Raw genomic sequence first — 53304 nt, 5'->3', positions numbered from 1 at the left:
GTTATACCCCGAACTCAACTTGATGGAGGAGAAACTCTCTGTCGGCATCTTAGTGCCAGGGGGGATCCCTCCTTAGCATCAAAATTGATAAATCTTTCAAAAAAACAAACATATAAGGGGGCGGGGGGTGAGTCCACTCACGACGCGGACATAAAAGCCCGTCCACAGTCATTAACAAATCATATTAACCACCTGAGCCACAAGCTGTGCATGCAAATTGCGTAGTTTGTGGCTTGCTAATTTACCCGCCATGAAACACTATAAAAACCTTACCGAACTTCACCGCGAGAACGGTTTCCCCGCGCCGGAGAGTCCCCTCTTCAGCGCCTACCGTTGTAACCACAGCTGCAGCATGGGCGACCGTGAGTTCACCAGCGATTTTTATATGATCGGTTTCAAGAAGATCAAATCGGGCGTGGTGCTGTATGGCCGCACCCGGTACGATCATGAGGCCGGTTCGATGATGTTCTTCAAACCCCGACAGGTGATAGAAATGAAAAACCTGGAGTTTGATGAAGACGGCTTTATGATGTTCATACACGAGGATTACTTCAATGGCCACCCACTGCATGCCGAGATCAAAAAGTACCACTACTTTGATTACGAGATAAACGAGGCCCTGCACCTTTCGCCCCGCGAGGAAAAAACCGTTTGGGAGCTTTACAGCATCATAGAGGGCGAGTACAACAATAATCAGGACGAATACAGCCGCGAGATTATCCTTGCCAATATAGATACGATGCTTAAGTACGCCCAGCGGTTCTACAAACGGCAATTCATCAACCGCGCCGAGATTTCGGGCAAAACGGTTACCCGTTTTAACCAGGAGATAAGCAAATACGCAGCCAGCGGACTGCTGGCCAGCAAGGGCCTGCCATCGGTGCATGATATGGCCGACAGGCTTAACATATCGCCCGGCTACCTTACCGATGTACTGAAACAGGAGAGCGGTAAAACCGCGCTGGAGCATATCCATATCTACCTCATCTCCGAAGCCAAGAACCGACTACTGGGCGAGGACCTGTCGGTATCAGAAATAGCCTACGAACTGGGCTTCGAAAACCTGTCGTACTTTTCACGCCTGTTCAAAAAAGAAACCGGCATCAGCCCCAACACCTACAAAAAACAAATGCTGAATTAGCGGGGCTAATGAGCCCCCTTGTTTATATACCGTCAAGGAGTAACTTGCGAATCAAAAAAACGAGCATTGATATTCCGTTAGAATTTATTTGAAATTCGCGCATACAAACTGTCGAAAAGCCGGAAATTTTCGACAGTTTTTTGCCTGGAAGAAGGTCTTTTTTTTAACGATAATCTCTTGCTCTGAAAAAGTAAGAAATTCTCCGAAAAACGAAGAAAAACACCGAAAAAGCCCGGCAATTAAAATATCCATTTATCAAATAAAATATTGCGCGAACGATATTTGTAAGTTATAATTTACAACAACTCCTTCTGATAAACCCCTTCGTCAAACCCAAAAAACAAAAACCCGTCTTTTTCTATCACCGGGCGTTTGATCATGCTGGTTTTTCCTTTTAGCAGGGCCAGTGCATCTTCTTTGGTTTTGATGCTGTCTTTTACCGCCGGGTCAAGCTGTTTGTAGGTGGTGCCCTGTTTGTTCATGAACTTTTCATAGCCTACTTTACTATCCCATTCCTGTAGTTTTTCGGTGCTTACGCCCAGCTTTTTAAAATCGTGGAACTCATAGGGCACGTGGTTGGTCTTTAGCCAGTCGAGTGCTTTTTTTACCGTGTTGCAATTGGTGATGCCGTAAACTTTCATGGCGTAAAGGTAATTGTTTGGATGAGCATTTTTCGCCGTTTGTTTATTCTAAAGGGAACTCGAGGAGCCCTCACCTTTTACAGAGCTTTGTAATTTATAGAATGAAACGGCAAATTCCATGAATGGATTGCCGAATCAATACCTCAGTGATCATAAACCCTTTTTTACGAAATTATTGATGGCGATAAGCAGTTTCCTGCGCCCGTTGCCGCTGTAGTCTAAAAACAGAAAATGGCCACCGGCAATAGTCAGCTTCTTTTTATTTGGTGCGCTGGTAAGTTCGTCATAAAAAGTATCCACGTCTACCGGCCGCGACCAAAAATCCTTGTCACCACGGATAATCAGCGTGGGTACCGTGATATCCTTCGCATCCCAATATTTGCGGCCACCCGCCATATAAAAGCTTTCTCTTTGGAAACCTCCCGGCGTTTTAAGCAAATGCTCATCGTTAAAACTTATCGCGCTTTTGGCAAAGGCTCGTATGGTGGCAGAATCTGCCTTGCTTATCGTGTCAGTTGAAGCCCTCCCCTTCCAGAAATCGGCGACTCCCTGCTCGTCGGATTGGCAATAAGTGGGAATACTGTTACTGAATTTAGAAGAATCGGCAGCATCAGCGAAAGCTTCGTTAAAAGCCCATGGTGCCTTAACGCCATATAGGCTGTTGAGCACGATAAGATTGGCCACTTTGTCGTTATGCAGGGTAGTATAGTAAGCCGCCCAATGCCCGCCTGCGGCCCAGCCAAACAGGTTAATTTTACCGTTGGGATTGCCTTGCAGTATATAATTCACCACGGCATCTATGTCAGATGCTGCTTCCTGGCAACTGCCCGCCACCAGGGAGGTATCGGCAAGGTCATAAACCGGCGCTGTAGAACGTTCCCAGCCGCGTATGTTCATCATGTATACAGTAAAACCACCAAGTGCCAGCGATTTGGCGAATGAGGCGTCCTCTAAATTCAAATCGAAAGAGGTAGTTGCGCCGGTGCCCCCATGTATCAGCAGCAGCGGCAGTTTACGGCGCGATGAGTAAGTGGTTTCTACAATTTTGCGTACCTGCAATTGTAGCGGGCCGTTCGGTACAAAAAAATCGGTTATAGTGTAGTTACTTTGGGCCGTTGCTGTGCGTACGGTAAACAGTAAAGCAGCAATAAAGGCCAAAACGGAAAGTCTTCGAAACATGGTACAGCTATAAACTTTATTTATGCCGTAAAATTATAAAAGGAGTTGAAAACTAGGAGATGAGGTTATTTACCTTTTCTACCAGTTCGGTCAGGTCGAACGGTTTGTTGATGATGGCATCGCAGCCGTAGCGCAAAAGTTCAGCATCTCGGTTGATATAGGCAGAAAAAATGATCACCGGCACATTGCCGAATTTGGGATGCGCCTTTATCTGCTGGCAAAGCTCGCCACCATTGGTGCCAGCCACACGGTAATCCAATATTACCAGGTCGGGAGTGAATTCTTCAACCAAAGGCATTACCTCGTCGCTTTCGCCCGTACTCCTTACTTCAAAGTTTTCGTAAGTAAGTGTTTCGTGCACTATATCCAAAATGTCCTGGTTATCGTCTAATACTAAAATACGCTTTACCATAAAAGATGTTAAATAAACTACAAAAAGCCAAAAATGGTATTTAAGTATATGATTTTTTTACCGCTGCATTCAAAACTACAGATAGCGCCAATATTCGGGGGAAAGTGTGCTCAAAAGTAGTACAATTATTTTACATAGTTTAAAAGAATATGAACGGGATATTTCTTACTAATTGTATTATTATTGGTATATATAAATCGTGGAAACAAACCCAAGCCAGGCTGGCAATTTAATCCAGCAAAACTTTGCTGATTTAATGGCACAGGCCCATGCAGCTATAGGGATTTTGCGTGGTTTCGTCAGCCGTTCATAGGTATCCTACAAGGCGTTTATACTAACAGTGTTACCTACTACGGTTATGAAGCCAGAGTGCTTTTAATACGCAACAACGTAAAAGGCCAATACTATTTCAAGGTTGTTTATCAGCCAAAAAGTACCCGGCGGCGCTCTAAAGGGCATTATGGTGATAGCTACCGATGTTACGGAGCAGGTAAACTCGCGCCGGAAGCTTGAGGATGCCGAAGAACGCTTACGCATGGCTGCCGAAGCTACCGGCTAGGGCAAGTTCTATCTGGATTTGCAAAGTGGCTGCATCATCGCAAAATGAGCCTGGTAAGCCAGGAAGGGCAGGATACCGAGTCCTATTTTCTATTGCCGGTGTAATCGCCATTCCGAGCGTAGTGTGGCAATCAGAGCACACCATCCAAGGATGATGGGTAATTGACGGCCGGGCACAAAAAAAGCCCACGGCCAATAGCTGCAGGCTTCCTTGCGTAAAACCACGTCAATTAATATGGGTATGCTTTGCCAGGATGAGCTGCCTTCCATGCCCTGCGGCGTTGCAGCCATGCGGCATGTTTCTTCTTCTGTTCGCGCCTGCGCGCTTCATTACCAATAATATAGCCACCGCCTGCACCAATGGCGCCACCTATTACAGCACCGCCTACGCTATGGCCAATTAGTGCACCAGCAACCGCACCACCGGCACCACCTATAATAGCGCCTTTACCTTGTTTGCTTAATCCTTTTTTTTGTTGAGCCTGGGCATTCATGTTTAAACCTGAGGTTAATGCCATAACAAGGCCGCCGTATATGAATATCTTTTTCATGGTGATAGTATCTAAATATGGCTTGCTATTACAAATAGCAGGCCACGCTGTTTACATACTACAGCGTGTTTAAAACGGCTATGGTTTAGTGCTTTATTGCAGGAAGCGGATAACTTCGTCAGAAAACTGTATAGTTTTCCCTGCATTATTATGGTCGCCGGGTACTGCTACCATCTGCGCATGCGGTATCAGTTTCTGCAAATCGGCAACATCGCCATTAGTGCTGTCCTCGGTGCCATCTATCAATAATACGGGTATCTTCACTTTTGCCAGTTCGGCAGGGCTGGTACTGGGCTGGTGCTTTTGCTGCAGGGCCAGCGCCACTTTATCAAAAGGGTTTTTATTTATCCATACCATCATATCATCCACATCGCGCATGGTGGTATCTCCCTCCAGGGCTTTCCAGGCGTGTATGCGGCGTTGCCAGTTGGGGTTGGTGTAATCGGCCCCCATGCCGCCCATTACGGCCTTCTGCACACGCTTATCCAGCACCATTACCCGCGAGGTGATGATAGAGCCGCGCGAGTACCCAATAACATCATACTTTTTTATGCCAAGGCTGGTAACGAGGCCCATCACATCTTTTGCTTCGGCATCTTTGTTATAGCCTGCATCGCTATGCGGCTTATCAGAGCGTCCGTTGCCGCGCATATCCAGTATAATCACCTTGCAGCCGAGCTTCAGCAGGTTGCCGTACAGCAGGCCATTTTTCCAACCTTGCGCTGTGCCGGTAAAACCATGTAGCATCACCACAGGGAAACCCTCCCCTTTTACTTCGTAATAAATTTTAGTACCATCAAACGAGGTGTAATAGCTACCCTCGGCAGTATTTGTTTGTGAATAGATTTTTGTGCCGAATGCCAGGCAAAGGGCTAAACAAAACATTATCTTCTTCATTGCGATTATTTATACGAATACGTTTAAAATCAGCACACCAACCAGCCCCACAACCGACACCACCGTTTCCATTACACTCCAGGACAGGAACGTATCTTTTATCGTGAGGTTAAAATACTCTTTGTACAGCCAAAAACCCGAATCGTTCACGTGCGAAAAGGCCAGGCTGCCTGCACCTATAGATAATACCATGAGATTAGGGTTGATGCTGGGGTCTTTCACCAGCATGGCCGATACAATGCCCGCCGCCGTTAGGCCCGCCACCGTGGCCGAACCCAGGCTTACGCGTATGATGGCCGCTATTAGCCAGCCCAGGAACAAAGGCTGCAGGTTGAAAGATTTAAGTCCGTCGGCAATTTGGCTACTCACGCCGGCATCTGTAAGTACTTGCTTAAAAGCGCCGGAGCCGCCGATGATAAGCAGGATAAGCGAAATATCTTTAATAGCATCTGTGTAAATGCCGGCCAACTGCCCCATATTCTTTTTCTGTTTTATGCCGAGGGTGTAGGTAGCCACAATAAGCGCGATAAGCATTACGATGGGTGGGTCGCCTATAAAGGCTACCACTTTGTGCAGGTAATCTTTGTTATCGCCGATAAAAGGGAACGCGGCGGTAATACCAAGCAGTATAACAGGCAGCAGGGCAGCAAAAAAGCTGTTAGCTGCATTTGGTAGCTTCTCCTGCGGTATTTCTTCCGCGCGGAAAGTAGCCAATGGTTCTGATGGGATATTTTTAAGGAACTGTGACAATACCGGGCCGGCCACTATAATAGCAGGGATGCCTACAATAACGCCGTATAACAACGTAACCCCCATATTGGCATGGAACAGTACCACCAATGCCGAGGGCGAGGGGTGCGGCGGCAGAAAGCCATGCGTAACCGATAGTGCCGAAAGCATGGGCAATCCGATATAAACCGCCGGCAATTTATACTTATAGGTAATCGAAAATATCAAAGGTACCATCAACACAAAGCCGATACCGTAAAACAAGGGGATGCCCACCACAAAAGCAGCAGCTACCAAAGCCAATTGTATATACTTTGTTCCGAATGCGCTAACCAGCACCTCCGCTATTTTCTGCGCCGCGCCGCTGGTGGCTACCAGCTTACCCAGCATAGCGCCCAGGCAAATAATAATGGCCAGTGAACCGAGAGTATCGCCCAGGCCTTTTTGTACCGATGCGTTAATCTTGTCTAACGGGATACCCAGGCACAAACCGGCTGAAATAGATACGATAAGGAAAGCCAAAAACGGGTTTACCTTGGCCCAGCTTACCAGCAATATGAGCAGTACGATGCAAAAAAATATGACCAACATGGATAAATGGTTATTAACAGGTTCATCTAAAGTAACAACATTTATGTAAAAGATGAATACGCCCATTTATTTTAGGCGGATATTATTAGGTATATTTAACTCAGCATGAAAAAACGGCTATAGCCGTTACCCTTTTAAACATAGCAACACTTATGCAGAGAACAATCTCATGGTTAATTTTCATGGTGATGGGCACAGCAGCAGCATTGGCCCAAACGCCCGATAGCCTGCTCAAACCATCACCGGTCAAAACCATCAGCAGCAGCGAATACGATGCGCTGATGAAAGGTGACGACTTTTACCAGATGAGCCTGGTTGCCGACCTGAATGGTTACCCGTCTGCGAAAAAAGCGCTGAAATTCAAGAAAGAGCTCGGCCTTAGCCCTGCGCAAATTGCTGCATTAACCAAAATAAACACCGAGTTGCAGCGTAAGAAAATAGAAATGGGCAACTTCATCGTAACAAACGAAGCCAAGCTGGATGGCCTCTTCCAATCGAAAAAGGTGAACAACGGGGATATCCTGTTCTACGCAAACCGCTACTGATTGTACCTTGGAGAACTGCGTGTGGCCATTTTAACCGCCGCCTATAACACGAAACTACAGTTGGTGCCTGCGCAAGTGCAGAAGCTACTCGTATTCAAAAACGAATAATTGACAATATGCCGTTTGATTTTTTTAATTTAGCGGCTCAATAAATCGTATGAAGATTACATTTGATTTTGAAAAACCGCTGGCAGAGCTTCAGGGGCAAATAGAAAAGGTGCAGCAGGTGGAAGAGAAGAACAAGCTGGATATGAGCGCCACCATTGCCGAACTGGAAGCCAAACTGGAAGCCGCCAAAAAAGAAATATACAGCAACCTTACCGGTTGGCAAAAGGTGCAGATATCGCGGCACCCCGAACGCCCTTACACCCTGCAATACATTGAGCTGATGTGCGATGATTTCATCGAGATGCATGGCGACCGAACGGTAGGCGACGATAAGGCCATCATAGGCGGGTTCGGCACCCTTAACGGGCAAACCGTGATGTTCATTGGCCACCAAAAAGGGCGTAACACCAAAGAGCGCCAGTACCGCAACTTTGGCATGGCTAATCCCGAGGGTTACCGCAAAGCCTTAAGGCTGATGAAAATGGCCGAGAAATTCGGAAAACCTGTAGTTACGCTAATTGATACCCCAGGCGCATTCCCTGGCCTCGAAGCCGAAGAACGCGGACAGGGTGAAGCCATAGCCCGCAATTTGCTGGAGATGGCCGTACTTAAAGTACCGGTTATCTGTGTAGTTATAGGCGAAGGCGCGTCGGGCGGTGCATTGGGCATCGGCATAGGCGATAAAGTAATGATGCTGGATAACAGCTGGTACTCGGTTATTTCGCCCGAGAACTGCTCTACCATCCTTTTCAAAACCTGGGAGCACAAGGAGCGCGCAGCAGAAATGCTTAAACTTACCTCAACAGAGATGCTCAAGAACAAGCTAATTGACGGCGTGATAAAAGAGCCACTGGGCGGTGCGCATCAGGATCCGGTTACTATGGCAGCTACCCTTAAGAAGCAACTATTGAAAGACCTGAAGGCACTTGGCGAACGCAACGTAGATGAACTGGTTGCCGAACGCATAGACAAGTTCTGCAACATGGGCGTGGTGATAGAGGCCTAATACCAGTGGTGAGAACCAATAGCCAAGAAAAAAGCGGAAAAATAAAGGATAAAGAGACAAGAAAGCGGCGTTAAGCCGCTTTTTTTGTTGCTGTTAGTTGGGAATATATTATTTTCAACAGCATTATAAAAGGCTAAAAAAAACGGCTCCCGAAATATCGGAAGCCGTTTTCAATATCAGTAAAAGCGGAATTATTCGCCTTTTTCTGCATTTTCTTCGTTAGCAGCAGGTGCTTCTGGTGCAGCTTCTGCAACAGGAGTTTCAGCAACCGGGGCAACTTCGATAGGTGCTTTTGCTTTTGAAGCGCCACCACGACGACGGGTTGTCTTTTTCTCTGGCTTAGCAGCAGTATCATTACCGTAAACGGTGTTGTAATCTACCAGCTCGATGATGGCCATTTCGGCGTTATCGCCCAAACGGTTCTCTAACTTAACTATACGAGTGTAACCACCGGGGCGGTTAGCAATCTTCTCAGCAACTTCGCGGAACAGCATGCCCACAACCTCTTTATCCTGCAGGTAGCTAAATACTGTACGACGTGAGTGCGTAGTATCGCTTTTTGATTTTGTCAATAATGGCTCAACATAACCGCGTAAAGCTTTTGCTTTTGCTAAGGTTGTTGTGATACGCTTGTGTAGGATAAGCGAAGAAGCCATGTTAGCCAACATCGCTTTGCGGTGGCTGTCGGTGCGGCCTAAATGGTTTACTTTTTTACCGTGTCTCATTTGTTTTTTTTGTTATGGCACGTGCATACCGTTGGGCGGCGTATTATCGTCAAGCCCTCGGAATTATGCCGATGTTAGTGATCAGTTAGTTAAAGGCAAAGATTGGTCACCAGCAATCAACACCCGTTGTTATGAAATGAAAAGAGGTTAAAGATTATCTAAAAATCTTTAACCTCTCATCAATAATATTATTCTTCGTCTAACTTAAATTTAGCCAGGTTCATACCAAAAGATAAGCCTTTTGATTTAACCAGGTCCTGAATTTCGGTTAATGATTTCTTACCGAAGTTCCTGAATTTAAGCATATCTGCAACATCGTAAGAAACTAAATCGGCCAGGCTACGGATATCTGCAGCTTTTAAGCAATTCAAAGCACGTACGCTCAGGTCCAGGTCAACCAATTCGGTCTTAAGGATTTTACGCATGTGAAGGATTTCTTCGTCAACTTCTTTAGTTTCTTCTTTAGCCTGTGCTTCAAGCATCATATTCTCATCAGAGAACAGCATAAAGTGCTGGATAAGGATCTTGGCAGCTTGCTTTAAAGCATCTTCCGGGTGGATAGAACCATCGGTAGATATATCAAGAATCAGTTTTTCATAATCCGTTTTCTGCTCTACACGGTAATTTTCAAGCGTGTATTTAACGTTCTTTATTGGGGTGAAGATAGAATCGATAGCTATCACACCTACGTTTGCATCAGGATTTTTGTTTTCCTCGTTAGAGATGTAACCGCGGCCCTTAGCAACAGTAAGCTCAACTTCCAACGTTACCGACGAATCCATGTTACAGATAACAAGATCAGGGTTCAGTATGGTAAAGTTGTTAGAAAACTTAGTAACATCGCCTGCTTTAAAAGCATCCTGGCCGTTAATGATCACAAATATCTTCTCATTATCGCCCGATTCGCCTGTTTTCTTGAAACGTACCTGTTTCAGGTTCAGGATTATCTCGGTAACATCTTCAACCACGCCTTTGATGGTTGAGAACTCATGCATTACGCCAGAGATACGTACTGATGTAATAGCATAACCTTCTAATGAAGAAAGTAAGATACGACGCAGAGCATTACCAATGGTTACACCGAAGCCTGGTTCTAACGGACGAAACTCAAACGTGCCATCAAAATCATTTGATTTCTGCATGATAACCTTGTCTGGTTTTTGAAATGCTAAAATTGCCATTTATATCTTGGGTTTATTGTTTGTTTGATAATAGATTTGAGATGTGAGATATGAGATGTGAGGATAAAACCGCACCCTCAACATATCCTGTAATCCAAACCGCCTATAATAGTAAATGTTATAAACTAAAAATTGAGATATGGGATTTGCGAACCTAATCTCAAATCTCATATCTCCAATCTCATATCTAATTCTTATTTTGAGTACAACTCCACAATAAGGTTTTCCTTAATGTTTTCAGGTATCTCATCGCGGTTAGGGTAGTTTAAGAACTTACCTGTTAATTCGGCAGCGTTCCACTCCAACCAGCTGTATTTATTGATCTTGCGGCCGGCAACCGAAGTGGTTATGGCTTCAAGAGATTTTGATTTCTCACGTACGGCTACTACATCACCTGCTTTTAACTGGTAGGATGCGATATTTACAACGCTACCGTTTACAGTAATGTGTTTGTGGCCAACCAACTGGCGTGCGCCAGAACGTGTAGGGGCTATACCTAAGCGGTAAACTGCGTTATCTAAACGTGCTTCTAAGAATTTCAACAAGTTTTCACCTGTGATGCCTTCTTTAGCTGATGCAGTGTGGAACAAGTTCTCGAACTGACGCTCTAATACACCGTAAGTGTATTTAACTTTCTGTTTTTCCATCAACTGTACTGCGTACTCAGATTGCTTTCCTCTTCTTTTAGAAGCACCGTGCATACCTGGACCGTAGTTTTTTCTTTCCAACGCTTTGTCCGGACCGAAGATTGGCTCGCGGAACCTACGTGCGATTTTTGATTTTGGGCCTGTATATCTTGCCATTATTTGTGTGTTTTAAAGTATCGTGCAACCTGTAGCTGCCGAATCTTAGCTTTAAAAATTAGTGAATTAAACTCGTCTGCGTTTTGATGGGCGGCAACCGTTGTGCGGAAGCGGTGTAATATCTCTGATGGTAGTAACCTCGATACCTGTAGTTTGCAAGGTACGGATAGCGCTTTCGCGGCCAGAACCCGGGCCTTTTACAAATACCTCTACTTTACGCAAGCCTAAATCATAAGCTACTTTACCGCAATCGGCAGCAGCCTGACCGGCAGCGTAAGGGGTGTTCTTTTTAGAACCCTTGAAACCCATTTTACCTGCCGAAGACCATGAAATAGCCTGGCCGGTTTTGTTGGTAAGGGTAATGATAATGTTGTTGAAAGTTGCATTGATGTGTGCTTCGCCAACAGACTCAACAATAACAATGCGTTTTTTGGTTACTTTTTTAGCTTTAGCCATTTTCTTAATTATTGAGTTAGTGAATTACTGAATTAGTGATTTCTAATTCGGACCCATTAACCGTTTGTTATAATTCTATATTCCTAATGACTTTTAAATAAAGCAGCTTTTAACTAACCTCTACTCTACGGTCACTAATCACTTACTATTTAGTAGCTTTCTTTTTGTTAGCAACTGTTTTACGTTTACCTTTACGGGTACGTGAGTTGTTTTTAGTGCGTTGGCCACGTAATGGTAAACCTTTACGATGACGGGTACCACGGTAGCAACCGATATCCATTAAACGTTTGATGTTCAACTGAACTTCTGAACGAAGGGAGCCCTCTACCTTTATCTGATCGTTGATGATGGTACGGATGGCAGTTAACTGCTCATCATTCCATTCCTGAACTTTAACGCTCTCATCAATACCTGCTTGTTTCAAAATTTCCGCTGCAGTAGAGCGTCCTATTCCGTAGATGTAAGTTAAACCTATTACACCTCTTTTGTTTTTTGGTAAATCAATACCTGAAATCCTTGCCATGTTTGTTGTTTTGTTTTACGTAATACCGAACGGCGGGCCACCGTTGTACGGACTATTACACTTTGTCTTTAATTATCCCTGACGCTGTTTGTATTTAGGATTCTTTTTGTTTATCACATAAAGTTTCCCGTTACGGCGGATGATTTTGCAATCAGCGCTGCGTTTTTTAATGGATGCTCTAACTTTCATCTCGTTTGTTATTTATATCTGTAGGTTATTCTTCCTTTTGTTAAATCATACGGGCTCATTTCCAGTTTTACCCTGTCGCCAGGAAGGATTTTGATGTAGTGCATACGCATTTTGCCCGATATATGCGCAATAATCTCGTGGCCGTTTTCCAGTTCAACTCTAAACATCGCATTAGATAATGCTTCGCGAATTGTACCATCTTGCTCAATCGAGGATTGTTTTGCCATATTTTACTGATTATTACTTAATTATCTGCCCCCAAAACGGGATGCAAAATTAATAAAAATATTTTAATTATTATTTTTATTTTTCAAAACTTCGTCAATGTACGAAAACGTCGATAAAACGTCTGGTTGTCCTTTTTTTACAGCCACCGTATGCTCGTAATGTGCAGAAGGTTTCTTGTCGCTGGTTGAGACGGTCCACCCATCGTCCCAAAACTTAACGCCTGCACGGCCTGCGTTAATCATTGGCTCAATAGCAATCACCATCCCCTCTTCCAGTTTTATGCCCGAACCGCGTTTGCCGTAATTAGGAACCTCAGGCTTCTCGTGCAGGCGCGTGCCTACACCGTGACCAACCAGTTCACGTACTACACCAAATCCGTTCTTCTCGGCGTGCTCTTGCACTGCGTGGCCTATATCGCCTATACGCATGCCTGCCACAGCCTTAGCTACGCCCAAATCTAAACACTCGCGGGTTACGCGCATCAGTTTTTGCGTTTTCTCGTCAACGTCACCAATGGCGAATGTAAACGCCGAATCGCCGTAGTATTTATTCAATATCACACCGCAATCAACTGATACCAGATCTCCCTCAACCAAAGGTTTTTTTCCGGGGAAGCCATGTACCACCTGATCGTTAAGCGAAATACATAAAGAATAGGGGAAACCGTTATAGTTTAAAAATGCCGGAACCCCTCCGTTGTCACGGATAAAGGTTTCGGCAAGTTTATTTAATTCGAGGGTTGTAACACCGGGACCTATAACCTTAGCTATTTCGCCGTGTGTTTTAGAAACAAGTAACGAACTTTCTCTTATCAGCTCTATTTGTTCAACAGACTTATAAATGATTTTCGACATCCTTTATATTAGATAGCAGTGGGCGTTGTACCGGCAGCTGTAGGCACACCAGAGCGGCCTTTGATCCTGCCTGTCTTCATTAACCCATCGTAATGACGCATCAACAAATGGCTTTCAATCTGCTGTAAAGTATCTAACACAACACCTACAAGGATAATGAGCGATGTACCGCCAAAGAACCTGGCAAACAAGCTGCTTACGCCTACCATACTAGCCAGCGACGGTATAACCGCTACGATAGCCAAAAATATAGAGCCGGGCAACGTTATCTTGGATATAACCTCATCTATGAAAGTTGTGGTAGCATTGCCTGGTGCAACACCTGGTATAAAGCCACCATTCTTTTTCATATCATCGCTCATTTGCTTAGGGTTAACCGTAATAGCTGTATAGAAATACGTGAACAAGATAATCAGTATTGCAAATACAACGTTATGCTCCCAAGAGTTGATATTAGATAATGCTATCAATATACCGTTTGATGCCGCGTTAGGGAAAAACTGCGCTACTGTAGCCGGGATAAACATCAATGCCTGAGCAAAAATGATTGGCATTACGCCAGCAGCATTTACCTTTAAAGGTATATACTGGCGTACGCCGCCGTACTGTTTGTTGCCTACTATACGTTTTGCGTATTGCACTGCAATTTTACGTGTACCCTGTACGATAAGGATAGTAAACATCACCACACCCAACAGCGCCACAATTTCTACGATGAATGTTATCAAACCACCCGGTCCGCCTGTACGCGACTGGAATTCGGTAGCGAAAGCTGCGGGCAGCTGCGCTATGATACCCGTCATAATGATGAGCGAAATACCGTTACCTATACCTTTATCAGTGATTTTTTCGCCCAACCACATTACGAATAACGTTCCTGCGGTAAGCACGAATGTATTCAATACGATAAAGTATGGGTTGCCTATCAGCATAGCTTCAGGGCTCACCTGCGATTTCAGATACCCTATAGCCTGCAAAGCAGTAATGGCTATAGTTAGGTAACGTGTCATCTGGTTTAGTTTGTTGCGACCGCTTTCACCCTCTTTTTGCATTTTGGTAACGGCAGGCACAGCTATACCTAAAAGTTGCACCACGATAGAGGCCGAAATGTAAGGCATTACGCCCAACGCAAAGATAGACGAACGTGAGAACGAACCTCCTGCAAACATATTTAGCAAGCCTACAAGGCCTTCTTTTGCTTTAGCAGTATCAAGCGTTGCAGCATTTACGCCAGGCAACACTATAAACGAACCAATACGATATATTAAAAGAAATAAGAGTGTGTTGGTTATACGCACTCTTAAGTCCTCAATTTTCCAGATATTGGATAATGTGGTGAAAAATTTCTTCATCGAAAATTATAACTTTACAATGGTTCCGCCGGCTGCTTCGATAGCTTTCTGCGCAGTAGCAGTAAATGCATGTGCTGTAACTTCTAACTTGGCTTTCAGTTCGCCACGGCCTAAGATCTTGATCAGGTCGTTACGTGATGCCAAACCGTGTTCTTTTAATACATCGAAGTTAACTGTTGATAACGAATATTTTTCAGTTAACGCTTGCAATACATCAAGGTTTACACCAACATACTCTACACGGTTAGGGTTTTTAAAACCAACCTTAGGTACACGGCGCTGCAATGGCATCTGGCCACCTTCGAAACCTACCTTGGTAGATGTTCCCGAACGTGAACCCGCACCTTTGTGACCACGGGTTGATGTACCACCACGGCCACTACCTGTACCACGGCCAATTCTTTTTCTATTTTTAGTAGAACCTTCTGCAGGTTTAAGATTACTTAAATTCATGATATTAAATATTTTCTACCGCTACCAGGTGGTTTACTTTACGTACCATACCTATAATAGCTGCAGTGGCTTCAACTTCCACACTGTGGTTAATTTTTTTGAGGCCCAGGGCCTCAACAGTTTTTTTCTGGCGCTCGGTTCTGTCGATAACGCTCTTTATCTGTGTGATCTTAATTTTCGACATGGCTGATTATCCGTTAAATACTTTACCTAAACTGATACCGCGCTGTTGAGCCACTGTGTGCGCATCGCGTAATTGCGATAATGCAGATACAGTTGCTTTAACCACGTTGTGGGGGTTTGACGATCCTTTTGATTTTGCCAATACGTTGTGTACACCGGCACTCTCTAACACAGCACGCATCGCGCCACCTGCTATAACGCCGGTACCGTTTGCTGCTGGTTTGATGTAAACGAAACCACCGCTGAATTTACCTATCTGATCGTGAGGGATAGTGTTGTTAATAATTGGAACCTTAACCAGGTTCTTCTTAGCATCATCTATACCTTTGGCAATTGCTTCAGTAACCTCTTTTGCTTTACCCAAACCGTAACCTACAACACCATTTTCATCGCCTACCACTACGATAGCAGAAAAGCTGAATGTACGGCCACCTTTGGTTACTTTGGCTACACGTTGTATGCTTACCAGGCGATCTTTTAATTCGATCTCGCTGGTTTTTACTCTTTTTATGTTAATTGTTGACATTTCCTGTTTCGATTAAAAGTTTAAACCACCTTCACGTGCACCTTCAGCCAGTGATTTAACACGGCCGTGGTACAAATAACCATTCCTGTCAAACACTACATCTACTATACCTGCAGCGATAGCTTTCTCAGCTACCAGTTTACCTACAGCTACAGATTGATCTGACTTAGTAGAGCCGCTTGCAACAAAATCTTTTGACAATGATGATGCTGATACTAAGGTTTTGCCACTAACGTCGTCAATAATTTGAGCGTAGATGCCTTTATTGCTTCTGAAAACAGATAAGCGAGGGCGTGCTGTTGATCCTGAAAGGCGTTTACGTATGCCTTTTTTAATCCTGTCTCTTCTTGATAATTTCATGGCGCTTATTTTTTAGATGCTGATTTACCTGCTTTTCTTCTCAATACTTCGCCAACAAACTTGATACCTTTACCTTTGTAAGGCTCTGGCGTACGTAACGAGCGAATCTTCGCTGCTACCTGGCCAATCAATTGTTTATCGTTAGATTCCAGGATGATGGTTGGGTTTTTACCCTTATCAGCAGTGGTTGTAACTTTAATTTCTTTCGGCAATTCAAATACGTAGTGGTGAGAATAACCCAGCACCAAATCTAAAGTGTTGCCTGTGTTTGTTGCACGGTAACCCACACCTACTAATTCTTGTTGAATTTTGTAGCCTTCGGTTACACCAACAACCATGTTGTTTAACAACGAGCGGTACAAACCGTGTAACGCTTTGTGGCGTTTCTGGTCCGAAGGGCGTTTAACCAATAACTGGTCGCCTTCTTGCTCAATGATGATATCTCTATCAACTGCCTGTTGCAATTCGCCTTTAGGGCCTTTTACGGTAACTACATTTTCTGCAGATACAGTAACAGTTACGCCGGCGGTTATTGCTATAGGTGCTTTTCCTATTCTTGACATTGCTTAATTTCCTCCTATTAATATACGTAGCATAAAACTTCGCCACCCACGTTTTGGGTACGAGCTTCTTTATCGGTCATTACACCTTTAGAAGTCGATAAGATGGCGATACCTAAACCATTTAATACACGCGGCAGGTTATCCATGCCGGCATATTTCCTCAAACCTGGTTTACTAATACGAGAAATGCTGCGTATAGCAGAAATCTTAGTTATCGGGTGGTACTTCAAAGCAACTTTGATGCTGCCTTGAGGGCCGTTATCCTCAAACTTAAAATTAGCAATGTAACCTTTTTCGAAAAGCACTTTAGTGATTTCCTTTTTCAGATTTGATGCAGGAATTTCAACAACCCTATGGTTGGCTTTAATAGCATTCCTTACTCTTGTAAGATAATCTGCGATTGGATCTGTATTCATTTTTATTGATTATGATGGTGGTTTCCTTCCCGTAACATCCGGGTCGACCTTCCATCGGTTAATTCGTTCTAAAATTCGAGCCGCAAAGGTACAAAAAAATTCAAAACATATTGTTGTATGTTTTGAATTTACCTTTGACTCGTAATTACCTGGTATTTACCAGCTTGCTTTCTTTACTCCCGGGATTTTTCCATCTAATGCCATCTCGCGGAATGTAACACGCGAAATACCAAACTGACGCATATAACCACGTGGGCGACCGGTTAGCTTGCAACGATTGTGCAATTTTACCGGTGATGATGCTTTAGGTAATTTATCTAAACCCTGAAAATCGCCGGCTGCTTTAAGTGCTGCTCTTTTTTCAGCATATTTTGCTACTAATTTAGCACGTTTTACTTCGCGTGCTTTAACGCCTTCTTTAGCCATTGTTGATTGGTGTTTGATTTTTAAATGGTAAACCAAATTGCTTTAGTAACTCTAATGCTTCAACATCGTTGGCAGCAGAGGTTACGAAGGTAATATCCATACCTTGTATCTTGTTGATCTTATCAATGTTTATCTCCGGGAAGATAATCTGCTCAGTGATACCTAAAGTATAGTTACCACGGCCATCGAAACCTTTATCGTTGATACCTTTGAAATCGCGGATACGTGGCAAGGCCACAGAGATCAAACGATCTAAAAACTCGTACATGGTGTTGTCGCGCAGGGTTACACGCACGCCAACAGGCATATTTTTACGTAATTTAAAGTTCGAGATATCTTTCTTTGATTTTGAAGATACTGCTTGCTGGCCAGTGATGGTAGTAAGTTCGGTGATGGTGTTCTCGATCAGTTTCTTATCGGTAGTAGCACCGCCAACGCCTTGGTTAATTGCTATTTTAAGCAACTTAGGCACTTGCATTACGCTTTTGTACTGAAATTTCTCTTTCAGCGCAACGCGAACATCGTCCTTATATTTGGTTTTTAACCTTGGTACGTAAGTCATTATTTAATTTCCTCCCCTGATTTTTTAGAAACCCTAACCAGTTTGCCGGCATCGTTCAATTTACGGCCAACACGGGTAGTTTTTCCGGTTTTTGGTTCAACCAGCGCCAGGTTCGAAATATGGATAGCAGCTTCCTGCTTCAATATACCGCCATTAGGGTTGGCTGCATTAGGCTTGGTGTGTTTAGATACCATATTGGCACCTTCTACAATAGCCCTGTTTTTGTCAATTATTACTTCAACTATCTTACCTTGCGTGCCTTTAGAGTCGCCGGCAATAACCTTTACTAAATCACCCTTGCGGATTTTCAATTTAGCCGGTTTTGTTACTTTCTTTTCCATATTATAATACCTCCGGTGCTAATGATACAATTTTCATAAATTGTTTTTCACGCAGTTCCCTGGCAACTGGGCCAAAGATACGTGTGCCCCTTGGCTCATCCTGGTTGTTTAATAACACGGCTGCGTTATCGTCGAAACGGATGTATGAACCATCTTTCCTGCGGATCTCTTTCTTGGTTCTTACCACTACGGCTTTAGATACGGTACCTTTTTTAACGTTACCCGATGGGATAGCGCTTTTTACGGTCACTACGATCTTATCACCGATAGAAGCGTATCTTTTACCTGTACCGCCCAATACGCGTATCACTAAAACTTCTTTAGCTCCGCTGTTATCGGCTACATTTAATCTTGATTCCTGCTGTACCATGTTATTTAGCCCTTTCTAAAATTTGAACTAATCTCCAGTTTTTGTTCTTACTCAGCGGACGAGTTTCCATAATCAATACGGTATCACCAACACCGCATGTGTTAGTTTCGTCATGAGCCATAAATTTGGTAGTTTTCTTTACGAACTTACCATAGATGGGGTGCTTCACCTTCCGCTCTACAGCAACTACAATAGATTTTTCCATCTTATTGCTTACTACCAGGCCGGTACGTGTTTTTCTTAAATTTCTTTCCATTGTTTTCCGACGCTTAAAATTAATTAGAAGCCGACGCAGCTTTACGCTTTGTTATTTCAGTGTTTAAACGAGCAATCTCCTTGCGCACTTTAGTAATGCGGGTTGGATTTTCGATAGCCGAAACCGCGTGAGCAAATTTCAGTTTAGTCAGTTGACTTTTTTCCTCGCCGAGCTTCGCCGCTAATTCTTCGGTAGTAAGCCCTATAATTTCTGAGTTCTTCATTTTCTTATTGTTTGTTGTAATGTTGGAATGTATTAATGTTGTAATGTTTCTTTTTGGGTTGAAAAGTCATCTCAACTTTGCAACATTCAACCTTACAACCTTTCAACTCCGCGTTTATGCCTCTACGTAATCCCTACGTGTTACAAATCTGGTTTGCACCGGTAATTTCTGTGCAGCTAGGCGCAAGGCCTCTTTGGCAACCTCCAAGGGTACACCTTCTGCTTCAAATATCATCCTGCCCGGGCGTACAACTGCTACCCAATACTCGGGAGCACCTTTACCTTTACCCATACGTACCTCTGCTGGTTTCTTGGTTACAGGCTTATCAGGAAATATCCTGATCCACACCTGGCCTTCACGTTTCATGAAACGTGTTACAGCGATACGTGCAGACTCGATCTGACGGCTGGTAATCCAGGCTGCTTCGAGTGATTTTATACCGAAAGATCCGAATGAAAGCTCGGTGCCACGACTGGCTAACCCTTTCATCCTGCCTTTTTGCATCTTTCTGAACTTCGTTCTTTTTGGCTGTAGCATTTTATTAAGCTTTTATATCCGTCACGGATATGTCTTTTCTAACCTTATTGTTAATATTATCTCCTTGGGCCACCGGGACGGTTACCACCACCCTGGCCACCACCTGGGCGGTTGTTACCACCCTGGCCGCCACCGCCTCTGCGGTCGCCACCCGGGCCTGGTTTACGATCGCCACGGCGTTCGCCACCACGTTCGCCACCTCTTGCACCGTCACGGCCACCGAAACCGGCTGCGCCTTCTGGCCTGCCACCTTTACCGCTTGCGCTGCTTGTGCCACCAATGTTTGGAGACAGATCGCGTTTGCCGTAAACTTCGCCTTTGCAAATCCAAACCTTAACACCTATTTTACCATAAGTAGTTAATGCTTCTGCTAAAGCGTAATCGATATCGGCACGGAAAGTGTGCAATGGTATGCGTCCTTCTTTGTACTGCTCGGTACGAGCCATTTCGGCACCGCCTAAACGGCCGCTGGTCATTACTTTGATGCCTTCGGCACCCATCCTCATGGTAGATGCGATGGTAGTTTTCATGGCACGGCGGAAAGAGATACGTGCTTCAAGTTGTTTAGCAATACCTTCGGCAACTAACTGGGCATCAAGCTCAGGGCGTTTTATTTCGAAGATGTTGATCTGAACATCTTTTTTGGTTAATTTCTTTAGCTCTTCTTTGATTTTATCAACCTCAGCGCCGCCTTTACCAATCACAATACCCGGACGGGCGGTGTGGATAGTTACAGTGATGCGTTTTAAAGTACGTTCTATAACAACTTTAGATACACCACCTTTATTGATACGAGCTGATAAGTATTTGCGGATCTTTTCGTCTTCAACTAATTTGTCGGCATAGTGATTTCCACCGAACCAATTAGAATCCCAACCGCGGATGATCCCTAACCTGTTACCTATTGGATGTGCTTTTTGTCCCATTTCAAATTAGTTGTTATCGTTTTTACTATCCACAATCAGTGTTACATGGTTAGAGCGTTTGCGTATGCGGTAACCCCTTCCTTGCGGAGCCGGGCGTAACCTTTTAAGCTGACGGCCACCACCTACTGATACCTCTTTCACAAACAGGTTGCTATCTTCAATACGTTTGTCTTCGTTTTTTGCTTCCCAGTTTTTGATGGCTGATAACAAAAGCTTCTCTACACGTATAGCTGCTTCTTTATTAGTGAATTTTAAGATGTTTAAAGCCTTGCTAACTTCAACACCACGTATCAGGTCAACCACCAAACGCATTTTGCGCGGTGAAGTTGGGCAGTTCTGTAACTTGGCAATAGACGAGCCACCCACAACGAGTTTCGCAGCTTCCTTTTGTTGCCTGATCTGTACAGACCTTTTAATTTTTGTTGTTGCTTCCATTGCCTGTTATTTTTTCTTTTCTGCGTGACCGCGGAATGTGCGGGTTGGAGCAAATTCGCCCAACTTGTGACCAACCATGTTTTCTGTTACGTACACAGGGATAAATTTATTACCGTTGTGTACTGCGAATGTATGACCAACGAAATCAGGAGAGATCATGCTACGGCGCGACCATGTTTTAACAACTGATTTTTTACTAGAATCATTCAAGGTAAGAACTTTTCTTTCCAGGTTATGATCTATGTAAGGTCCTTTTTTAATTGAACGTGCCATTATTATTTCTTCCTTCTTTCAATGATATAACGATCAGACCCTTTTTTCTTGTCACGAGTTTTGTAGCCCTTAGCTAACAAACCTTTACGTGAACGTGGATGGCCACCCGAAGCACGGCCTTCACCACCACCCATAGGGTGATCTACCGGGTTCATGGCAACACCACGAACGCGAGGACGACGACCTAACCAACGTTTGCGACCGGCTTTACCTAATACGGCGTTAGCCCTTTCGGCATTCGAAACCGAGCCTATAGTTGCTAGACAGGTAGCCAGTATCATGCGGGTTTCGCCAGAAGGCAATTTGATAATGGCGTATTTACCATCACGTGCAGATAACTGTGCGTAGGTACCTGCACTGCGTGCTATGATACCACCCTGACCAGGGTTAAGCTCGATGTTATGGATAATAGAACCTAAAGGGATGTTCTTAAGGGGCATAGTGTTGCCAACCTCAGGAGCAGCGCCTTCGCCAGATACAACAGTTTGTCCAACTGTTAAACCTGTAGGGGCTATCATGTATCGTTTCTCGCCATCAACAAAGTGTAGCAAAGCTATACGTGCTGAACGGTTTGGATCGTATTCAATTGTTGCAACTTTTGCAGGGATGTTAAACTTGTTACGTTTAAAATCAATTAACCTGTATGCTTGCTTGTGACCACCGCCTAAATAGCGCATGGTCATTTTACCATCGTGGTTACGGCCGCCTGACCTTGTATTTACTGATACAACCAATGACTTTTCAGGAACATTTGTTGTAATATCTGAGTTAGATACATCAACTCTGAAGCGGGTACCCGGCGTAACCGGTTTAAATCTCTTTACTGCCATCTTCTTATTATATATTGCTGTAAAAATCTATTGTTTCACCATCTTTCAGCGTAATGATGGCTTTTTTGTAAGTAGCGGCGCGGCCAGATACTGCACCTGCTTTTGTGTTGCGGGTTTTGAGTTTGCCTGCGTATTTCATTGTGTTAACTGCTGTAACGTTAACACCATACATAGCCTCAATAGCGCCTTTGATCTGAATTTTGTTGGCCCTGGGATCAACCTTGAAAGCGTAGCGGTTAAGCTTCTCAGTTAATTGAGCAACCTTTTCAGTAAGTAAGGGTTTCTTTAAAATTTCCATAATTACTTAGCTAATGCTTCCTCCAAAGTTTTAACAGCACCTGTAGTAAGGATAAGTTTTCCGGCGTTCAACACATCGTAAGTGTTAATATCGGTAACGTTTATTACCTTAGTCTTCTTCAGATTCCTGCTTGATAAATACACATTGTTATTTTCCACACCTGCAAGTACCAATAACGTCTTATCGTTAGTTACATTCAGGTCGGCTTCCATTTGGATATAAGTTTTGGTTTTGATAGCATCGAAGTTGAAATCTTCCAATACCAAAATATTGTTATCCTTTGCTTTGTATGATAAGGCAGAGTTACGTGCTAATGATTTAAGCTTTTTGTTCAGCTTAAAGCTATAGTCGCGTGGCTGCGGACCGAAAACACGGCCACCACCATTAAACAATGGCGATTTGATGCTACCGGCACGGGCGCCGCCTGTACCTTTTTGTTTATGTAATTTGCGGGTACTACCTGCAATTTCATTACGTTGTTTTGATTTGTGTGTACCCTGGCGCTGGTTAGCTAAGAACTGCTTTACATCTAAGTAAATAGCATGATCGTTGGGCTCTACACCGAATACGGATTCAGGCAGTTGCACCTTGGCACCTGTTTCTTTACCTGATAGATTTAATACGTTGATTTCCATCTTATTTATCCAATATTACGAATGAACCCTTAGCTCCTGGGATGGAACCCTTAACTACGATTAGGTTTTGCTCGCTAAATACTTTAACAACCTGAAGGTTTTGTACTTTAACACGAACGTTACCCATTTGACCAGCCATACGCATACCTTTAAATACACGTGAAGGCCAAGAAGAAGCTCCTAATGAACCTGGTGCACGTAAACGATTGTGCTGACCGTGAGTTTGCATACCCACACCACCAAAACCGTGACGTTTTACCACACCCTGGAAACCTTTACCTTTTGAAGTACCAACCACATCAACAAAATCACCGATTTCAAAAATATCTACGGTAACAGTGTCACCAAGAGCTTTTTCATCCGTGAAAGTTTTGAATTCTACAAGCTTACGCTTAGGAGTGGTGCCGGCTTTTTCAAAATGGCCTTTTAGAGGTGCGGAGGTGTTTTTCTCCTTCTTTTCGCCATACGCTAACTGAACAGCAGCGTATCCGTCTGTATCTACAGACCTGACCTGAGTTACTACGCAAGGGCCAGCTTCGATTACAGTGCAGGGGATATTTTTCCCTGTTTCATCGAAAATGCTGGTCATTCCTACTTTTTTACCAATTATTCCTGACATTTTCTTTATTTTATTAGTGCCCATCGAAGCAGTAGGGCTTCGTTCAAGGCATATGATTTCCCCTTAAGGGACGGCAAAGATAGGAATTTTGTATTAATTGTCAAATACTTAGCAAGTTATTTTTAAATAATTATTTGCTTGGTAAAAACGAGGTTGGCCTGGTGGCAAAACGGGCTGTTTTATAAGCGTTTATTTTGTGTATATTTGATATTATAGGCTATAAAACCGTTTTATTATGTTAAAAATAGATAGGATAACGAGCAACCCTAACGTGATGAATGGTAAAGCATGCATCAGGGGGCTGCGTATTACAGTGTCGTTAGTGCTAAATCTTATTGCAAATGGGATGCAAAAAGCGGAAATTATCGATGAATATCCTCACTTAGAGCCAGAAGATATTGACCAGTGCTTGCAGTATGAAGATTACCACTTATAACAAGATTCCATTTATTGCATGAATTGGAATTATTTGATATTTTTTATCCTTTCCAGTATCTGCTCATCGGCTATGGTGCTCAAATCAGATTTATCGTATATCGCCAATAGATATATTTCTTCGTCAACAAATCTCACGTAAGTTATTACTCTTGCGCCGCCGGATTTGCCTTTGTTTTTAGATGAAATGCTCATTCGAATTTTATAGCAGCTATTTCCTATCGATTCACCTGCTTGCGGATTATCGTTTAAACCGATAATTATTTTTTCTAAATCAGCTTTTAACTATGGGTGTCTTTTGAGAAGCTTTTTAAACTCTCGTTTAAAGAATGTGGTGAAAATTATACTATAGTTCATCCAACAGCTCTTCTACCGTTTTACGTTTGACTACACCCTTTGGATGGTTGTTCACAAAATCAACAGCTTCATCAAGACCTTAAAAATTCCTTTTCTTTGCGGGATAATTTCGTCTTACCATTTTTTGATTCGGCATCTGTAGCTACAACCTTTCCTCCTAGCTGCTCTACAAGGTCGGTAATCGTTTTGCCTGCCCGTTCCGAAATTTCTATTGTAAGCGTTGTCATGATAACAAAATAAACATTTCCGCTAAATTAAATGAGTTGAGATTTTTACCTTTATCATTATGAAACGCCTTTACACCTTATCCGCTTTCTTATTCCTTACAGGTTTATCATTTGCTCAAACTGTTCCGGATTCGACCAAAAAAAAACAATCCGCAACCGACCATCCGGCTGGCGAAAGGAAAGATTTTGACGCTCTAGAGCATCCACCCGAATATCCGGGAGGCGTCCCCGCGTTCAGCAGTTATATCAGCAGCACGCTTAAATACCCTGAGGTAGCCCGATTGATAGGTATAGATGGGAGATTGGTGGTCACTTTCATTATTGAAAGGGATGGCAAGGTAACGAACGTTACCCCTGTGAATTGCATCGGTGCAGGCTGTGAGGCCGAAGCGGTGCGTGTTCTCCAGGGATCTAAACCTTGGACACCCGGTGTCCAAAACGGCAGGCCGGTAAGGGTTCAATATTCGGTACCTATCAGTTTTTCTGTAGACAAAGGTAAAGTGAGCATGAAAGAGCTCAGGGCCTCCAAATATGGCTTCGTGTTCAATATTAAAGAAAGGCTCTACACGATTGACGAGGCGCAAGAGATTCTTGGTGGGTCCTTCCAGTCCGGAGACGTGAAAATAGCCGAGCCTTTTTATAACGAAGGCAACAATCCCAGGTTTTTGATGCCTGATAAAAACGAAGTTTATCTAGTGAAGATGAAAGACTAACCTAAACTTATTTAACAATATCAACATGAACAACGACCAACCTAATAACAATGACCTCAATAACGAGGAAGAAAGCCTCCGCATGGAAAATGAATTCCTTCACCTGAAACTGAAGGCAGAATATGGTGCCGATTCTTTCAGCAGCGGCAACCTCGACCCTGAATTAGAAAACATGTTCCTGAAAAACATTATGGCCTTCGAGAACAGTTATGCGGCAAACAAGCGCGCAACCGTCTTCGAGATATTGGGTCGCCCCAATTTTAAGCGGGCCGATGAACTGAACGACACGGACCTGGACGATGCGTTAGAAGTAGTAAATGCGCTATTGCTTTCAAAAAACATGGTGGTTGATTTTAGCGGAGCGTATGAAAACCGTATCAAATACACGTTTATAGTAGAGGAGCTATTTGGTAAGGAAACCGATGACATGCAGGTGCCGGGCATGATAAGCCATTTTCACTACGAAGAGTATCATCCTAATCACCAACTGGATATTGCAGCTCGCGCCGAAGAATTCATAAACGGTTGGTTTAAACGCGATTTAAAAGGCGCCTGGTGCCTCGCAGATGAATTCGTTTTGGCTGGCGACATTGCTATAAATAAAGAAGCGCTATCGGAAAGGCTTAAAAGCATATTCGACTCGTATACAGCATTTACCAATGCTGATTATACCATTGCCAAAATCGATTTTGAATTTAAGACCGAAACGGGCATGGGCTACGCCGAGGGTTTCGTAAAATATGATGCGGTTTTAGAAAATGGCGAACAAGTACTCATTAAAGGTCCGTTTAAGCTATATCTTTCTTGCGAGTATGGATGGTGGGCAATCTTCCACATCGTGTTCCCTGGCTTTAAGTAAGAGAGTTTTAATAATGATTGCGACATTGGATGATATAAAGTTTTTCATCCCGTATTTTATAAACAAGTCTATGTTCGTCTGTGATCCTGCGGCTCCAGCAGCCGGAAAGGTTGCCTTTTAACGGCTCTGGTTTACCGATACCTTTAAACGGAGATCTCAATGCATCGTTTATTAAAGCATTAATTCGTTCCAAAACCTTTATGTCTGTTTGCTGCCAATACAAATAATCGCCCCAGGCATGGGATTGCCATAGCAATTCGAGCTTCATTCGGTAATCAGATCGTGCGTGAAGGAGCGTCCGCTATCCATTTCATCTAAAGCTTCCTGCAAACGTTTCCTATTAACTTCACTTTTTGTTAAGTGTAGCGTTTCCATAATAGAATTATATTCATCAAGATCCATTACTACAACGTTCTTGCCTTTGCTTCTAGAAACAATAACGATTTCAGCATCCTCGTTTACCCTATCCAGATTTTTTTTTAAGTCCTTACGGAACTCAGTATAATTCAACACATCCATAAAAGAGTACTTATTTAAGTACAAAAATAAGAATTAATTTATAAAGTACGCGAACTAGGCTTCAAATTTATTCCATTAACCTCCTTATCAACTCCGCGCTTTGCTTATTGCCTTCCTCCAGCCTTCCCTTAAAAAAGGCCTGCACCTCGTTGAAGTGTTTCTTATAACCTTCCATATCGCCATAACCTATGATGGCGCTCCATTCCCTCACGGCGGAGTGAAACTCCAGATCGTCGCCGCGGATGGTTTTATCGTATAGCGCGGTCTGGATCGATTCTTCCAATAGCTCCTCGTTCTTAAAAAGATATTCGGCAATGCCCAGGCGCAACCTGAATGGCGGAGTTTGGCAGATAAGGTTATCGTATGGATTTACGCCCAGGTGGTACCAGGCATCAACCATACTTAATATACTTAAGTGCGAATTAGGTTTTTGGTGCCCTGCATCCTGCGCTAGCGAAAACTCCTGCATTACCTTGTCGTTGAACATGATAGGCTTACGACTTTCGTGGAATACAAAATCGCGCGCGCGGTAAAGCCGTTCCCGAAACCCGGCCTCCTCTTCTTTGATCATCAGTTTAAACAATTCCGATTCGGAATTGGCGTATTGCTTTACCTGCTGCCGCGCATACGGGTTTAAAATGGCCAACCCTGCGTACACATGCGCCTTGTAACTAAAAATGCGCAGCGTGGTCAATATTTTTACGTTATCTATTCCTCCAGCGTATGAGGCATTCTCCCAGGGGAAAAAGCCAGCCGATTTCCAGGCGGTGCCCATACTTTCGAAACCTACATGCGTTACGGCTTGCGTATCGGCCACTATTTTGTCGTGTTCGTGGTAATCAGCAATTTCTACCACATCGGTTTCCACCGCGGTAAACAAATCGAACATCTGTTGATAAGAATCTCCTGAGTGGCGGTGCGGTATCAGAATAAGTTTTTGCCCTTTCGGCTGGAAGCCCGGCCCATGCATGGCATGAAAGGTGATGATCTGCGCATCTGCGGGCAGGTACTTCTCAAATACGGCAATCTCCGGGTGTTTTACCGAAGTTTGCCCGGCCACTATTGCGCCATATTTGGTTGATGGACCGTAAAGCGCTACTACCTGCTCCAGTTTGTCGGCCTCTACCGAGTAGATAATGAGGTCGCTTACGCGCGATACATCCTTTCCATCGTCCATCAGTTTTATGCCCAATGGCTGTAGCTCCTCTTCCAAACGTGCGCGGTTGGCGGGAAGGTCGCAACCGCAAACGGCGTAACCTGCCCTGGCAAACGCCTTGGCGTATAACCGCCCCATATCGCCCAATCCAATAAACCCTATATGCATCTTACAAATAAAAGGCCTAATATATGCTTTTGCTATTTACAGGCAATTAGTAAAAGTTTCCATCTTTTTTATATTTTTAAGATGTGAATTTAGCTATTAGGCAAATCGGGCAAATTACAGCCAAATAATATCTTAAAATTAATTTTACAAACTATAGGTTACATTTTGCCGTTTAAAGGTTGTATGCCTTTTTGAATAAAACTTGTTACCCCCGCTATACACGTTATATGATAAAGCTTCCGAAATTAACCGTAATTATTTTCACACTTATTTTTACAGGTATTACCGCTGTCGGCTACGCGCAGGATACGGTAAAAAAAACAAGACCTGTGGTTGTTAAGCCAGCCACCGGGCAGGCCTCAACATTGAAGCCCATAGTAAAGCAACCAGCCACAGGCGCGCCGCCAAAATATACAGCAGTGAAAACAGCCGTTACTACAGCAGGCCAAAAGCCGGCAACTACCGGCATCACTATCGTTAAACCTATACCGCAATACATCCCCGATAATCCTGCCTTGCTGAACGATAAAAGCCTGAACGGGCAATACCAATACTTGCTGACCAAAGTTTACCATTACCAGCAACCGTTGATCATGGCCCTTTGGAAAAACTACTCAGATACGCTGAGTGCAACGCGCCGCAAGCTTACCGAAGCCAGCACTAAATTAAAGTTGCAAACGCAAAAGGCGGATTCGTTGCTGGCGGATATTACGGCTAAGGACCAGACCCTATCCACCTCAAACGCGAAGGCCGATAGTGTAAGCCTGCTGGGTATGCCACTTACCAAAGCCACTTACAACTGGATAATGTGGGGTTTGGTGGTGGGGTTTGGTGCAATTGCCATTGTTGTTATCGCCAGTTCGGGGGCCCACCGTCGCGAGGCCAATTACCGCACCAAGCTTTATAACGAGCTGGAAGAGGATTACAAAACCTACAAGGCTAAAGCCAATGAAAAGGAAAAGAAGCTTGCCCGCGAACTCCAAACCGAACGTAATAAGCTGGATGAGTTGTTGGGGAAAGGCTAAGCCTAACTCTCCAATCCTCTATTGGGCGAACATTACAATTACATAATGAAGGCTTTTTTATTTGGCTGGAACCCTATAAAATTTGCCTGGGCGGATATGGATGATGATATCCAAAAGCTTAAAACAACAGGCAAATTAGTTGACAATTGGAGCGTGGCCAGCCATAAAACAATCCAGCCCGGCGATAGAGCTTATATCGTAAGGCTCGGGGTTGAACCTAAGGGAATCTTTGCCTCGGGTATTATCTCATCAGAAGCATACGTCGCTTTCCGTAAAGGCAGGCATTACCACCGCATAGAAATCAGCATCGATACTTTATTAAACCCAGATAAAGAGCCTATTCTCACCATGGATATCCTGAAGACCGGCAACCTTGCAAAGCAAAACTGGTCGCCGCAGGCCTCGGGCATATCCATACACCCCGAATTGACCGACGAACTGGAAGGCGTTTGGCAGGATTTCCTGCACCCTTAGCCATGTCGCAAAACCGCCATTAACAGGTCGTTTTTGCACGCTACCGTGGTGGTGGTTTTTATATACCTTTGGTTTAACAAAACAAACACCAACACTATGGCAACTCAAATTTTCGTGAATTTACCCGTGAAAAACCTGGATAAATCTGTGGATTTCTTCAAAAAATTGGGATATTCCTTTAATCCGCAATTTACCAACGAACAAGCCACCTGCATGATCGTAAGCGATACCATTTACGTGATGCTGCTGGTACACCCCTTCTTCAAAACTTTCAGCAGCAAAGAAATTGCAGACTCTACCAAGGTAGTGGAATCTATCACCTGTCTTTCTGCAGAAAGCCGCGAAGCGGTAGATGATATATTCAGCAAAGCAGTAGAAGCCGGCGCAACCGCTCCTAAAGACAAAATTGATTACGGCTGGATGTACAGCTGCAGCTTTGAGGACCTCGACGGTCACCAATGGGAATACGCGTGGATGGACCCTGCCGGCATGCCACAGCATCAATAAGATATTTCTACAACGGCGCACAGCACCCGAATTCAGTTTTTGGGTGCCGCTTTTTTATCTGCGCCGCTGCGTGTGTAATGGAATTTGTCTTTCAGCTTGAGGAACCAGGCTTCGAATACAAATGAAAAACTCACGATAACGGCGAGGAATATACACTTAAAGCCTATAGTAGCCCATAAAGGCAACTGGGTGAAATACTGCATCCATGGCTGCAGGTTCCTTGTCCCGGAAAACAGTTCCTGCCATATGTAAATGCTGTACGATAGCATGCCTAACGTGGTTAAAATGGCGCTGCTGAGTATTTTCGACAGGATATCTTTTTGACTGATGGCAATAACCAGGGCCAGCCCAATGAGTATCGCCGACAAATATTCTGACAGGTATTTAGTGTAAAACAGAAAAGTTTTGGCAGGAACGATAATCCCCACCAACAGGATTGCCAGGCTTAAGAGCTGGTTCACTTTCAGCTTCTCCGGATTGATGATTCCTTTAAACATCAGTAGCGAAAACACCGAGCCGATTAGGATGACTACCGGCCCCTTCCAAAACATGTAATTGCAAATGCGTGCAAGCAAATGTAAAACAGCATTACTTGCAAATACAGCAGGCGCAAAGTGATTTATTACACAAACTACCGGCACCACAATTACTATAGCCAATGATATAATAGTGTACCATCTTATATTAAGCACCAATAAAATAGGGAAGGTAAGATAAAACTGCACCCCTACCGCCAGCGGCCATAAATGCGCGGTATAAGGCTCCTGCTGCACGGGCATGTTCTTAAAAAACAGCATGGCCGCAATAAAATCGAATAGCCGGATATGCAATTCAAAAACATGGTTAAGCCCGGCAAGCACCAGCAAAAACAACCAGGCAACCGGCAATATGCGCAGGGCCCGGCGGATGTAAAAATACTTTAGGGATATACTGCCATTCCGCAGTTTTTCCTTAATGAGCAGCGTGGTAATCAAAAAACCGCTCAGCACAAATAAGATATTCACCCCGGTGGCGCTGTTAAAAAAGATGCCGTAGTGCCGGGTATAATCGTTTACCCCAAAGTGCCCGAATACCAGCAGCAATATGGCCAGCCCCCGCAAGCCATCGAGCGCAGGGTAGTGGCTTTGCTGCAATGCAGCAGGAACGGCGGTTATATCTGCAGATAATTTATGGAGTAGTTGTTTAAGGTAAGCCAAGGCGTTTTTAGTGCTGATGAATAGGTTGGCTAAGATAACTAATTGCGGTACTATAATTTGGCAGATTGTATCGTTTACCTAAAAACACCGTAATGTATAATAAACGCTATTCCTTAAAACAACGATATGAAACTTATCGCCAAAAACACCTTCATGCTGGCACTGTCTGTAGTCGCACTGCTTAGCGCCTGCACTAAAACCGAAGGCACCGGGCCTACCGTTGCAAAATACACCAGCCCAAAAGGCACTACCATTAATTTAACCACGAGCAATTGGTATGTCACCCGTTTTACCACCGGTGGCGGCGGTGCGGTTAACCTAAAATTGGAGGGCACCACCAATGCCGATAAAATTATATTGAAAACTCATGGCGATGGCCTGATAAGCGATAATGAATTGCCTTTAACCACCGGCAAAAAGTTCAGCACCGATGCAGGTATCTCCTTCACGGCAACCAGCGTGCCCGCAGGCAACTTCACCGCAAGTACACAGTTAATAGCCTATAAAGGAAGCGACGTATTCGTGGTAGATTTGGTAAGCGGAGAGTTGCATTATTGAAACTTAAGATAGTTCAATTTGCTTTGGCTATAATTCCGTAGCATGTCTTCTCTATTTTGCAATCAAATTGGCTAACGGTAACGATTGCCCCATAGGGTTTTGCAGGCTTAATAATTACAAAATCGCCCTTAACGAAAAGCTTTGTATCATTACACAACTCCAAAACCCTTATCATATCGTTGGTGGCCGTACGAACTATAGTCGACGCATTAAATGCAAATATCCCGCAGGGGCCGGCAGATTGATGCTCGATAACGCTGCCTTGAAGCGAATCGGTCAAGGTAAAGTACTTCCAATTATTAAGGCAAGCGCTTCGCTGATATGCCTTCTTGGGTATAGATGCACAGGTGAAGCAAAAGCAGCAAATACAAATAAATAGAAGTAGCTTCCGCATAGCTAAATATAACTAAAGATGCCTCTTTTTTGCAGGGATGGTTTTGTTAGTAACTTGCCTGCCAATTGCCGATTGCTTAGACTGGCCTAAGGGAGAAATTAAACGATTAATTAAAAAACTACAGCCTAACTATTTGGGCAATCTAATTAGCCGCGAGTATGGTGCCGTAATAGGTTTTGTAATTCTTCCGGTCGTAAGCCGCTATTACCGGCATCGACACGAATGAGATGGGTTTATTGCCGGGTTTGATATTAACCCTTGCCCCCTCTGCAAAATCCGCATGCATGCTGGAGAGTTCCAGCACCCGAATAGTGTCCTTTTTATTTACTTCAATTATGCTAACAGATGCGCAGGTAGCACGACCGCAATACATGCCATTATTAACCTGGGCTATTACTTTGGCGTTCCTGATAGTTTCGGTTAATTGGCCGTAGCTCCATACATGCTTAGAATCAACTACCTTCGGCGTTCGGGTTTTGATTGGCTTATTATTGTTGCAGGCGGCAATAGAGATAACCACGAGCAGTGAAAAGAGTATATTAAAAAAGAGTTTGTGTCGAGCCATGATAAACTATAAAATCGGGTCTTGCCGATTATCCCAAAAGAAAAGTATTTCAATTGATGTTTCGCCAACATCGTAAAACATTGAGCAATTTCGATGTATAAACGCTTTTCTTAAATTCACGTTGCCATCAACAGCTTTAAATATATACGGAAACTCACTTATTTTGCCTACAACCTCATATACCCTACGCCTAAATTCCCGTTCTTCACGTACGCTGAATCGTTCGGCGATTTGCTGCCCGATAGAATAGAAGGTATCTTCTGCCTCATCAGAAAAAATTACATCAAGCACTATCTAACGGGGTATTTCACTTTGATCTCCTCAAATGTTTTATACCTGCCTGTTTTAATATCTTCTCTTCCCTTGGCGATTCCGGCTAATACATGTGGAGGTAACTCATCTTCCACAACGTCCTTAAAAAAAGATATCTCTAACGCTTTCAAAAAAGCATCGAACGCCTTTTCCTGTTCTTCGGTGGGATTTACTATATAAGTTGCCATATCCAAATTTAACTAAAATTATCCAAACGCAAAAAAGCCACCCTTTTGCAAGAATGGCTTCGCTATAAGATAGGATTCTGGCATTTAAATCATTTTACGGCGCGAAAATTCTTTTTGAATTCTTCCATAGAGATTGTCCGACCGGCTTCGAAATCTTCCTCGCCTGCTTTTATTCCGGCTATCACATGGGGTGGCAATTCTTCATGATTGTCATCATGCATTATATAGAAAACGTCCAGCCCTTCCAGAAATGCTTCCAACGCTTTTTCCTGTTCCTCTGTTGGGTTTACAATATATGTTGCCATATCCAAATTTAACTAAAATTATCCAAACGCAAAAAAGCCACCCTTTTTCAAGAATGGCTTTTTCAATTTCGGATCTTCCGGTACTATCACACTTTGATCTCAACTTCAACGCCGCTTGGCAATTCAAGCTTCATTAAAGCATCTACAGTTTTTGAGTTAGAGCTGTAGATATCCAATAACCTCTTGTAAGAGCATAATTGGAATTGCTCGCGTGCTTTTTTGTTTACGTGTGGTGAACGTAATACAGTGAAAATTTTCTTTTCGGTTGGCAAAGGCAGCGGTCCGCTTACTACAGCGCCGGTTGGCTTTACTGTTTTTACGATCTTCTCGGCAGATTTATCTACCAGGTTGTAATCGTAAGATTTCAATTTGATCCTAATTCTTTGGCTCATGTTATTTGTTTTTTGGCTGGCTATAAGAGCTATTAATTATAACCCGCCGGTTTATTGTTTTGAAAAGCTGATTGGCAACTATTCTCTAATCACCAATCAACTATTCTCTAATTCTTAGTTATTACCAGCTGCTCTCTTACCTCTTGCTTTGGCAACTACTTCTTCCTGCACGTTACGTGGGGCTTCTGCGTAGTGGTCAAACTCCATGGTAGATGTAGCACGGCCAGAGGTGATTGTACGTAACTGGGTTACATAACCAAACATTTCTGAAAGTGGTACAGTAGCTTTAATTACCTGTGCACCAGCACGTGAATCCATACCTAACAGTTGGCCACGACGACGGTTCATGTCACCGATAACATCACCCATGTTTTCTTCAGGGGTAAGGATCTCGATTTTCATGATCGGCTCAAGTAATACCGGTTTACATTTTGGCAATGCCTCGCGGTAAGCCATCTTAGCAGCTAACTCGAAAGATAGCGCATCTGAATCGACTGCGTGGAACGAACCATCAATTAACCTTACTTTTAAGCTGGTTAACGGGTAACCTGCCAGTACACCATTCGCCATAGAAGCTGCGAAGCCTTTTTCTACAGATGGGATAAACTCGCGAGGGATAGAACCACCGCTAATTTCGTTCACAAACTGTAAGCCTTCTTTACCTTCGTCGTTTGGTGATAGTATAACCTGTATATCGGCAAATTTACCACGACCACCGGTTTGTTTCTTGTAGGTTTCGCGGTGTTGAACAGTGCCAGTGATCGACTCTTTGTAAGCCACTTGTGGCGCACCCTGGTTAACCTCTACTTTAAACTCACGTTTCAAGCGGTCCATGATGATATCTAAGTGAAGCTCGCCCATACCGCTAATTACGGTTTGGCCGGTTTCTTCGTCAGATTTTACGTGGAATGTTGGATCCTCTTCTGATAATTTACCTAAAGCGATACCTAATTTATCTACATCGGCCTGTGTTTTAGGCTCAATAGCTAAACCGATAACCGGGTCAGGGAAGTTCATCGATTCAAGGATGATCGGGTGTTTCTCATCGCAAAGGGTATCGCCTGTTTTGATATCCTTAAAGCCCACTACCGCAGCAATATCACCTGCACCTACGTTAGGTATAGGGTTTTGCTTGTTAGCGTGCATTTGGAATATACGGCTGATACGCTCTTTGTTATCAGAACGCATGTTATGTACATACGAACCTGCTTCTAAATTACCCGAGTAAACACGGATAAAGCAAAGACGGCCTACGAATGGGTCAGTCGCAATTTTAAATGCTAAAGCTGCAAACGGCTCTTTTTCTGATGGCTTACGTAAAATTTCTTCGCCGGTGTCAGGGTTGGTACCAATGATACCTTCCACGTCCATTGGCGAAGGAAGCAATTCCATCACGTAATCAAGCATGGTTTGTACACCTTTGTTTTTGAACGATGAACCGCAAACCATAGGAACTATCTTGGCATCTAAAACAGCCTTACGTAAAGCGTCAAGCACTTCGCGTTCGGTGATGGTTTCAGGTGCATCAAAGAATTTCTCCATCAGGCTCTCATCATAGTCAGCAACAGATTCGAGCAATTTCTCTCTCCACTCTGTAGCTTCTTCTATCATATCCTCCGGGATAGGCACTTCGGTAAAGGTCATACCTTTATCATGCTCATTCCAAACAATACCTTTCCAGTTGATCAAATCCACAACGCCTTTAAAATGCTCTTCAGCACCAATTGGCAATTGCAAAGGAACAGCGTTACTGCCTAACATGCTTTTTACCTGTTTTACAACATTTAAAAAGTCGGCACCAGAGCGGTCCATTTTGTTAACGAAACCAATACGGGCAACGTTGTAGTTATTAGCCAGGCGCCAGTTAGTTTCTGATTGCGGCTCAACACCATCAACAGCACTAAATAAGAACACCAAACCATCCAGTACACGTAATGAACGGTTCACCTCAACGGTGAAATCCACGTGTCCCGGGGTATCAATAATGTTGATATGGTAGTTTTGGCCCCTGTATTTCCAACCAACGGTTGTAGCAGCAGAGGTAATGGTAATACCACGTTCCTGCTCCTGCGCCATCCAGTCCATTGTAGCTGCACCTTCGTGTACTTCGCCAATTTTGTGGCTAACACCCGCATAGTACAATATACGCTCTGTGGTGGTGGTTTTACCGGCATCAATGTGGGCGGCAATACCTATATTTCTTGTATATCTTAGATCTCTTGACATTTTTGTTTTTTTTTGATTTCACTGATTTTTGTGATTTCACCGATTTGGTACGATCACGCTTAAGGGCGCAATCATACTAAATCAATGTAACCGTAATATATAATCGGTGTAATCCTTTTTATATCGGTGTAATCTTATTAGAAACGGAAGTGAGAGAACGCTTTGTTGGCTTCAGCCATTTTGTGCGTATCTTCTTTCTTCTTCACAGCAGCACCTTCGCCTTTTGCAGCAGAGATGATTTCGCCGGCCAATTTCTCCATCATGGTTTTTTCGCCACGACGACGTGCATAGCTAATTAACCATTTCATACCCAAAGCAACCTTACGCTCTGGACGAACTTCGGTTGGTACCTGGAAGTTTGCACCACCAACACGGCGGCTTTTTACTTCTACGGCAGGCATTACATTGTTCAAAGCTTTTTTCCAGCTATCTAAACCGTTTTCGCTGGTTTTCTTTTCAACAATATCAATTGCGTTATAGAATATAGTATAGGCGGTAGATTTTTTACCGTCGAACATCATGTTATTTACAAACCTGGTTACCAAAACATCATTGAATTTTGGATCAGGAAGAAGGATTCTTTTTTTTGGTTTTGACTTTCTCATTGTTACTATCCTCCTTTAATTATTTCTTTTTCTTAGCTGGTGCGCCTTTTGTAGGTGCAGCTACCTGACCTGGTTTAGGGCGTTTGGTTCCGTATTTAGAGCGGCGTTGGTTACGGCCCGCAACACCTGATGTATCCAATGCACCACGGATGATGTGGTAACGTACACCAGGTAAATCTTTAACACGACCACCACGGATCAAAACAATTGAGTGTTCTTGTAAGTTGTGGCCTTCACCAGGGATGTAGGCGTTAACTTCTTTACCATTTGTAAGGCGCACACGTGCAACTTTACGCATTGCTGAGTTTGGTTTTTTAGGGGTAGTGGTGTACACACGGGTGCACACGCCTCTTCGCTGTGGACAGCTGTCCAACGCTGGTGACTTACTCTTGTCAACCAGAGCTACTCTACCTTTTCTAACTAATTGCTGAATAGTAGGCATTTTTTCCTTTTTGTATTTACTGTTTTATCCTTATTTTAAGGACTGCAAAGGTAGGCACTATTTTTTGATTTTCAAGCGGTTGGCAGAAAAAGTTTTTGTAATAGGCTGATTAGGTGGGCAGATGGCGGAAATGGGGTGATTTTGAGGGGATTTGGGGCGTTTCAACCCGCAGGTTACCTCTTACAATCTCCTGTATTAATGCCAAAGCAGGGCATGAAATATATTTGGCAAATTATACGCAAACATTTCTTCTCCGTATTCTTTTACGTGCTGTTCTTTGTCCTTTTTGTAATGCATGTTTTGAAGCAGCTGAAATACGAACAGATTAAAGCGGAAAATAACGGTGAATGGCCTTACGCCCATAGAGAGTGGGTAGGCGTACTCTTTTACATTGCAGGCATATTATTCCTGATAATATGCATGTTTAACGGAGCACTCAAACGTAACAAGGGCGATAAGTTTTATTTTGTATTAGGCTTAGCCATACTCGTGCCGATGATTATCTACGGAATTATGGTAAATTGAAAAGCAAGGCTTATGCTGCTATCTCCCGTTAGCCCTCCCAATGGCTATCAGGACTGCAAGTGCTCGTTCCTGCGGGCTTTCCGCTGCTATCGGGTTTAGTTGGGTTGAGATATTGCGAGCGCCCTATCCAATAGCGTTTTGATAACATGGGCTTTCTGGTCTCGCGGTGCCTTATCAGAAGCCGCTACGGCGACAAAGAGGTAAGGCAATTTTGTTTTTTAAATTTATTATTTTCGTTCGCATGAAGAAGACGGTCATTGTTATATTGACATTTACATTACTGGGTGCTGTAACGATGATTATTACCTGTAACCGGATGGCAAATACAGTAGCCGAAAATTCCAAAGAATTTCCGATTATTTATACTAAAACAGTGGACTCTGCTTACCTTTCTCTTTTTGGAGCAAAGGATAGTATCCATGATGCAGAAACGATGACCGTTAAAGGGCGTAAACCCATATCGGCTTTCGCTTATGGTAATGAATATTTTATTGAAATTTCGAAGCTAAATTGCCCGGCTAACCGCCCTTTGGATTCAATCATCACGATAAGTTATAAAGAAACCCGAATGTCCCAAAATGTGGTTTACACATCTCCATTTTCCAGGCTTTCGGTTATATCCAGTTATGCAGCGCAAAATCAGGAAACCAGCCAGCACCTTTATGTAACCATTTTTGGCGATGGCATATCACAGATAAGCAAAAATGATTCAACCATAATTTATCAGGGTAAACTAAAGAATTTTGGGCTAAAGTATTCTTTGAATAGCCTACAGAACATTTATTTACGACAGGAGGAAAAGCAAATAGAGCCCGTCCGCATAATTTTTGCCCGGAGGAACAATTCCACTTACCTTGTGCTGATAGGGAAGAAATCTACTGGAGGAGCGGATGAAAGAACGTTTGATGGTCGTGTTTTCAGATAAACCACCCGCCATCCGTAGGGGCTCCAGATAAGGCACGACCATTATTAATTTGAAAAGCATTGCCTGTGCTGCTTTCTGCCGCCAGCCCCGCTATTCGCTGCAAGTCCTCGTTCCTGCGGGCTTTCTGCTGCTATCGGGTTTAGTTGGGTTGGGCTTGTTTCAATGTATTAATTACGGCGAATTCGCCATAATTAAAAGCCAAATACATCAGCGAAAACGCTGAAAAATTTATACAGCCACGCGCAGATGCCCGACTGGGCGGAATTCATCTTGTTTCTATCCTCACCTTAAAATAGGCGAATTTGACTTTATCCGAATACGCCTCTTTATACAATTGAAAAGCAATCGACTTATCACCAAGCCATTTCAGTTCCTTTATAGACCATGTTTTAAGGCCGAAAGCTTTTTTTTTCTTGATTGCTGTTAACCCAACACCCTTATTTATATCGTACAAGACAATTAACGCCCGATGAGCGTAATATTTATCATAATCGGGCATATCATAAGAGGAATATGTTACAAACCGATCGCATAGTGGTGATACCAGTATCCCAAGAAGCCCCGCATCAAAATCAGCTGGTAAAGGCATTGTCTTGCCGCTTTTAATTTCAAATAGATATGTTTCGCAAACTTCATCACATCGACTTTTTACGATGACTCCTAAGTTTTTAACAAAACCACTCGAGTCTAAGTTACACCGGGGCTTGTTCAAACTGTCAAGGCCTTTATATTCGGCCGACGTGATTGTTATCAGCTTGTCGTCTAATTCGTCAATCGTTTCGTCTTGCTTTTCGTCTATAATCCTTGTTGCAGAGTCCGAATCAGTCATGGCTTCATGCATGACATGTATTGTATCTTTTTGTGAGATTACAAATTTCTGTTCCCCGCGCCTTTTGCAGGCAATGAGTACAGCCAATCCAAGCATAACTACAAAGCGATTTTTCATGTATCCAAATGAATTTACAAAAGCGCAAACAACCTAATTCTTCACGCTCATCAACTTCCCCAGCCCCAAAGGCGCAACAACGTTTATATTTCCCTTATCGTCGGTAAGCACTTGTATCAGGGTGAATTTACCTTTATAGTACCAATAGAAGCCGTTAGATACCGGTACCTCGTGTTCGGCGAAAGATTTATCGGTTACAGGCTTAATGCGTTGGATGAATTTCACGAAGTCGACAGGTTTGGCTTTCGATATAGTACATATGGCTGCAAAGCCCCTGTTGGGTATCACGATAACCGAACCCCATTCACCCACCAGCTCCGGCCCGTTTGCCTGCAGGTTTAATGCGTAGCTGGCGGCATAGTCTTCGTTGCCCAAAAAATTGAATTCTGTTTTATAGATATCCCCATCGAATATTTTTGTAACCTTTTCCACCTTTTGGCTACCCACATTGGCAAGGGCATCTTTGAATACCTCATCGGCGGGTTTGTTCCATTTTTCGAAGTCGGTTTTAAAAAGCGGCGAAAAGCCTCCGGGCATATCCAGCATCAAAACAGTGGTGGTGCCTTCCAGGTCCACGCGGGAAACCATTTTCCCTATGCCGCCTTTTTGGGCAACGCTGGCATCCGAATAAATGCGTACGGTTAAATAAGGCTTAGCTTTATCGTAAGTGCTGATATCTACGCTATTGGCCTGGCCGAAACAAACGCTACCGAACAACAGCAGCAATAAGACAAGATTAAATTTTTTAGCGTGTAGCGATAAGGTCATTTCAGGACTGTTTAAGGCAGGTAAATTACATATAATCCCGAATAATTAAACGGCTCAAGAGCAGGCTTCACTCCCGCTGCCAGGCTACTGGCGTATCGTTCACGAAGGCTTTTTCTATCTTACCGGCAGCATCTCTGGTAAACTTTAAGGTAAAGCCAGGCTCGTTGTTATAGAATTGTAATCCCTCTACCCTAAAAAATTCAAGTTTGCCGCCGTCCCAGCTTTGGGTTATCATTAATTTGTTGCCCATGGCGGTAATTTGCAGCCACATTCCATTACCGCCGTTTTTAAACCTCCCTTCAAAATCTTTCAATTGCCCCGGCATAAAACGCGAAGCGTTTTCTAAAGCTTTAATATGATAACCGGCCCCCGGATTACCAGGGTCCAATTCCAGCGAACGGCGATAACTTGCCATTGCCGATTTCATATCGCCGCAGGCCTCGGCGGCAGCAGCAATGCCGTCATAAGCTATCGGGCTTTGCGGGTACCAGGCTGCCTGTTGCTTAAAAATGGCCAGCGCCTGTTTATTGCGCCCTTGTTTCAGCAACGTTTTGCCATAATTGTTGATGTCTCTTTCAGAAAATTGACTCCCCGCCGATTTCAGTTTATTAAAGATAGCCGGGGCGGCGGCTATGCCTTGCTGGCGCAGGCTATTGAATAGCTTAGTCATGGTTTCGGGATTATCATAGCCCAACTGCAACCAGCGCATGGCCCAGGTAGTTTGCCTGCCCATGAAACGGTTGATAATTGCGTCGGCTATTTTTAATGACCTATCGCCGCGGGTAAAAAACACCAGGCTTTCTTTTGTAGCAGGGTAGGCGATATAAAATGAATAAAAATCGCCGGTGCTTCCCCAATGCCAAATGGCTTTACCCTTTTCGTTCTGCTGCAGGCCCACGCCCAGGCCCCAATCTATATACTCATCGGCCTTAACCGTATCGCGCTGATACCATCGCGCGTTGCTCTGCCGGGCAAACATCCGTTGTTTGGTAGCAGGCTTTAGCCCCTTGCCGTTTATCAGTGCTTGTAAGAACAGGTTATAATCATGTGCGGTAGTAAGGAGCGTAAAGGCTGCGTTGGGCGTCATCCACTTCAATTCTTTATCTTCCGCGCCCAGCATAGTGCTATCCGGCTTGTCGGTTTCTGTGTAAGTGCTGTTACTCATCTCCAGCGGGATAAAAACTTCCTGCTGCATCAATTGCTCAAACGGCATCTTCATTATTTTCTCCACAGCTTTTTGCAGGAACCAGATACCCTCACCCGAGTAGGAGAAAGAAGTGCCCGGCTCAAATAACAATTTAACCGGCGCATGGGTATCAAATTGCGAGAATTCTGCCAGACCGCTGCTATGGCTCAACACCATCCGCGCCGATATTTTGGCAAAGCGCGGGTCGGTCGTGTCGAACCTGTCGTACGCCCCAATATAGGCCATTAAGGGCGTGTCCAGCGAAATAAGCCCCTTATCGTAAAGCCGCATCACCGCATAAGCGAAAACCGATTTCCCTAACGAACCCGCCCTAAATATAGTACCTGCGACGGTTGGATCGGATGAACCTTCAACCCCAACGCCCACATTGAGCGCCGTAGTTTTACCATTTACAGTATATGACAGTTGCAAGCCCGGCAACCCATTGTCGCTCAGCATATTTTTCAATTGCCTCAAGGTTTGGGCACCGCAAGGCATCCATGCCGAAGCTAAAAAAAATAAAGTAGTGTATAATTTTATTGCGCGTTGACTAAGCATATGGTAAAGATATCGCCAAAATGAATTAAAACAAATATAATTTTGATATTTATCTATTTAAAAGAATAATAATCTAATTAAATTCAATTCAATCGTCCTATTCGAAATAAAATTCCAGCACTTTCGCGATGTGTAATGAAGACGAGATACGCTGAGCGTTACGAAGAAAAGAAAATATTAATTTCTAATATAATTATTATACTATAAATATAATTTGAGAGTTATTCCAATAATTAACCGAATTAAAATCGGTCAGTTAGTAATTAGTTAAGATTAAACGAAAGCAGGTATAGCGCAAGGCCAAGCCTGCTTTTTATGCTTTAAAGGGTTTTCAACGCCGGATTTTTACTTGTTTTTATAGTTAACTTAGGCTTTCCCAAAATCCTATCGAAATGAAAAAAACAGACCTCGTATTTTTTGCCGTTTGTGCGCTTATTTCCTGTAAACCAAAACCATCGGCAGACAGCCCCTCCTCCGGCGATGTTGCCTTCCAGAAGCTGGCAGATGGTTATATAAATGGCTACCTGGCCATGCGGCCCTCCAGCGGTGTTTACCTGGGCTACCACCAATACGATGGCAAGGTTAGCGACTATAGCAAAGCATCATTGGACAAAGAACTGGCGCGCTTGAAAGATTTTGAAGCAAAGCTTACCACAACCGATACCACAGCACTTAGCCCCAAAGCATTCCTGGACTACCGCATATTGCGTTCTGCCATCAAGCAGGAAATTTTCAGCTTTGAAGATATAGGTGCATTCACCAAAAATCCAATGACCTACGCCGGCGCCATCGACGTCAGCATTTATGTAAAGCGGAATTTTGCGCCGATTGAGGACAGGGTACGGTCTATCATCGCCATAGAAAAGCAAGCCGGAAAAATAATGGCTGATGCCAAACTTAACCTCAACGACACCCTTGCCAAACCCTATGTAGAAACCGCCATAGAGATAGCAAAGGGCTCGGCTGACTTTTTAGGCGGCGATCTGAAAGTTGCCCTCAAGGATGTAAAGAACGATTCGCTGATGAAAGCTTTCAACGCAGCAAACGATGCCGCAATAAAAGCAATCAATGGCTTCGCCGATTATCTCAGCAAAGAAAAACTACCCAAAGCCAATAACAAATACGCCATCGGCGCGGCTAACTACCAAAAAATGTTGCTTTATAATGAGGGCATCACGTTAACACCTGCGCAGATATTGGAACTTGGCCTTAAAGAATTAAAGAAGGAACAGGATTCTTTCAATGCTGCTGCTAAAATCATCAACCCCAACAAAAAGCCGATAGATGTTTACAACGATTTGCAAAAAGAACACCCAACGGCCGCCAACCTGCTGCCCGAATCGCGCAAGAACCTCGAGAAAATAAGGCAGTTCCTGGTGGATAAAAGCATTATCAGCATACCATCAGAAGTGCGGGTGAAGGCAGAGGAAACACCACAATACGCGCGTGCCACCAGCACGGCATCGATGGATACGCCCGGTCCTTTCGAAACCAAAGCCACCGAGGCTTATTATTACATTACCCCGGTCGACCCGAAATGGGACGCTAAACAACAGGAAGACTGGCTAAGCCAGTTCAACTACTACACAACAGACATGGTCACCATCCACGAGGCATACCCGGGCCATTACACCCAGTTTTTACACTTGAATGCCTCGGGTGCCGACAGGATAGAAAAAATATTCGGCAGCTATGCTTTTGTAGAAGGTTGGGCGCACTATACCGAAAAGATGCTGGTAGACGAAGGCTACGGCAATACTGGCGACCCGGTAAAAGCCGCCAAATACCGTATTGCCCAATCGGGTGAGGCCCTTTTGAGGCTTTGCCGTTTATGCGTATCGGTTAAAACCCATACCCAGGGCATCTCGGTTGATGAAGGCACAAAATTTTTTATGGACAACTGGTACCAGGGCGATAAACCATCGCGGCAAGAGGCCCTACGCGGCACTTTCGATCCGGGCTACTTGTTTTACACCGTAGGCAAACTGGAATTGCTGAAGCTGCGCGAGGACTACAAAAAACAAGAAGGAGCCAACTATTCGCTTAAAAAATTCCACGATGAAGCCTTAAGCCACGGTATGCCGCAGGTGGGCATGCTGCGCGAAATTATGCTGAAAGATAAAAGCACCTGGAAAAACGTTTTATAATTTTTTAACCAAACAGATAAACCATGAAAACAGACCTGTACACCAAAGTTATTTTAACCATTATTGCCGTGGCCTTAACCTTAAACCTGTTAAAAGGCAGCATTACGCCAGCAATGGCCGATAATAAAAAATACGTAACCCTGCCGGTTAACCCCGATGGCAGCATCAACGTGAATATTAACAAAGTAAACGAGAGCATGGATGTAAACATTAAAAGTGTAGAGCGTGGCGCGTTTTATTATGTATCGCCTATCCCGGTGAAGATCGAAAAGTAACATTTATGGTTTTAATATTTCATTGCGAAAACAAATGACCGTAGACGAAGTGATGACCGAGTTGCAGGCAAATGGCAACGAAAGCATAAAAAAGATCTTGTTGAAACATGGCGTTAAAGAGCCTTTTTTCGGGGTGAAGGTGGAGTATCTGAAGAAAATCCAAAAGAAAACCAAAACAGATTACGAGTTGGCAAAGGGCCTTTTTGAAACAGGCAATGCCGATGCCATGTACCTGGCCGGCCTGATAACCGACGATGCAAAAATGACCAAAGCCGAACTGCAACACTGGGTGGAACTCGCTCTGTCAAACAACATCGGTGAATACACGGTACCCTGGGTTGCAGCCGGAAGCCGTTTTGGTTTCGAGCTTGGGTTAAAATGGATAGATAGCGGCGAGGAAGGTGTTGCCGCCTCGGGTTGGGCAACGCTGGCTAATCTTGTAGCCTTAAAGCCGGATGCCGAATTGGATATGAATGCGCTAAAAAGCTTGTTAACACGCATCGAGCAAACTATCCATACCTCTTCAAATCGGGTGCGCTACCAGATGAATAACTTTATCATTTCGGTGGGAGCATACGTTTCACCGTTAATTGCTGATGCATTTGAAACTGCAAAAAAGAACGGAACTGTGATGGTTGATATGAATGGTACAGCATGCAAGGTGCCGGCGGCAAAAGACTATATTAAAAAAGCCCGCGACAAAAATCCCGAAGGCAAGAAAAAGAAAACTGTAAAATGTTAGGTGCAGTATTTTATCGGTGAAATCATCCCAAAATCGGTGAAATCTAATCTTACTTCAAAACCTCCCGACTTATCACGATCTTTTGTATCTCTGACGTGCCCTCGCCTATGGTGCAAAGCTTGGCATCACGGTAGTATTTTTCTACGGGGAAATCTTTGGTGTAGCCGTAGCCGCCGAATATTTGCACGGCTTCGTTGGCGCAGCGCACCGCAACTTCTGAGGCAAAGTACTTAGCCATGGCCGACTGCTTGGTAACCGGCAGGTGGCGGTTCTTCAATTCTGCAGCCTGCATTACCAATAACTCTGCGGCTTCTATTTCGGTAGCCATATCGGCAAGCTTAAAGGCAATGCCCTGGAAATTGCTTATCGGCTGACCAAACTGGTGGCGCTCTTTAGAATAAGCAACCGCTGCCTCGAAGGCGCCTTTGGCAATACCTAAAGATAAAGCAGCAATGGATATGCGCCCGCCATCCAACACTTTCATGGCTTGTTTAAAACCTTCGCCTTCGGCACCAAGGAGGTTTTCTTTGGGTACGCAGCAGTTATCGAATATCATTTCGGTAGTTTCTGATGCGCGCATGCCAAGTTTGTTCTCCTTTTTGCCCGCGCTGAAACCCGGCGTGTCCCGCTCGATAACCAATGCCGAGATACCTTTGCTATCGCCCTTGTTGCCGGTGCGTACCATTACTACGGCCACGTCGCCGCTTTTGCCGTGGGTTATCCAGTTCTTAGAGCCGTTTATGATGTAGTGGTCGCCATCTAAAACGGCAGTGGTGTTCATGCCCATGGCATCGCTGCCTGTGTTGGCTTCGGTGAGTCCCCATGCGCCCAGCCATTCTGCAGTGGCCAATTTAGGTAGCCAGCGTTGCTTCTGTTCTTCGTTGGCAAAGGCCAGTATATGGCCGGTGCAAAGCGAGTTGTGCGCCGCAATCGATAAACCTATTGAACCGCAAACCTTAGCAATTTCCACAATAACCGTTACGTATTCGGCGTAACCAAACCCCGAGCCGCCGTATTCCTCTGGCACCAGTACGCCCATCATGCCGGTTTCGCCCAGTTGTTTGAAAAGTTCCAACGGGAAGTGCTGTGCCTCGTCCCATTCCATTACGTTGGGGCGGATATGCTTTTCGGCAAAATCTTTGGCCATCTGGCCTATCATTTTCTGGTTATCGCTGATAGAAAAATCGAAGCCTGCGGGCGTATCGGTAGGTAAATGGTCCATCCTGAAAAAGTAGATTTATAATTGGTTGGGATAAAGATACAAAGAAAATACTATGCATGCATAGTATTTTTAAGATTTTATTTGCTAGCCTTGGGGCGCAATAGAGGGAAGAGGACTAAAAAGTAATTTTATTTGAGTTTACTTTTACCCTGCTGACATAGGGCTGTCATTCCCGCATCGTTCCTTTGAATTACAAACTCAAACAACAAGCTATGACAACCATCGAATTTTTTCTGGAACAACTAAACGCCGAAGTGGCAACCACCCGCAAAATGCTGGAGCGCATACCAAACGATAAATACGACTGGAAACCGCACCCCAAAAGCATGAACATCCGTAGCTTGGCCACCCATATTGCCGAACTGCCTACCTGGATACCTATGGTGCTATCTACCGAAGAACTGGATTTTGCCGCCGCCCCTTACAACCCAACCATCATCAACAATACCGAAAACTTGATGGCCCTGTTCGAAAAATCATTTGTAGCCGGATTAGAGGCGCTGGTGGCCGACAAAGAGTGGCTGATGAACGACACCTGGACGCTGCGTAACGGCCCCGAAATTTACAGCCGAGATAAAAAATGGGAAGTGATACGCCTCACCATATCGCAAATCATCCATCACCGCGCGCAACTGGGCGTGTACCTGCGCTTGCTGGATATCCCCATCCCCGGCAGCTATGGCCCAAGCGCCGATGAAGAGTTCGTGCCGATTGAAGTGGAAGAAGCGGCTTAAACGAAACGATGGTTTAGATTTGTCAACTTTTGAAAAGTTGACAAATCTTTCCTTTCCAAATTTTAACTAATTGACGGTCAGCTTAATTATCATATCCACCGGGTCTATGGCAACGCCATTGGTATAGATAAATACGCCTTCGGGCTGTTGCTTAAACTTAAGGGCAGCACCGCTACTTAACAAAACCACTTTGTTTACTTTCTCTTTCAACTGCGGAATAAAAACATAGGGTTCTTTTGGTGCGGTAGTAACGTGGGCATACATGGTTTTGCCGTTTACGGTTGCAACGCCCCATGGCTGCGGCGGTATGGCATTGCCCCTTGTATTGTAAACGCTCTCGCCATTCTTCTGTATCCAGTTACCTACTATTGCCAGCGTATCGGTAAATTCCGATTGTATCTTGCCGTTGGGCATAGGGCCAATGTTCAGCAAAAAGTTGGCATCGCGGCCTGCTGCGTTTACCAGGTAATGGATAATCTGTTTAGAGGTTTTAAAATTCCTGTCGTTGATGTTGAAGCCCCAGCTATTGTTGATGGTTTCGCAGGTCTCCAAAGGTAGGTTGCCAATGGTTTGGTTGGGGGCAAAGCCGGTAGTGTTGGCACCTGGCAGGTCTTTCTCAAACATCTGGAAGTCTTCGCCGTCAATTGGCGTTTCATGATGGTTATTACCTACCAATATGGCCGGGTTTAGTTTGTGTATCAGTCCGTATATCTCGTCGTAATGCCAGTTTACGTCCTTCCGCTCCCAATGCCCGTCGAACCAGATACCTTTTACGGCGGGGTATTTGGTGATCAGTTCGGTAAGCTGGTCTTTCATGAATTTGATGTAGCTATCCCAATCGCCTTTTACGGGCTTGCCATTTACGATAGGGCTACCGAAAGCATAATCGGGCCGTCCCCAATCCAGCAGGGAATAATAAAAATGCAGCTCAATGCCTTCCTTTTGGCACTCTTTAGCCAGTTCCATCAAAGGATCTTTATGATAAGGCGTAGCATCCACGATGTTATAAGGCGACATCTTGGTGCCGAACATGCTGAACCCATCATGATGCCTTGAGGTAATAGTGATGTACTTCATACCCGCTTTTTTGGCAAAGGCCACCCATTCTTTGGCATCGAAAGCCTGCGGATTAAAGAAATCGGCCAGGCGCTTATAGTTGTTATAAGGTATCTTGCGCTCGTGCATCACCCATTCGCCATCGCCCAGAATGCTGTAGATGCCCCAATGGATAAACAGGCCGAACTTTAGCTCCTGGAATTTTTTCCGCGCAGCAAGGTTATCGGCAGTAGGTGCGTATGGACTTTGCGCACGGGTATTTAAGGCAGCCGTTAAAAACAGCAGGCAAATAAGGGTAAGTTTCCGCATAATGATATCTTTAGATTTATTGAGCCGAAAATTAACAATTTTTATGTTTACCCGTAACGTTCACATTTATATTATTTACAGTTAACAGTAATTGGGTAAGCTTGCGGGATATTGTCTGAACCGGGATTAAGCAGATTAACCGGATTGCCGGAATTTATAGCTTGGTTGTCTATGGCGTAAATTCTGCCCATTCATTAATTCAACAAAATCGAGTTCAGACAATTTACCGATAACTATATTTACCCTCATGTTAGATTCCCGCAGAGATTTCCTCAAAAAAGCCGCCATGCTTACCGGCGCGGCCGGCCTAAGCAGCGTTTTGCCACCTTCTATACAAAAAGCTTTAGCTATAAACCCGGCGGCAGGCAGCACCTGGCGCGATGCCGAGCACGTTGTTTTCCTGATGCAGGAAAACCGCTCGTTCGACCATTGCTTCGGTACACTTAAAGGCGTGCGCGGATATAACGACCCACGGGCTATCGATCTGCCCAATAAAAACCCCGTTTGGTTACAATCCAACGAAAAGGGCGAAACCTTTGCCCCCTTCCACCTGGATATCAAAAACACCAAGGCCACCTGGATGAACTCGTTGCCGCATAGCTGGACCAACCAGGTGAATGCCCGCAACGATGGCAAATTCGACCAATGGCTGATAGAAAAAAAATCGGGCAACCCTGCGTATCGCGATATGCCCCTAACGCTGGGCTATCATACCCGTGAAGACCTTCCTTTTAATTACGCACTGGCGGATGCCTTCACCGTGTGCGATCAAAATTTTTGTTCGTCGCTTACGGGTACTACGCCTAATAGGCTATTCTTTTGGTCGGGAACCATTAGGGAGCAGCAAAACGAGGCTTCGCGACCAAGGGTTTGGAACGAGGATGCTGATTTCGGCACCCTCAATTGGACCACCTATCCCGAGCGTTTGGAAGATGCCGGCATCAGCTGGAAATGCTACCAGAACGAGTTGAGCATCCCTGTTGGTTTTGAGGGCGAGCAGGACCCCTGGTTATCTAACTTTACCGATAACCCACTGGAGTTTTTTGAGCAATACAACGTAAAATTGCACGATAAGCATAGCATCTTCCGCAAAAAGATGCTGGAGGTACTGCCCGGCAAAATTACCGAAACCGAGGGCAAGATAAACGCCCTGCCGGCTGGCGATGCAAAACTAAGGCGACTGAAAGAAGAACTGAAATGGATGCAGGAGCAACTGGCCGATATCAAAAACAACCCGCAGTTTTTAGAGCCGGGCGCATTCGATAAGCTATCGCAAAAGCAGAAGAATATACACCTGAAAGGTTTCGACACCAACCGTGCCGACCCACAGTACCACGACCTAACCACTTTAAAATACGACGATAACGGCACCCCGCGCGAAATGCAGGTGCCAAAAAGCGATGTATTGCACCAGTTTAGGCAAGATGTAAAAACCGGTAAGCTGCCAACGGTATCGTGGCTGGTTGCGCCCGAGAATTTTTCGGACCACCCCGGCGCGCCCTGGTATGGTTCCTGGTATGTATCCGAAGTATTGGATATCCTCACGCAAAACCCCGAGGTTTGGAAGAAAACCATTTTTGTATTGAATTACGATGAGAACGATGGCTACTTTGACCATGTGCCGCCATTCGTGGCCCCGCACTCGCACAAGGAAGGTACAGGCAAGGTATCTAAAGGCATCGATACCCGTGTAGAATTTGTAACCCTGCAGCAAGAACAGGAACGCAAAGATTTCCCAACGCATTACGACCGCGAAAGCGCCATAGGTCTGGGCTTTAGGGTTCCTATGGTCATCGCATCACCATGGAGCCGCGGTGGCTGGGTAAATTCAGAAGTGTTCGACCATACCTCCTGCCTGATGTTCCTGGAGAAATTCCTGGCGCACAAAACCGGCAAAACAATCACTGAAAACAACATAAGCGATTGGCGGCGCACCGTTTGCGGCGACCTGACCACCGTATTCCGACCCTACCATGGCGAGCAGATACACAACCCTGTATTTTTAGATAAGGATAAATTTGTGGAAGGCATCCATAAGGCGAAATTCAAAAAACTACCTGCGTTCAAAAAACTCAACGATGCGGATATCAGCTTTATCAAAACTAACCGCCACGCATCGCCGCTGATGCCGAAGCAGGAACCGGGAATCAAACACTCCAATGCACTACCTTATGAACTATATGCAGACGGTGTTTTAAGCGAGGATAAAAAATCCTTCCAAATCAAATTCGAAGCGGCTGATAAGGCATTTGGCAAACAAGCACTGGGTGCGCCTTTCAATGTTTATGCACCAGGCAAACATGCTGGTTTTTACAACCCCGGCCAAATGGAAGCCGTCCGCACCTGGAGCTACGCCCTTACCCCCGGCGACAACCTGAGTGATGAGTGGGCACTGAATGATTTCGAGAACAGCTTATACCATCTGCGCGTGTATGGCCCCAACGGCTTCTACCGCGAATTTAAAGGCAACGCACAAGATCCTGACCTGACTGCCGATGTGCAATACCAACTGGATGCCGCTGGCAAAAAGCTTACCGGCAATATCCAGATTGGCTTTAGCTCGGGCAGTACAACACCGCTAACGGTAGAGGTGATTGATAATGCCTACAAAAGCGCACCGCTTACCCGCACGGTTTATAACGCCGCAAGGTTTACGCCGCTGGTGCTCAACCTGCAGAAAAACCATTGCTGGTACGATTTTACCATCAGGGTTAAAGGGCATACCACTTTCGAGAAACGTTATGCCGGCCGGGTAGAAACCGGCAACCACAGCTTTACCGACCCACTGATGGGTGGGATGGTAGTGTAGCTATTTGAATATCGAACACCGAATTTTGAATGTAGAATAATGAAGTGAAAAAAACAGCTACTTCATCATTCGGCGTTGGGCATTCGGTGTTCGGTATTTCTTCTTGCTTTTACTCCCCGCCCAGCAGCGGGTTATTCACCACCCCGGCAAATAGCACCAGCCCCGTTTTCATTTCACGGATAACGAAGATGAAGGGGCGGTTAAATTCCAGCACGGGTATGGGGCCTGCAGAGGTAGTGCCTATTTCTACGGATGTTACGGCGGCGGCTTCGGTACCCTGCTCGTTCACATCTACGAACGCTTTATGCTTTACATCGGTTATGGTGAGGCCGCCGGCAGCACGGATGCCTGTAAAGTCGGCCATATCGCTAAAGGCATTGCCCATGCCCAGGTTTATCAACGGGTCTTTTAAGGATTTTCCATAGCTGAATTTAAACTTAGGCAAATAAACCTGGCTTTTTTGTGCGCCCAGCCCGGCCATCCAGGTGTTCCATTTATCAGTATTAATACTCGCTATAAGTTCTTTCGCCGATACGCTTGCATCGGGCAGTATGGCCACCATGCTAAACCTATCGTGCGCATAGGGAAATTCGGCAATGATGGTTGTTTTGCCGCCCTCGGTAATGATATTGTTGTTGTAATTTATCTTACCAGCCATAAAATCGGCCTGTACGGTGCCGCTGCCGGGCAGGTTAAAAGTGCGCTTTTTAGTCTCAGCAGCATCGAATTTGGTTTTCCAGATACTTTTGAAATAGATAGCGTTTATTAGGAACATCTGCGATTCGCTGCTGATGGCATCTACAATACTGGGTATCTTGCCGTTGGTTTTATCGCTTACCCAACTGTTGATGGTATTTTGGGCGGCAGGACTGGCAAAATCCAGCGCCTGCACTTTTGCCTGGTAGCTGCTGGTATTTACGTCGATAAACGGCTGCAGCACCTCCAGCCCTTGGCGGTACCAGATGGAGTTGGCTATTTTAAGTTGGGTGTTGGGTTCCAGTCCGGGCAACTCCGTCATCAGCTTATTATAATAGCTATTTACGGCGGGCTGGGTAAAGCCCGTGTAGTTCATGGTGCTGTTAATGGCATCCAGTGTTTCGTTGCGGGCGCCGTTGGCCGTCATCCCCACAGCGAAGCTTACACTAAGCGGCGACATAAACAGATTGTTGTTGGTACCCTCCGATGCTGATATCTCTTTGAAAAGTTTCAGGGTAAACGCATTATCCGCTGCTACTTTTTGTTGTTCGGCGGCGGTAAGCACCAGGCTCTTACCCTCGCCGGGATCTATGCCGTCGTTTTTATTGCAGGAAACTAAGCCAATCATCAATAAGCCAAATAGCAGCGGAGAAATGCGTTTCATAAGATCAGTTTTAGTGGTTAATAAATACATTACGCAGGTGTGTTTGAGGGTGATACAGTAATAAATAAAATTTAGCTGATTTTTACCGCGGAGGCCACAGAGAGTTATACCGTTTAAAAGCAAGTAGTTTTCAAACAATTTTATAAGTTTGCGTAGAGAGCAGGTAGTAAGCCCGTATATTCTTCAACTCGAAGCTTGGGACGCTATCTGCTTTCTTA

The 53304-nt window shown here is 44.4% G+C and carries 73 protein-coding genes; 18 read left to right on the top strand and 55 right to left on the bottom strand.

Annotated features, from left to right (window positions below):
- Nucleotides 1-250: 250 nt before the first annotated feature.
- Complete coding sequence (locus E2R66_RS24320; protein ID WP_133235700.1) at nucleotides 251-1141, top strand: helix-turn-helix domain-containing protein; 891 nt, start codon at nucleotides 251-253, stop codon at nucleotides 1139-1141.
- Between the two features lie 296 nt (nucleotides 1142-1437).
- Here the strand turns inward: E2R66_RS24320 and E2R66_RS24315 are convergent, their stop codons facing one another.
- From E2R66_RS24315 to E2R66_RS24305, 3 genes are all read right to left on the bottom strand, one after another.
- Nucleotides 1438-1782, bottom strand: coding sequence for a Spx/MgsR family RNA polymerase-binding regulatory protein (locus E2R66_RS24315; RefSeq protein WP_133235702.1), 345 nt, complete (start codon nucleotides 1780-1782; stop codon nucleotides 1438-1440).
- Between the two features lie 150 nt (nucleotides 1783-1932).
- Nucleotides 1933-2961 carry an alpha/beta fold hydrolase gene (locus tag E2R66_RS24310; protein WP_133235704.1) on the bottom strand — a complete coding sequence of 343 codons (1029 nt, stop codon included), beginning with the start codon at nucleotides 2959-2961 and terminating at the stop codon, nucleotides 1933-1935.
- Between the two features lie 52 nt (nucleotides 2962-3013).
- Nucleotides 3014-3373, bottom strand: coding sequence for a response regulator (locus tag E2R66_RS24305; RefSeq protein WP_133235706.1), 360 nt, complete (start codon nucleotides 3371-3373; stop codon nucleotides 3014-3016).
- A 415-nt stretch (nucleotides 3374-3788) separates the two neighbouring features.
- On the opposite strand from E2R66_RS24305, the gene E2R66_RS28550 reads away from it, so the two are divergent.
- On the top strand, nucleotides 3789-3932 hold the full coding sequence (locus tag E2R66_RS28550; RefSeq protein WP_158288499.1) for a hypothetical protein: 144 nt from the start codon (nucleotides 3789-3791) through the stop codon (nucleotides 3930-3932).
- Nucleotides 3933-4161: 229 nt separating this feature from the next.
- Here the strand turns inward: E2R66_RS28550 and E2R66_RS24300 are convergent, their stop codons facing one another.
- The 3 genes from E2R66_RS24300 to E2R66_RS24290 form a co-directional block, all read right to left on the bottom strand.
- Nucleotides 4162-4482 (bottom strand): YMGG-like glycine zipper-containing protein, encoded by a 321-nt coding sequence (locus E2R66_RS24300; protein ID WP_133235708.1) that lies wholly within the window; start codon nucleotides 4480-4482, stop codon nucleotides 4162-4164.
- A gap of 93 nt (nucleotides 4483-4575) precedes the next feature.
- A complete protein-coding gene (locus tag E2R66_RS24295) occupies nucleotides 4576-5379 on the bottom strand; it encodes an alpha/beta fold hydrolase (RefSeq protein WP_133235710.1) in 804 nt (267 codons plus the stop codon).
- Between the two features lie 9 nt (nucleotides 5380-5388).
- Complete coding sequence (locus E2R66_RS24290) at nucleotides 5389-6699, bottom strand: gluconate:H+ symporter (RefSeq protein WP_240049494.1); 1311 nt, start codon at nucleotides 6697-6699, stop codon at nucleotides 5389-5391.
- Nucleotides 6700-6851: 152 nt separating this feature from the next.
- On the opposite strand from E2R66_RS24290, the gene E2R66_RS24285 reads away from it, so the two are divergent.
- Together E2R66_RS24285 and E2R66_RS24280 are read left to right on the top strand one after the other, a co-directional pair.
- Nucleotides 6852-7244, top strand: coding sequence for a hypothetical protein (locus E2R66_RS24285; protein WP_133235714.1), 393 nt, complete (start codon nucleotides 6852-6854; stop codon nucleotides 7242-7244).
- 157 nt (nucleotides 7245-7401) lie between these two features.
- Nucleotides 7402-8358, top strand: a complete 957-nt coding sequence (locus tag E2R66_RS24280) for an acetyl-CoA carboxylase carboxyltransferase subunit alpha (RefSeq protein ID WP_133235716.1) — start codon at nucleotides 7402-7404, stop codon at nucleotides 8356-8358.
- A gap of 191 nt (nucleotides 8359-8549) precedes the next feature.
- On the opposite strand, the gene rplQ is transcribed toward E2R66_RS24280, so the two are convergent.
- From rplQ to rplC, 29 genes are all read right to left on the bottom strand, one after another.
- Nucleotides 8550-9083: a 50S ribosomal protein L17 gene (rplQ, locus tag E2R66_RS24275; protein WP_133235718.1), complete on the bottom strand. Its 534-nt coding sequence runs from the start codon at nucleotides 9081-9083 to the stop codon at nucleotides 8550-8552.
- Nucleotides 9084-9271: 188 nt separating this feature from the next.
- Nucleotides 9272-10264: a DNA-directed RNA polymerase subunit alpha gene (locus E2R66_RS24270; RefSeq protein ID WP_133235720.1), complete on the bottom strand. Its 993-nt coding sequence runs from the start codon at nucleotides 10262-10264 to the stop codon at nucleotides 9272-9274.
- A 194-nt stretch (nucleotides 10265-10458) separates the two neighbouring features.
- Complete coding sequence (gene rpsD, locus E2R66_RS24265) at nucleotides 10459-11067, bottom strand: 30S ribosomal protein S4 (protein ID WP_133235722.1); 609 nt, start codon at nucleotides 11065-11067, stop codon at nucleotides 10459-10461.
- A 66-nt stretch (nucleotides 11068-11133) separates the two neighbouring features.
- Nucleotides 11134-11523 (bottom strand): 30S ribosomal protein S11, encoded by a 390-nt coding sequence (gene rpsK / locus E2R66_RS24260; RefSeq protein WP_133235724.1) that lies wholly within the window; start codon nucleotides 11521-11523, stop codon nucleotides 11134-11136.
- Nucleotides 11524-11668: 145 nt separating this feature from the next.
- The gene (gene rpsM / locus E2R66_RS24255; protein WP_133235726.1) at nucleotides 11669-12046 is read right to left on the bottom strand and encodes a 30S ribosomal protein S13; all 378 of its coding nucleotides are present in this window, start codon (nucleotides 12044-12046) and stop codon (nucleotides 11669-11671) included.
- A gap of 72 nt (nucleotides 12047-12118) precedes the next feature.
- Nucleotides 12119-12235, bottom strand: a complete 117-nt coding sequence (gene rpmJ, locus E2R66_RS24250; RefSeq protein WP_074487407.1) for a 50S ribosomal protein L36 — start codon at nucleotides 12233-12235, stop codon at nucleotides 12119-12121.
- A gap of 8 nt (nucleotides 12236-12243) precedes the next feature.
- The gene (gene infA / locus E2R66_RS24245; protein ID WP_022833270.1) at nucleotides 12244-12462 is read right to left on the bottom strand and encodes a translation initiation factor IF-1; all 219 of its coding nucleotides are present in this window, start codon (nucleotides 12460-12462) and stop codon (nucleotides 12244-12246) included.
- 63 nt (nucleotides 12463-12525) lie between these two features.
- On the bottom strand, nucleotides 12526-13317 hold the full coding sequence (map, locus tag E2R66_RS24240; protein ID WP_133235728.1) for a type I methionyl aminopeptidase: 792 nt from the start codon (nucleotides 13315-13317) through the stop codon (nucleotides 12526-12528).
- 8 nt (nucleotides 13318-13325) lie between these two features.
- Nucleotides 13326-14669: a preprotein translocase subunit SecY gene (gene secY / locus E2R66_RS24235; RefSeq protein WP_133235730.1), complete on the bottom strand. Its 1344-nt coding sequence runs from the start codon at nucleotides 14667-14669 to the stop codon at nucleotides 13326-13328.
- Nucleotides 14670-14675: 6 nt separating this feature from the next.
- Nucleotides 14676-15122 carry a 50S ribosomal protein L15 gene (rplO, locus tag E2R66_RS24230; protein ID WP_133235732.1) on the bottom strand — a complete coding sequence of 149 codons (447 nt, stop codon included), beginning with the start codon at nucleotides 15120-15122 and terminating at the stop codon, nucleotides 14676-14678.
- Between the two features lie 4 nt (nucleotides 15123-15126).
- The gene (gene rpmD / locus E2R66_RS24225; RefSeq protein ID WP_133235734.1) at nucleotides 15127-15306 is read right to left on the bottom strand and encodes a 50S ribosomal protein L30; all 180 of its coding nucleotides are present in this window, start codon (nucleotides 15304-15306) and stop codon (nucleotides 15127-15129) included.
- A gap of 6 nt (nucleotides 15307-15312) precedes the next feature.
- Complete coding sequence (rpsE, locus tag E2R66_RS24220; protein WP_133235736.1) at nucleotides 15313-15831, bottom strand: 30S ribosomal protein S5; 519 nt, start codon at nucleotides 15829-15831, stop codon at nucleotides 15313-15315.
- Nucleotides 15832-15843: 12 nt separating this feature from the next.
- The gene (gene rplR, locus E2R66_RS24215) at nucleotides 15844-16191 is read right to left on the bottom strand and encodes a 50S ribosomal protein L18 (RefSeq protein WP_192902006.1); all 348 of its coding nucleotides are present in this window, start codon (nucleotides 16189-16191) and stop codon (nucleotides 15844-15846) included.
- 5 nt (nucleotides 16192-16196) lie between these two features.
- Nucleotides 16197-16754 carry a 50S ribosomal protein L6 gene (gene rplF, locus E2R66_RS24210; protein WP_133235740.1) on the bottom strand — a complete coding sequence of 186 codons (558 nt, stop codon included), beginning with the start codon at nucleotides 16752-16754 and terminating at the stop codon, nucleotides 16197-16199.
- 17 nt (nucleotides 16755-16771) lie between these two features.
- Nucleotides 16772-17170, bottom strand: a complete 399-nt coding sequence (gene rpsH, locus E2R66_RS24205) for a 30S ribosomal protein S8 (RefSeq protein WP_133235742.1) — start codon at nucleotides 17168-17170, stop codon at nucleotides 16772-16774.
- 156 nt (nucleotides 17171-17326) lie between these two features.
- Nucleotides 17327-17596 carry a 30S ribosomal protein S14 gene (rpsN, locus tag E2R66_RS24200; protein WP_067190114.1) on the bottom strand — a complete coding sequence of 90 codons (270 nt, stop codon included), beginning with the start codon at nucleotides 17594-17596 and terminating at the stop codon, nucleotides 17327-17329.
- Nucleotides 17589-18158: a 50S ribosomal protein L5 gene (gene rplE, locus E2R66_RS24195; RefSeq protein ID WP_133235744.1), complete on the bottom strand. Its 570-nt coding sequence runs from the start codon at nucleotides 18156-18158 to the stop codon at nucleotides 17589-17591. The genes rpsN and rplE overlap by 8 nt, the downstream gene beginning before the upstream one ends.
- Nucleotides 18158-18499, bottom strand: coding sequence for a 50S ribosomal protein L24 (gene rplX, locus E2R66_RS24190; protein ID WP_133235746.1), 342 nt, complete (start codon nucleotides 18497-18499; stop codon nucleotides 18158-18160). Before rplX ends, rplE begins: the two co-directional genes overlap by 1 nt.
- A gap of 1 nt (nucleotide 18500) precedes the next feature.
- Nucleotides 18501-18869: a 50S ribosomal protein L14 gene (gene rplN, locus E2R66_RS24185; protein WP_067059744.1), complete on the bottom strand. Its 369-nt coding sequence runs from the start codon at nucleotides 18867-18869 to the stop codon at nucleotides 18501-18503.
- 1 nt (nucleotide 18870) lies between these two features.
- The gene (gene rpsQ / locus E2R66_RS24180) at nucleotides 18871-19125 is read right to left on the bottom strand and encodes a 30S ribosomal protein S17 (RefSeq protein WP_067059745.1); all 255 of its coding nucleotides are present in this window, start codon (nucleotides 19123-19125) and stop codon (nucleotides 18871-18873) included.
- Between the two features lie 19 nt (nucleotides 19126-19144).
- Nucleotides 19145-19348: a 50S ribosomal protein L29 gene (gene rpmC, locus E2R66_RS24175; protein WP_133235748.1), complete on the bottom strand. Its 204-nt coding sequence runs from the start codon at nucleotides 19346-19348 to the stop codon at nucleotides 19145-19147.
- 114 nt (nucleotides 19349-19462) lie between these two features.
- Nucleotides 19463-19885 carry a 50S ribosomal protein L16 gene (rplP, locus tag E2R66_RS24170; RefSeq protein WP_133235750.1) on the bottom strand — a complete coding sequence of 141 codons (423 nt, stop codon included), beginning with the start codon at nucleotides 19883-19885 and terminating at the stop codon, nucleotides 19463-19465.
- 56 nt (nucleotides 19886-19941) lie between these two features.
- Nucleotides 19942-20811 (bottom strand): 30S ribosomal protein S3, encoded by an 870-nt coding sequence (rpsC, locus tag E2R66_RS24165; RefSeq protein ID WP_133235752.1) that lies wholly within the window; start codon nucleotides 20809-20811, stop codon nucleotides 19942-19944.
- 6 nt (nucleotides 20812-20817) lie between these two features.
- The gene (gene rplV / locus E2R66_RS24160; protein WP_133235754.1) at nucleotides 20818-21246 is read right to left on the bottom strand and encodes a 50S ribosomal protein L22; all 429 of its coding nucleotides are present in this window, start codon (nucleotides 21244-21246) and stop codon (nucleotides 20818-20820) included.
- 6 nt (nucleotides 21247-21252) lie between these two features.
- Nucleotides 21253-21519 (bottom strand): 30S ribosomal protein S19, encoded by a 267-nt coding sequence (gene rpsS / locus E2R66_RS24155; RefSeq protein ID WP_133235756.1) that lies wholly within the window; start codon nucleotides 21517-21519, stop codon nucleotides 21253-21255.
- Between the two features lie 2 nt (nucleotides 21520-21521).
- Nucleotides 21522-22349, bottom strand: a complete 828-nt coding sequence (gene rplB / locus E2R66_RS24150; RefSeq protein ID WP_133235758.1) for a 50S ribosomal protein L2 — start codon at nucleotides 22347-22349, stop codon at nucleotides 21522-21524.
- Nucleotides 22350-22356: 7 nt separating this feature from the next.
- Nucleotides 22357-22647, bottom strand: coding sequence for a 50S ribosomal protein L23 (gene rplW / locus E2R66_RS24145; RefSeq protein ID WP_133235760.1), 291 nt, complete (start codon nucleotides 22645-22647; stop codon nucleotides 22357-22359).
- Nucleotides 22648-22649: 2 nt separating this feature from the next.
- Nucleotides 22650-23282, bottom strand: a complete 633-nt coding sequence (rplD, locus tag E2R66_RS24140; RefSeq protein ID WP_133235762.1) for a 50S ribosomal protein L4 — start codon at nucleotides 23280-23282, stop codon at nucleotides 22650-22652.
- A 1-nt stretch (nucleotide 23283) separates the two neighbouring features.
- Nucleotides 23284-23901 carry a 50S ribosomal protein L3 gene (gene rplC, locus E2R66_RS24135; RefSeq protein ID WP_133235764.1) on the bottom strand — a complete coding sequence of 206 codons (618 nt, stop codon included), beginning with the start codon at nucleotides 23899-23901 and terminating at the stop codon, nucleotides 23284-23286.
- Between the two features lie 235 nt (nucleotides 23902-24136).
- Here rplC and E2R66_RS24130 point away from each other — a divergent pair, with 235 nt between their 5' ends.
- Nucleotides 24137-24337, top strand: coding sequence for a DUF433 domain-containing protein (locus tag E2R66_RS24130; RefSeq protein WP_192902005.1), 201 nt, complete (start codon nucleotides 24137-24139; stop codon nucleotides 24335-24337).
- A 29-nt stretch (nucleotides 24338-24366) separates the two neighbouring features.
- On the opposite strand, the gene E2R66_RS28860 is transcribed toward E2R66_RS24130, so the two are convergent.
- Together E2R66_RS28860 and E2R66_RS28545 are read right to left on the bottom strand one after the other, a co-directional pair.
- Nucleotides 24367-24531, bottom strand: a complete 165-nt coding sequence (locus E2R66_RS28860; RefSeq protein ID WP_204985986.1) for a hypothetical protein — start codon at nucleotides 24529-24531, stop codon at nucleotides 24367-24369.
- Between the two features lie 233 nt (nucleotides 24532-24764).
- Nucleotides 24765-24920: a hypothetical protein gene (locus E2R66_RS28545; RefSeq protein ID WP_158288498.1), complete on the bottom strand. Its 156-nt coding sequence runs from the start codon at nucleotides 24918-24920 to the stop codon at nucleotides 24765-24767.
- Nucleotides 24921-24979: 59 nt separating this feature from the next.
- Between E2R66_RS28545 and E2R66_RS24120 the strand changes: the two genes are divergently transcribed.
- Together E2R66_RS24120 and E2R66_RS24115 are read left to right on the top strand one after the other, a co-directional pair.
- The gene (locus tag E2R66_RS24120; RefSeq protein ID WP_133235768.1) at nucleotides 24980-25633 is read left to right on the top strand and encodes an energy transducer TonB; all 654 of its coding nucleotides are present in this window, start codon (nucleotides 24980-24982) and stop codon (nucleotides 25631-25633) included.
- Nucleotides 25634-25658: 25 nt separating this feature from the next.
- The gene (locus E2R66_RS24115) at nucleotides 25659-26492 is read left to right on the top strand and encodes a hypothetical protein (RefSeq protein ID WP_133235770.1); all 834 of its coding nucleotides are present in this window, start codon (nucleotides 25659-25661) and stop codon (nucleotides 26490-26492) included.
- A gap of 7 nt (nucleotides 26493-26499) precedes the next feature.
- Here E2R66_RS24115 and E2R66_RS24110 read toward each other — a convergent pair whose 3' ends face one another.
- The 3 genes from E2R66_RS24110 to E2R66_RS24100 all read right to left on the bottom strand — a co-directional run bounded on the left by E2R66_RS24110 (nucleotide 26500) and on the right by E2R66_RS24100 (nucleotide 28335).
- Complete coding sequence (locus E2R66_RS24110; protein WP_133235772.1) at nucleotides 26500-26760, bottom strand: Txe/YoeB family addiction module toxin; 261 nt, start codon at nucleotides 26758-26760, stop codon at nucleotides 26500-26502.
- Nucleotides 26757-27011, bottom strand: a complete 255-nt coding sequence (locus tag E2R66_RS24105) for a type II toxin-antitoxin system Phd/YefM family antitoxin (protein WP_133235774.1) — start codon at nucleotides 27009-27011, stop codon at nucleotides 26757-26759. The genes E2R66_RS24110 and E2R66_RS24105 overlap by 4 nt, the downstream gene beginning before the upstream one ends.
- A 67-nt stretch (nucleotides 27012-27078) precedes the next feature.
- Complete coding sequence (locus tag E2R66_RS24100; RefSeq protein ID WP_133235776.1) at nucleotides 27079-28335, bottom strand: prephenate dehydrogenase; 1257 nt, start codon at nucleotides 28333-28335, stop codon at nucleotides 27079-27081.
- A gap of 227 nt (nucleotides 28336-28562) precedes the next feature.
- On the opposite strand from E2R66_RS24100, the gene E2R66_RS24095 reads away from it, so the two are divergent.
- The 3 genes from E2R66_RS24095 (at nucleotide 28563) to E2R66_RS24085 (ending at nucleotide 30341) form a co-directional block, all read left to right on the top strand.
- Nucleotides 28563-29360, top strand: coding sequence for a hypothetical protein (locus E2R66_RS24095; protein ID WP_133235778.1), 798 nt, complete (start codon nucleotides 28563-28565; stop codon nucleotides 29358-29360).
- Between the two features lie 45 nt (nucleotides 29361-29405).
- Entirely contained in the window at nucleotides 29406-29834 is a 429-nt protein-coding gene (locus E2R66_RS24090) for a hypothetical protein (protein WP_133235780.1), read from the top strand.
- 96 nt (nucleotides 29835-29930) lie between these two features.
- Complete coding sequence (locus E2R66_RS24085; protein WP_133235782.1) at nucleotides 29931-30341, top strand: VOC family protein; 411 nt, start codon at nucleotides 29931-29933, stop codon at nucleotides 30339-30341.
- 32 nt (nucleotides 30342-30373) lie between these two features.
- Here E2R66_RS24085 and E2R66_RS24080 read toward each other — a convergent pair whose 3' ends face one another.
- Nucleotides 30374-31537 (bottom strand): acyltransferase family protein, encoded by a 1164-nt coding sequence (locus E2R66_RS24080; protein WP_158288497.1) that lies wholly within the window; start codon nucleotides 31535-31537, stop codon nucleotides 30374-30376.
- Between the two features lie 126 nt (nucleotides 31538-31663).
- Between E2R66_RS24080 and E2R66_RS24075 the strand changes: the two genes are divergently transcribed.
- A complete protein-coding gene (locus E2R66_RS24075; RefSeq protein ID WP_133235786.1) occupies nucleotides 31664-32095 on the top strand; it encodes a hypothetical protein in 432 nt (143 codons plus the stop codon).
- Between the two features lie 536 nt (nucleotides 32096-32631).
- Here E2R66_RS24075 and E2R66_RS24070 read toward each other — a convergent pair.
- The 8 genes from E2R66_RS24070 to rpsL form a co-directional block, all read right to left on the bottom strand.
- Nucleotides 32632-33054, bottom strand: a complete 423-nt coding sequence (locus E2R66_RS24070; RefSeq protein ID WP_133235788.1) for a hypothetical protein — start codon at nucleotides 33052-33054, stop codon at nucleotides 32632-32634.
- 6 nt (nucleotides 33055-33060) lie between these two features.
- Nucleotides 33061-33345: a type II toxin-antitoxin system RelE/ParE family toxin gene (locus tag E2R66_RS24065; protein ID WP_133235790.1), complete on the bottom strand. Its 285-nt coding sequence runs from the start codon at nucleotides 33343-33345 to the stop codon at nucleotides 33061-33063.
- Nucleotides 33345-33554: a DUF2683 family protein gene (locus tag E2R66_RS24060; protein ID WP_133235792.1), complete on the bottom strand. Its 210-nt coding sequence runs from the start codon at nucleotides 33552-33554 to the stop codon at nucleotides 33345-33347. Before E2R66_RS24060 ends, E2R66_RS24065 begins: the two co-directional genes overlap by 1 nt.
- 89 nt (nucleotides 33555-33643) lie before the next feature.
- Nucleotides 33644-33859 (bottom strand): hypothetical protein, encoded by a 216-nt coding sequence (locus E2R66_RS24055; RefSeq protein ID WP_133235794.1) that lies wholly within the window; start codon nucleotides 33857-33859, stop codon nucleotides 33644-33646.
- 86 nt (nucleotides 33860-33945) lie between these two features.
- Complete coding sequence (gene rpsJ, locus E2R66_RS24050; RefSeq protein ID WP_022830652.1) at nucleotides 33946-34251, bottom strand: 30S ribosomal protein S10; 306 nt, start codon at nucleotides 34249-34251, stop codon at nucleotides 33946-33948.
- A 114-nt stretch (nucleotides 34252-34365) separates the two neighbouring features.
- The gene (fusA, locus tag E2R66_RS24045) at nucleotides 34366-36477 is read right to left on the bottom strand and encodes an elongation factor G (RefSeq protein ID WP_133235796.1); all 2112 of its coding nucleotides are present in this window, start codon (nucleotides 36475-36477) and stop codon (nucleotides 34366-34368) included.
- A gap of 137 nt (nucleotides 36478-36614) precedes the next feature.
- Entirely contained in the window at nucleotides 36615-37082 is a 468-nt protein-coding gene (gene rpsG, locus E2R66_RS24040; RefSeq protein ID WP_067190073.1) for a 30S ribosomal protein S7, read from the bottom strand.
- A 19-nt stretch (nucleotides 37083-37101) separates the two neighbouring features.
- The gene (gene rpsL / locus E2R66_RS24035; protein ID WP_090645085.1) at nucleotides 37102-37524 is read right to left on the bottom strand and encodes a 30S ribosomal protein S12; all 423 of its coding nucleotides are present in this window, start codon (nucleotides 37522-37524) and stop codon (nucleotides 37102-37104) included.
- 213 nt (nucleotides 37525-37737) lie between these two features.
- On the opposite strand from rpsL, the gene E2R66_RS24030 reads away from it, so the two are divergent.
- Together E2R66_RS24030 and E2R66_RS24025 are read left to right on the top strand one after the other, a co-directional pair.
- Complete coding sequence (locus E2R66_RS24030) at nucleotides 37738-38049, top strand: hypothetical protein (RefSeq protein WP_133235798.1); 312 nt, start codon at nucleotides 37738-37740, stop codon at nucleotides 38047-38049.
- A gap of 241 nt (nucleotides 38050-38290) precedes the next feature.
- Nucleotides 38291-38974 (top strand): hypothetical protein, encoded by a 684-nt coding sequence (locus tag E2R66_RS24025; protein WP_133235800.1) that lies wholly within the window; start codon nucleotides 38291-38293, stop codon nucleotides 38972-38974.
- Nucleotides 38975-39239: 265 nt separating this feature from the next.
- Here the strand turns inward: E2R66_RS24025 and E2R66_RS24020 are convergent, their stop codons facing one another.
- The 3 genes from E2R66_RS24020 to E2R66_RS24010 all read right to left on the bottom strand — a co-directional run bounded on the left by E2R66_RS24020 (nucleotide 39240) and on the right by E2R66_RS24010 (nucleotide 42432).
- A complete protein-coding gene (locus E2R66_RS24020) occupies nucleotides 39240-39920 on the bottom strand; it encodes a hypothetical protein (protein WP_133235802.1) in 681 nt (226 codons plus the stop codon).
- Between the two features lie 33 nt (nucleotides 39921-39953).
- Complete coding sequence (locus tag E2R66_RS24015) at nucleotides 39954-40688, bottom strand: hypothetical protein (protein WP_133235804.1); 735 nt, start codon at nucleotides 40686-40688, stop codon at nucleotides 39954-39956.
- Between the two features lie 67 nt (nucleotides 40689-40755).
- On the bottom strand, nucleotides 40756-42432 hold the full coding sequence (locus E2R66_RS24010) for a serine hydrolase domain-containing protein (RefSeq protein WP_133235806.1): 1677 nt from the start codon (nucleotides 42430-42432) through the stop codon (nucleotides 40756-40758).
- Between the two features lie 392 nt (nucleotides 42433-42824).
- Between E2R66_RS24010 and E2R66_RS24005 the strand changes: the two genes are divergently transcribed.
- The 3 genes from E2R66_RS24005 to E2R66_RS23995 are packed head-to-tail and all read left to right on the top strand — an operon-like array spanning nucleotide 42825 to nucleotide 45596.
- Nucleotides 42825-44579, top strand: a complete 1755-nt coding sequence (locus E2R66_RS24005; protein WP_133235808.1) for a DUF885 domain-containing protein — start codon at nucleotides 42825-42827, stop codon at nucleotides 44577-44579.
- Nucleotides 44580-44602: 23 nt separating this feature from the next.
- Complete coding sequence (locus E2R66_RS24000) at nucleotides 44603-44854, top strand: hypothetical protein (RefSeq protein WP_133235810.1); 252 nt, start codon at nucleotides 44603-44605, stop codon at nucleotides 44852-44854.
- A 34-nt stretch (nucleotides 44855-44888) separates the two neighbouring features.
- Nucleotides 44889-45596, top strand: a complete 708-nt coding sequence (locus tag E2R66_RS23995; protein WP_133235812.1) for a DNA alkylation repair protein — start codon at nucleotides 44889-44891, stop codon at nucleotides 45594-45596.
- Between the two features lie 49 nt (nucleotides 45597-45645).
- Here E2R66_RS23995 and E2R66_RS23990 read toward each other — a convergent pair whose 3' ends face one another.
- Entirely contained in the window at nucleotides 45646-46818 is a 1173-nt protein-coding gene (locus tag E2R66_RS23990) for an acyl-CoA dehydrogenase (RefSeq protein WP_192902004.1), read from the bottom strand.
- A 212-nt stretch (nucleotides 46819-47030) separates the two neighbouring features.
- Between E2R66_RS23990 and E2R66_RS23985 the strand changes: the two genes are divergently transcribed.
- On the top strand, nucleotides 47031-47552 hold the full coding sequence (locus E2R66_RS23985; protein ID WP_133235814.1) for a DinB family protein: 522 nt from the start codon (nucleotides 47031-47033) through the stop codon (nucleotides 47550-47552).
- Nucleotides 47553-47618: 66 nt separating this feature from the next.
- Here E2R66_RS23985 and E2R66_RS23980 read toward each other — a convergent pair whose 3' ends face one another.
- The gene (locus E2R66_RS23980; protein WP_133235816.1) at nucleotides 47619-48917 is read right to left on the bottom strand and encodes an alpha-L-fucosidase; all 1299 of its coding nucleotides are present in this window, start codon (nucleotides 48915-48917) and stop codon (nucleotides 47619-47621) included.
- Between the two features lie 247 nt (nucleotides 48918-49164).
- Between E2R66_RS23980 and E2R66_RS23975 the strand changes: the two genes are divergently transcribed.
- Entirely contained in the window at nucleotides 49165-51726 is a 2562-nt protein-coding gene (locus tag E2R66_RS23975) for a phosphocholine-specific phospholipase C (RefSeq protein ID WP_133235818.1), read from the top strand.
- Between the two features lie 109 nt (nucleotides 51727-51835).
- On the opposite strand, the gene E2R66_RS23970 is transcribed toward E2R66_RS23975, so the two are convergent.
- Nucleotides 51836-53086 (bottom strand): serpin family protein, encoded by a 1251-nt coding sequence (locus tag E2R66_RS23970; protein ID WP_133235820.1) that lies wholly within the window; start codon nucleotides 53084-53086, stop codon nucleotides 51836-51838.
- Between the last annotated feature and the right edge of the window lie 218 nt (nucleotides 53087-53304).

Origin of the sequence: Mucilaginibacter psychrotolerans, assembly GCF_004519315.1 — a bacterium.
GTDB classification, from domain to species: Bacteria; Bacteroidota; Bacteroidia; order Sphingobacteriales; family Sphingobacteriaceae; genus Mucilaginibacter; species Mucilaginibacter psychrotolerans.
Note: the sequence above shows the minus strand (reverse complement) of the source record. Positions and strands in the feature narration are given on the sequence as shown.

Bases quoted from the DNA above. Each gene is read 5' to 3' on its own strand.
- E2R66_RS24320 (WP_133235700.1), top strand. From the start codon at position 251: ATGAAACACTATAAAAACCTTACCGAACTTCACCGCGAGAACGGTTTC.
- E2R66_RS24315 (WP_133235702.1), bottom strand. From the start codon at position 1,782: ATGAAAGTTTACGGCATCACCAATTGCAACACGGTAAAAAAAGCACTC.
- E2R66_RS24310 (WP_133235704.1), bottom strand. From the start codon at position 2,961: ATGTTTCGAAGACTTTCCGTTTTGGCCTTTATTGCTGCTTTACTGTTT.
- E2R66_RS24305 (WP_133235706.1), bottom strand. From the start codon at position 3,373: ATGGTAAAGCGTATTTTAGTATTAGACGATAACCAGGACATTTTGGAT.
- E2R66_RS24300 (WP_133235708.1), bottom strand. From the start codon at position 4,482: ATGAAAAAGATATTCATATACGGCGGCCTTGTTATGGCATTAACCTCA.
- E2R66_RS24295 (WP_133235710.1), bottom strand. From the start codon at position 5,379: ATGAAGAAGATAATGTTTTGTTTAGCCCTTTGCCTGGCATTCGGCACA.
- E2R66_RS24290 (WP_240049494.1), bottom strand. From the start codon at position 6,699: ATGTTGGTCATATTTTTTTGCATCGTACTGCTCATATTGCTGGTAAGC.
- E2R66_RS24285 (WP_133235714.1), top strand. From the start codon at position 6,852: ATGCAGAGAACAATCTCATGGTTAATTTTCATGGTGATGGGCACAGCA.
- E2R66_RS24280 (WP_133235716.1), top strand. From the start codon at position 7,402: ATGAAGATTACATTTGATTTTGAAAAACCGCTGGCAGAGCTTCAGGGG.
- rplQ (WP_133235718.1), bottom strand. From the start codon at position 9,083: ATGAGACACGGTAAAAAAGTAAACCATTTAGGCCGCACCGACAGCCAC.
- E2R66_RS24270 (WP_133235720.1), bottom strand. From the start codon at position 10,264: ATGGCAATTTTAGCATTTCAAAAACCAGACAAGGTTATCATGCAGAAA.
- rpsD (WP_133235722.1), bottom strand. From the start codon at position 11,067: ATGGCAAGATATACAGGCCCAAAATCAAAAATCGCACGTAGGTTCCGC.
- rpsK (WP_133235724.1), bottom strand. From the start codon at position 11,523: ATGGCTAAAGCTAAAAAAGTAACCAAAAAACGCATTGTTATTGTTGAG.
- rpsM (WP_133235726.1), bottom strand. From the start codon at position 12,046: ATGGCAAGGATTTCAGGTATTGATTTACCAAAAAACAAAAGAGGTGTA.
- rpmJ (WP_074487407.1), bottom strand. From the start codon at position 12,235: ATGAAAGTTAGAGCATCCATTAAAAAACGCAGCGCTGATTGCAAAATC.
- infA (WP_022833270.1), bottom strand. From the start codon at position 12,462: ATGGCAAAACAATCCTCGATTGAGCAAGATGGTACAATTCGCGAAGCA.
- map (WP_133235728.1), bottom strand. From the start codon at position 13,317: ATGTCGAAAATCATTTATAAGTCTGTTGAACAAATAGAGCTGATAAGA.
- secY (WP_133235730.1), bottom strand. From the start codon at position 14,669: ATGAAGAAATTTTTCACCACATTATCCAATATCTGGAAAATTGAGGAC.
- rplO (WP_133235732.1), bottom strand. From the start codon at position 15,122: ATGAATTTAAGTAATCTTAAACCTGCAGAAGGTTCTACTAAAAATAGA.
- rpmD (WP_133235734.1), bottom strand. From the start codon at position 15,306: ATGTCGAAAATTAAGATCACACAGATAAAGAGCGTTATCGACAGAACC.
- rpsE (WP_133235736.1), bottom strand. From the start codon at position 15,831: ATGTCAACAATTAACATAAAAAGAGTAAAAACCAGCGAGATCGAATTA.
- rplR (WP_192902006.1), bottom strand. From the start codon at position 16,191: ATGAAATTATCAAGAAGAGACAGGATTAAAAAAGGCATACGTAAACGC.
- rplF (WP_133235740.1), bottom strand. From the start codon at position 16,754: ATGTCAAGAATAGGAAAAGCACCTATAGCAATAACCGCCGGCGTAACT.
- rpsH (WP_133235742.1), bottom strand. From the start codon at position 17,170: ATGAATACAGATCCAATCGCAGATTATCTTACAAGAGTAAGGAATGCT.
- rpsN (WP_067190114.1), bottom strand. From the start codon at position 17,596: ATGGCTAAAGAAGGCGTTAAAGCACGCGAAGTAAAACGTGCTAAATTA.
- rplE (WP_133235744.1), bottom strand. From the start codon at position 18,158: ATGACTTACGTACCAAGGTTAAAAACCAAATATAAGGACGATGTTCGC.
- rplX (WP_133235746.1), bottom strand. From the start codon at position 18,499: ATGGAAAAGAAAGTAACAAAACCGGCTAAATTGAAAATCCGCAAGGGT.
- rplN (WP_067059744.1), bottom strand. From the start codon at position 18,869: ATGGTACAGCAGGAATCAAGATTAAATGTAGCCGATAACAGCGGAGCT.
- rpsQ (WP_067059745.1), bottom strand. From the start codon at position 19,125: ATGGAAAGAAATTTAAGAAAAACACGTACCGGCCTGGTAGTAAGCAAT.
- rpmC (WP_133235748.1), bottom strand. From the start codon at position 19,348: ATGAAGAACTCAGAAATTATAGGGCTTACTACCGAAGAATTAGCGGCG.
- rplP (WP_133235750.1), bottom strand. From the start codon at position 19,885: ATGCTACAGCCAAAAAGAACGAAGTTCAGAAAGATGCAAAAAGGCAGG.
- rpsC (WP_133235752.1), bottom strand. From the start codon at position 20,811: ATGGGACAAAAAGCACATCCAATAGGTAACAGGTTAGGGATCATCCGC.
- rplV (WP_133235754.1), bottom strand. From the start codon at position 21,246: ATGGAAGCAACAACAAAAATTAAAAGGTCTGTACAGATCAGGCAACAA.
- rpsS (WP_133235756.1), bottom strand. From the start codon at position 21,519: ATGGCACGTTCAATTAAAAAAGGACCTTACATAGATCATAACCTGGAA.
- rplB (WP_133235758.1), bottom strand. From the start codon at position 22,349: ATGGCAGTAAAGAGATTTAAACCGGTTACGCCGGGTACCCGCTTCAGA.
- rplW (WP_133235760.1), bottom strand. From the start codon at position 22,647: ATGGAAATTTTAAAGAAACCCTTACTTACTGAAAAGGTTGCTCAATTA.
- rplD (WP_133235762.1), bottom strand. From the start codon at position 23,282: ATGGAAATCAACGTATTAAATCTATCAGGTAAAGAAACAGGTGCCAAG.
- rplC (WP_133235764.1), bottom strand. From the start codon at position 23,901: ATGTCAGGAATAATTGGTAAAAAAGTAGGAATGACCAGCATTTTCGAT.
- E2R66_RS24130 (WP_192902005.1), top strand. From the start codon at position 24,137: ATGTTAAAAATAGATAGGATAACGAGCAACCCTAACGTGATGAATGGT.
- E2R66_RS28860 (WP_204985986.1), bottom strand. From the start codon at position 24,531: ATGAGCATTTCATCTAAAAACAAAGGCAAATCCGGCGGCGCAAGAGTA.
- E2R66_RS28545 (WP_158288498.1), bottom strand. From the start codon at position 24,920: ATGACAACGCTTACAATAGAAATTTCGGAACGGGCAGGCAAAACGATT.
- E2R66_RS24120 (WP_133235768.1), top strand. From the start codon at position 24,980: ATGAAACGCCTTTACACCTTATCCGCTTTCTTATTCCTTACAGGTTTA.
- E2R66_RS24115 (WP_133235770.1), top strand. From the start codon at position 25,659: ATGAACAACGACCAACCTAATAACAATGACCTCAATAACGAGGAAGAA.
- E2R66_RS24110 (WP_133235772.1), bottom strand. From the start codon at position 26,760: ATGAAGCTCGAATTGCTATGGCAATCCCATGCCTGGGGCGATTATTTG.
- E2R66_RS24105 (WP_133235774.1), bottom strand. From the start codon at position 27,011: ATGGATGTGTTGAATTATACTGAGTTCCGTAAGGACTTAAAAAAAAAT.
- E2R66_RS24100 (WP_133235776.1), bottom strand. From the start codon at position 28,335: ATGCATATAGGGTTTATTGGATTGGGCGATATGGGGCGGTTATACGCC.
- E2R66_RS24095 (WP_133235778.1), top strand. From the start codon at position 28,563: ATGATAAAGCTTCCGAAATTAACCGTAATTATTTTCACACTTATTTTT.
- E2R66_RS24090 (WP_133235780.1), top strand. From the start codon at position 29,406: ATGAAGGCTTTTTTATTTGGCTGGAACCCTATAAAATTTGCCTGGGCG.
- E2R66_RS24085 (WP_133235782.1), top strand. From the start codon at position 29,931: ATGGCAACTCAAATTTTCGTGAATTTACCCGTGAAAAACCTGGATAAA.
- E2R66_RS24075 (WP_133235786.1), top strand. From the start codon at position 31,664: ATGAAACTTATCGCCAAAAACACCTTCATGCTGGCACTGTCTGTAGTC.
- E2R66_RS24070 (WP_133235788.1), bottom strand. From the start codon at position 33,054: ATGGCTCGACACAAACTCTTTTTTAATATACTCTTTTCACTGCTCGTG.
- E2R66_RS24060 (WP_133235792.1), bottom strand. From the start codon at position 33,554: ATGGCAACTTATATAGTAAATCCCACCGAAGAACAGGAAAAGGCGTTC.
- E2R66_RS24055 (WP_133235794.1), bottom strand. From the start codon at position 33,859: ATGGCAACATATATTGTAAACCCAACAGAGGAACAGGAAAAAGCGTTG.
- rpsJ (WP_022830652.1), bottom strand. From the start codon at position 34,251: ATGAGCCAAAGAATTAGGATCAAATTGAAATCTTACGATTACAACCTG.
- fusA (WP_133235796.1), bottom strand. From the start codon at position 36,477: ATGTCAAGAGATCTAAGATATACAAGAAATATAGGTATTGCCGCCCAC.
- rpsG (WP_067190073.1), bottom strand. From the start codon at position 37,082: ATGAGAAAGTCAAAACCAAAAAAAAGAATCCTTCTTCCTGATCCAAAA.
- rpsL (WP_090645085.1), bottom strand. From the start codon at position 37,524: ATGCCTACTATTCAGCAATTAGTTAGAAAAGGTAGAGTAGCTCTGGTT.
- E2R66_RS24030 (WP_133235798.1), top strand. From the start codon at position 37,738: ATGAAATATATTTGGCAAATTATACGCAAACATTTCTTCTCCGTATTC.
- E2R66_RS24025 (WP_133235800.1), top strand. From the start codon at position 38,291: ATGAAGAAGACGGTCATTGTTATATTGACATTTACATTACTGGGTGCT.
- E2R66_RS24020 (WP_133235802.1), bottom strand. From the start codon at position 39,920: ATGAAAAATCGCTTTGTAGTTATGCTTGGATTGGCTGTACTCATTGCC.
- E2R66_RS24015 (WP_133235804.1), bottom strand. From the start codon at position 40,688: ATGACCTTATCGCTACACGCTAAAAAATTTAATCTTGTCTTATTGCTG.
- E2R66_RS24010 (WP_133235806.1), bottom strand. From the start codon at position 42,432: ATGCTTAGTCAACGCGCAATAAAATTATACACTACTTTATTTTTTTTA.
- E2R66_RS24005 (WP_133235808.1), top strand. From the start codon at position 42,825: ATGAAAAAAACAGACCTCGTATTTTTTGCCGTTTGTGCGCTTATTTCC.
- E2R66_RS24000 (WP_133235810.1), top strand. From the start codon at position 44,603: ATGAAAACAGACCTGTACACCAAAGTTATTTTAACCATTATTGCCGTG.
- E2R66_RS23995 (WP_133235812.1), top strand. From the start codon at position 44,889: ATGACCGTAGACGAAGTGATGACCGAGTTGCAGGCAAATGGCAACGAA.
- E2R66_RS23990 (WP_192902004.1), bottom strand. From the start codon at position 46,818: ATGGACCATTTACCTACCGATACGCCCGCAGGCTTCGATTTTTCTATC.
- E2R66_RS23985 (WP_133235814.1), top strand. From the start codon at position 47,031: ATGACAACCATCGAATTTTTTCTGGAACAACTAAACGCCGAAGTGGCA.
- E2R66_RS23980 (WP_133235816.1), bottom strand. From the start codon at position 48,917: ATGCGGAAACTTACCCTTATTTGCCTGCTGTTTTTAACGGCTGCCTTA.
- E2R66_RS23975 (WP_133235818.1), top strand. From the start codon at position 49,165: ATGTTAGATTCCCGCAGAGATTTCCTCAAAAAAGCCGCCATGCTTACC.
- E2R66_RS23970 (WP_133235820.1), bottom strand. From the start codon at position 53,086: ATGAAACGCATTTCTCCGCTGCTATTTGGCTTATTGATGATTGGCTTA.